The sequence below is a fragment of the Arthrobacter sp. PvP103 genome, assembly GCF_017833075.1.
Lineage (GTDB): Bacteria > Actinomycetota > Actinomycetes > Actinomycetales > Micrococcaceae > Arthrobacter.
The window spans coordinates 286,480-343,539 of record NZ_JAFIBQ010000001.1 but is presented as its reverse complement, the minus strand read 5'-3'; the positions used below and the strand labels follow the sequence as shown (position 1 = coordinate 343,539).

The window sequence follows — 57,060 nt, the reverse complement described above, 5'->3', positions numbered from 1 at the left end:
CAGCCGGTCACCGGCCTTCCCCGTCGCCACGTATCCGCCCGGGGTTTCAGGGCGGGGATATCTCGATCTGAACCGTGCCCTCGCCCTCTGCGAATTTGATGCGAAGGACCGCATCGCGCGTGTCCGCCGGGATAGTGAAGCGGACATCGCCCGATTTGCTTGCATCGCCAGCCACCAGCTCGTTCAGGCCGGAATCGGGGGAGTGGCTCACCCCGCTCGCGTTCAGCCTGAATGTTGAGTCCCAGAAGTTGATGTCGTACCTGCCGTGGTTGGTGCATCTGAGCATAAACGTCACCGCGATCTTGCCGGACACATCAGGGCGGGCACGGGCACCGAGAATTTCGTATTCGACGTCGGCAGCCCGGTAGCGGCGTTCGGCGGGCAGGGCCACGGCCCATTCCGGGCTGTTAGCGGCGCCGGACCCGGCACCCGACGGCGGCACGGTGCCGTCCGGTTGTGAGGACGCGCCGGCGGCGGAGGAGCCTGCCGTTGAAGCTGCGGGCTTGCCGGCGTCGAACATCCCAAGCTGCCCCAGGCCGAGCAGCAGCCCCGTCACAGCGGTGATCACCGCTGCGGCGGCGGTCAGCAGACCGGGCAGCGTAGCCCACCAGCTGGTCGGTTTCTCCTCCGCCATAGCAGCTCCCCCCTCGGTCCCGTGCCAGGGTCAAGATCCGTTGTATCCCAATACTCCTGCCAGGCGGCCACCAGCGCCAGATGCCGGCCGGCGCCGCATAGGCGCCCGGCCTGAAACCCCCGTCCTGCCAGTGCGGAACGGCCCTGTTATCCCTGCCCCGACACTCGTACTCTGGTTCTTGGAGGTGATTGCCATGAAGGCAACCCAGGGAGACCGGATCACTATCCGGGGCAAGACGGTCGGATCGGCGGAGCGGCACGGCCAGATCATTGAGGTCCATGGCGCTGACGGAGCGCCGCCCTACGTGGTGCGTTTCGACGACGGCCATGAAACCACGGTCATTCCCGGCGGGGATTTCATTGTGGACAGGATCCACCCGCAGTAGGGAAGCTGCTGTGCACCTGGGCTGCCAGACGCCGCCTGGCTGCTATTCGGCGGCCTTGGCGAACACTGCGGCGCTGACGAACTCGATGCCCGTAAAGGGCTCGTCTCCCTCAACCCATGCATCATGCCCTGGCGGGATGCTGTAGGAGTCATCAGCGGCGATGGTGATCTGGCTGCCGTCAGAAGTCTGGACCGTGAGCTTGCCGGAAACGCAGAAACCAACGTGGCTGAGCTGGCACGAATCGGTCTGGACGACGGGCTTGATGCACTCGGACCAACGCCAGCCGGGTTCAAACTTGAATCTTCCGATGGTGTAGGCGTCGACGGATACAAGATCCACTTCCGTCTTGTCCGGGCGGCGCTTTTCGTCCGGAGAATTGTGCGACTTTACTGCGAGTTGAGCGACAACGTTCGTGGTCATGGCTCTCTCCATCAATCGGAGTTGCGGATGGGGCTGTCCGGACCCGCGTGCGCGACCGGACAGCGGAGTCGGTTTGCCTGGTCTGAATCGATGCGGCGAACCGATGTAGTGATCGCTTTACGATGCTCAGCTTCCTCCGATCCGGGATCCTTGTCGAGACCCGGTGGCGGGCCGCAGCGGCCGCACCGCCGGCAGTTCGGGGCCTTGAACCGTGCCTAGAAACTGGACGAACTCCCGGACCCGGAGAAACTGCCTCCGCTGCCGCCGTAGCCGGTGGTGCCGCCACCGCCGCGGGCCGTGCTGACGCTCCCCACCCCGGTGCTGAACCCGGTGTTGAAGGCGGGGACTGAGAAGAAGTAGTACGACGGATAGACCGTGCCAAGGATGCTGGGTTCGTAAGTACGGCCGTACTTGACCTTTGTACCGGCCTGCGCGCTGTCCATTTCCTCTCGCATCAGTCTGGCCTCCCGGTCGGTCTTCGCGAAGCCTGCGATGACTGTGTCTGCGTGGTTTTTCAGCAGTTCGGTCAGGTGCGTCCGGGCATCCCGTAGCCGGTCCAAGGCCGTTTCAGGGCTCATGGTGCCCTCGGCGAGTTCAGCCGACCACCTCTCAATGTCCCGGTGGCTCTCGTCGCGGAAGGACCGCAGTGCCGCGGCAGTCGCCGAGTCGCCCGCGGCGTGCCGCTTGCTGAGCATTTGTTCCAGGGCTGCCAGGTCACTGCGGAACGGTGCCAGTTGCCGGTCCCAGGCAGATGCCCACGCAGATCCGCGGTTGAGCAATGCGTTGGTGTCCGCAATGACGTCATCCAGGGCATCCAGTTCAGCGGAGGCGTCGGCAAAATCCCGCACCAGCCTGAGGTTCGGCCGCCGGCTCATGGCACGTGGAGTGAGCGCGTGCGCCCGGTTGGCCAGCTCCGTGGCGGTTTTGTACTTTGCCAGGAAGGTGCGGTGCTTCTCGAGGACGGTGCTGCCGTACCGGGAGGACTCCGGGATGGTGCCGGCGTTGAGCTCGGTGACCTGGAGATCCATGCTGACGCTGGAGTAGCTGGCGTCCCCGCGGGCGAGCTCCTTGCGGCTGGCGGCCCTGGTGCGCCACCGCACGACCGACCATGCCGCGGCACCGAGGACGGCCGCGGCGGCGGAGCTCCATGCCGTCACCAGAAATGCCGTGGACCGGTACCAGGGCTGGTTGATCAGCTCCGCCCCGCGCCGGATGCCGGCGATGGTTCCGTCGGTCCACTGGGCATCGCGCAGCAAATCCTTGGAGGCGTTCTGGATGTCCTCGCGCTGTTCCAGGGAAACCTTGCGGTCCTCGCCCATGTAGGTGCCCACATGGCGTCCCACCGGGTCCACCGCGAAGATGAACAAACCGTCCGCCCATTTCTGGCCGTCCCCGCTGATCCATTCCGGATGTTGCGCCCGGGCGAAGCGAAGGACTTCTTCGTTTAGGTTGTCCTCCGCCGAGCCCCGGTACGTGAACACGGCAACCCGGGTGGGTTCGTAGAAGTCCATGGCTTCCACGGCCGGGATCAGGCGGTTGCGGTCCAGGACGCCGGCACCGTCTTCCACCACGATCTCCACCGGCGGCTCGGCGCGGGCGGCGGCTGAACCGCTTACCAGGCCGAGCAGTACGAGCAACATGGCAGCCAGTGCTCTGCGCATGATTCCTTTCCCATGAGGCAACGATTGTCTTCAGCCTCGTTCATGCCAATCACTGCTGATAGGGCCGAAAGTACCGTAGCTAGGGTGTGGGCAGTGCGACATACTGACCACATGGAAGCAGCGGCGGGAAAACCGAACAGGATCCTCGTGATTATCCTGGCAGTTATCGCCGTCCTTGCGGTGGCTGCCCTGGCGGTGGTCTTCTCGCGGGGCGAACCGGCCTTGCTAGACGAGTCCACGCCCCAGGGCGTGGTGCAGCGCTACTCCGCAGCCGTCATCGACGGCGATGAGTCGGCGGCTAGCGCCTACCTCACGGAAACGGCCCGCACTCAGTGCGTCGACTTTGAGCGTGCCTCCACGGACAACCTGCGGGTCACTTTGGTGTCCACCACTGAGCGGGCCTCGTCTGCTGACGTCCGGGTCCTGATCGTGGTGTCGAACGGGGGCGGACCCTTCGGGAACTCGGACTACGAGATGGAGGACGTGTTTGACCTCGTCAAGACGGACGGAAAATGGCTGATCGATTCCGCGCCGTGGCAGCTCAGGGTCTGCACGAACCGGACGGTGAAGCAATGACCGCCGTCCGGCCGGTGCCTGCCCCGGCGGCGGGGTCCGCCCAGCCGACGGTCCGCCGCCTCATCGTATACACGCTGCTTTTCGCCTTGGTGGTGGTGACGGCCATCGGACTGAGCGGCCTGTTGGGCCGGCTCCTCGGCGCCGGCACGGTGCTTGTCGCAGGTGATGTGGCAGGCCTGGCCCGGTCGCTGGCGTTCACACTGATCGGCGGGCCCATGGCAGCCGCCCTCTGGTGGTTCGTGTGGCGGCGGCTCGACGACGCCGTTGAGCGGTCGTCCGCGGGCTGGGGACTTTACCTGACCGGCATGTATGCGGTCTCGCTCATCACATCTGCCACCGGGCTGCTCAGCGCCGCGGCGTCCGTCATCGGAGGCGAACGTCTGGGGTGGCAGCTGTCACTGTCCAACGGACTGGTCTGGGCAGGAGTTCTGGCCTGGCATCGCTGGATGTGGCGGCATCCGCGAAAGAGCCCCTCGCTGCTCGCGGATGTTCCCACGGTGGTGGGGGCGGTTTTCGGGCTCATCATCGGTGTGGGCGGAACTGTGACAGCGCTCGCAAATCTCCTGGACACTGCGATCCAGGGCTTCACGTCATCGGCGTCCATCGGGGATCCGTGGTGGAGGTTCGTGCTGCAGTCGCTCGCCTGGGGCGCCGGCGGCGCCGCTATCTGGTGGTGGCATTGGATTCACGACGGCGGACGCCGGCTGAAAACGGATTTCGCCGATGTGGCACTGGTGGTGGTCGGAATCCTCGGGGCCGTCCTCCTGACTGTGGGCGGCACGGGCACAGTCCTGTTTGTCCTGCTCCGGCTGGCCTTTGACCGTTCGGACCCGGTCGGCGAAATCCTGGAGCCGCTTGGGGCGGCGATAGCTGCGGGCGCAGTGGGTTCCCTCGTCTGGGCGTACCACCGGACCGTTTCCCTGGGGCGATCAGACACCACCCTGCAGGCAGCAAAGCTAGTGACCTCCGGCGTCGGTCTGGTTGCTGCGGCCACCGGCATCGGCATCGTGGTCAACTCGGCCCTTAGCATCGCAGCGACGCCACTGGCCGGCGACGGCATTCGTACCCTCCTGCTGGGCGGCATCAGTGCCCTGGCAGTCGGCGGTCCGCTGTGGTGGCTGACCTGGAAGCCGGGAGTGCCGCCGGAACCGACTGAACTTGGCCGCCGCGGCCGGCGGGTGTACCTCATCGCAGTCTTCGGCCTGAGCGCCATCGTCGCCGTCATCACGCTCCTGGTGATCGGGTACCGGGTCTTCGAATTCCTGCTCGACGACATCAGCGGCGGAAGCCTGGTGGACCGGATCAGGGCGCCGCTGGGCCTGCTCGTGGCCACGGGACTCGCCGCCGGATACCACTTCGCGGTATGGCGGCACGACCGTTCCCTCACCGCGGCCGCTGCGCCCCGCAAACGCACGGTGCGGAAAGTGATCCTGGTGGCGGCCGGTGACCCGGAGCCGCTAGTTCGGGTGGCGGCTGAGGTTACCGGGGCGAGTGTCACCGTCTGGCGGAAGGCCGACGCCGGCACCTCCGGCGCTGCGAACGCCGGCGCTGCGACTCCGGGTGCCGGGACATCCGTCACCGCGACCGCTGCGGAGGGTGCCGCGGGCGACTTGCCCGAACGGCTCGCCGAGGCACTGGACGGTGTCGCGGCGGACCGTGTCCTCATAGTCATAGGCCCGGGATCGCGCCTCGACGTGATTCCGTTGGGTTCGGACTGAGCCGGCTAACAACAGCGGCTAGATCCCGAACGTCCGCTTGTAGGTGCGCACCGCGTTGTTGACCGTGGGGAAGAAGTGGTCCGGACCAAACCTGCTGCTGACGCCAAACTTGAGCAGGCGGTCCTTGACCGGTCCCTTCAACTCGGCAAAAACCAGGCTGATGCCCTGGCCGGCAAGTTCGTCGTCGAGCTCCACGAGGTCGTCCAAGGCGGTGGTGTCCAGGTCCGTGATGGCCTCGGCAGCCACAATGACCCACTTCACGGGCGCGGGCGCGTTCGCCACAAGATTGCGGATGTGCTCCGCAAAAACCGCTCCGTTGGCAAAGAAGAGCGGCGCATCGAAACGGGCGATCACCAGGCCGGGGACGCGCTTGCCCTCCGGGTGCCGGCTCAGGTCGTGGTAGCCCGGGATGTCTTCCAGGCTCGCCAGTTCGGTGCGGTACGGATCCCACGCCCGCCGGATGAACGCGATCAGCGAGAGGGAAATGGCGATGACGATGCCCTGCAGCACCCCCACGAACGCGACCCCAAGGAATGTGGCGACGAGCAGGACCGTTTCCATCCTGCTCATCCGGACCAGCCGGAGCAGGGTTTTGATATCCACCAGCGAGGCCGCTGCAACCATGACGACCGCGGCCAGCGTGGTGGTGGGGAGATAGGCTGTCACCCCGGGGGCTGCCACCATGAATACCACCACCAGGGCTGCCGCCACGATGCCGCTGAAGGGGGTGCGCGCCCCGGCGTCGAGCGCTATCGGCGTCCGGGATGAGCTGCCGCAGACCGGAAAGCCGCCCAGCATGCCGCTTGCCACGTTGGCGATCCCCAGCGCCCCCATTTCCTGGTTGCCGCTGGTGTGGATGCCGCGGCGTCCTGCGAGGCTTTTGGACAACGCCGACGTATCGGCAAAGGCGATGAGCGCGATACCGGCAGCAGGTCCAATGAGGCCGGCGACGTCCTCCATAGTGACGCCCTCGAGGGCCGGTTTCGGCAAGCCCGATGGAAGCGCTCCGACCATGGGCATGGCATCCCTGAGGTCCAGGGCGGCGGCCGCTGCGATGGAGGCCCCCACAGCCAGGAGCACGCCGGGCACCTTACCGGGGAGGGAGCGGCCGGCCACGATGATTGCCACCGTGGCAGCTCCGAACAGCAGCGCCACAGGGTTGGTGGCTCCCCCCACAACGGCTTCGGCCGTCTCCGTGGCCCGGGCCGGTAGTGAGTCTCCCGATACCGTGATCCCAAGCAGCCTGGGCAATTGGCTGACCATGATGGCGAGCGCGATGCCATTGAGGTAGCCCACCCGGATCGGCTTGGACAACAGTCCGGTGACGAAGCCCAGCCTGAAGATCCGGCCGGCGACAAGGAAGATTCCGATCAGGATGGCCAGGACGCCTGCGAGCGCCACGGCATGGTCAGGATCCCGTCCTGCCAGCGGGAGCACAGCGGCGGCGATCATGGGCGCCAGCGAAGAATCGGGCCCCACAATGATTACCCGGGCAGGCCCGAAAACGGCGTAGAACAGCATGGGAACCACAGACGCGTACAGTCCGGTGATCGCGGGAAGGCCGGCGGCTTCAGCGTAGGCCATTCCGGCCGGTATCAGGGCTGCGCTAAGGGCTGCTCCGGCGGCCAGATCTGGTTGAAGCCAGGACCGCTGGTATGTCCGTGCCAGCTGGATGCCCGGAACGGCTTTCAGGATCCAATCGCGGCGCACTGGGGCCTCCCGGGCTGGTGGTCGGCGTCAGGGCTGGGGCGTTCCCTGGATGGGTCCGTAATCCTGGCCGTACTCCGCTGACACCAGGATGGGAAGGTGGTCCGAGGCGCCGCGCGGCAGGGTTTCCACACTCTCGATGTCCAGGCCGAGGGAGGTGGCGAAGTCGAAATGGCCTTTGAAGACCTTGTACCTCGTATAGGTTCGCCGGTCGCTGAGCGAGAGTTCGTAGCCGGAATTCTTCATGTGTTCGGTGAGGTTCTTGGTGAAGAACGGGTAGTTGAAGTCGCCCACCATAAGCGTCATCAGCCCGCTGCCCATGCCCAGGAGCTCCGCGTGTGCCGCCTTGATCTGTTTGCGGCGCAACGAATTGGAGGCCGTCAGGGGAGCGGCATGGAATGAGGCGATCACCAGCTCATGGTCTGTTTCATTGTCCACCACCCGTGTGCCGATCAAACGCTCATGGGCCGGGGCCAGCACCCGGTCGTGCAACGACTTCTTCAACGCGAACGTGTTGGTATCAAAGGCCGTGAATCGGTCCATCCGGTAGTAGATGGCGAGCCCCAGCCTGTTGCCCTTCGTTGAATCGGCCAGGTGGAGCGGGCCCAGCGTGTCCGGCAAATCGGTGGTGTCGCATTCCTGCAGGCACAAGGCATCTATCCCGAAGTCGCGGGCCAGATCCAGCAGTTCGCCGCGTGCCGCGTGCTTGCGAAGGTTGTAGCTGATGACTCGTATCAGGGGATTACCTCTTCCGAGCGTAGTTAGGAGAACCGACTCCTGAGTCTAGTCCGTACGGGGTGCCGAGCACAGGAAGGCAGCGCAGAAAGACTCCACAGAAACAGTGCAGCATCACGGCGGGGGACGCGGCCGTGCCGTCGTCCCCCGCCTGCCCTTGCGCTGTTTGTTTTTGAGAGGAGTCAAGCCCTAATTTCCAGGCTCCGGACTTATGCCGGCCGTGAGGCCCTGATATGAGGAAGCTGTGAGGACGAGGGGATGCTGCGGGCCGGCAGGCGATAGTGTGTTCTGGGATCATCACCAGCCATGCGAAAGGGTCGACGTTGACTGCTGCACTTCCGGAACTTGCCGAGGGCGGGTTCTACTACCAGTCATTGGGCGGCGGACGATTCCGTTCCACGATTCATGCCCAGGGCGCCTGGAACGAGCATGAACAGCACATGGCGCCCGCGTCCGGGATCATGGCGGACTGCCTGGAGCGGCACTCGCCGCGGGACGACGTCAGGATGGCCCGGCTGAGCTACGAGATCCTGGGACTGATTCCGGGCGGCGACTTCGAAGTCCTGACCACCACGCTTCGCCCCGGACGCACCATCGAACTGCTCCAGGCCGAACTGGTGGCCGGGGGGCGGGTGGCCATCCGGGCCACTGCCTGGCGGATGATCACGTCCGACACATCGGCGGTGGCCGCGGTGGAAGACACCCGCATTCCCGGGCCGGAGGAGTGCTCGCCATACGACGGTGCGAGCGTCTGGCCGGGAGGTTACATCCGCTCCCTTGAGATGCGCGTTGCGGACGGACACCGTCCGGGCTCCGGCACCGTCTGGTTGCGCACCGCGCATCCGCTCACCGACAGGGAGGACAGCGGCGACGTCGCACGGCTGATGGGGCTGGTTGATACGGCGAACGGAATAGCCGCCCGCGTACCCCCGGGCAAGGACAGCTATGCCTTCCCCAACCTGGACCTGCAGATCCACATGTACCGGAAACCCTCCGGCGATTGGCTGGGCCTGGACAACGCCGTCTCCTTCGGCACCGACGGTATCGGGCTGACGTCAACTGTGCTCCACGACCTCGCCGGGCCTTTCGGCCGGGCGGAACAGATCCTGACCCTCCGCAGGACGTAGCTGCTGCGGAGGTCCGTTGTTGCGGGGCTGGTCCTGCTGCCCCTAGTTCTGGTGGAATACCAGCCAACCGGCCAGCGTGGCCAGGCCGGTCAGCGCCGCGCCCCAGAGAATGTCCACAACGATCAGCTGCAAGGGCCACGTTTTCAGCGTCGCGGCGTTGGTGAGGTCGTACGTGGCGTAGGCGAAGGCGCCCAGGGCGGCACCGTAGCCGACGGCGCTGAGCCAGCTGCCGCCGTCGAGCGCGGGGCGCAGGGCGAAGAAGACAATGCCGGCAATGTAGATCACGTAGAAGACCACCGCGTACCCTAGATTGGGCTTGTCGGCCAGCAGCTCACCAATCTGTCGGCGGTAATAGGGGTTCATCGTCTTGAGCCAGATGGCGTCAATGACGGCGAACGCAGCGGCGACGACCAGGAATTGCAGAATGACCATAAGGGAGCTTAGCAACATGCAGCATGCGGCCGGCGTACCAGCCTCGCTGACCATTGTCCGGCAGGAGGAGTCGCTGGGTGCGGCGCGTGACCTCGAATTCGGCATTGAATTGCTGGGCATGGCTAAGACCGGGCGGATCGGCCCGACGCTTAGGCTTTACCGCCCTGCTCCCACGGTCGCCTTCGGCCAGCGCGACGCGCACCTTCCCGGCTTTGAGGCTGCCGCCCGTGCCTGCCGGGAGCTGGGTTTTGAACCGCTGGTGCGGAAGGCCGGCGGCCGGGCCGCGGCCTACCACCAGGGAACGCTGATCGTCGACCATGTGGAACCTCACGCCGATGCCATTGCCGGCGCGAAGGGGCGCTTCGCCTTCTTCGGCGGGATGCTGGCGGACGCGCTTCGGAGCGCCGGGGTCCACGCCGCCGTCGGCGAAATCCCGGGTGAGTACTGCCCGGGTGAGTTCAGCGTCCACGGCCTCGACCCGGCAGATCCGCAGCACCGGGTCAAACTGATCGGCACGGCCCAGCGGGTGGTCTCAGGAGGCTGGCTGTTCAGTTCGGTCATCGTGGTGCAGAACTCGGCACCGATCCGCATAGTCCTGGAAGCCAGCTACGCGGCCCTGGGGCTGGACTGGAACCCGGCAACTGCCGGCGCGGTGGACGACCTGGTTCCCGGACTCGACGTCGCGGCCATCGAAGCGGCGGTCATCAACACCTACGCCGGCTATGCGCAGCTGGACTACGCGGACTTTGCCAGCCTGCGGGGCTAGCCGGCGGTGCAGGGGCTGCCGGAACCTGCGGATATGCAGAAGGCCGGGCACCCGCGGTGCCCGGCCTTCTGCGCTGAATGAGATGACCCCTAGGCCGCGAGCCGGCTCTTTACTTCGGCTGCCGACGGGTTGGTGGCGGCGGTACCGTCCGGGAATAGCACGGTTGGGACGGTGCGGTTGCCTCCGTTGAGCTGTTCCACGAGGTCGGCGGTGCCTTCGACTTCTTCGATGTTGATCTCGGTGTAACCGATGCCCTGGGCGTCCAGCTGCTTCTTCAGCCGGTTGCAGTATCCGCACCAGGTGGTCGAAAACATGGTGATGGTGCCGGATTCGGGAGTGAAATCCACGGAGTTCTCCTCAAGCTCGTTATTGCTCGTCGTTATCAAATCAGATGTCTTTGTCCTCAACCGTAACCCGGCCGCCGGTATTCCCCTGGCGCAGGGGTGCCGTAGGAACGCCATGGTTACGCCGGGTGACACCGGATGCGGGCGGTGGCATGCTGGTGCCATGTGTGGACGCTACGTGATGGCCAGGGCCGTCGGGGACCTGTTGGCAGAATTTGACGCAGAACTGGAAGAGGAGCTGGTGGTTCCGCCGTCGTGGAATGTTGCCCCGACCGCTGACGTGCCTATCCTGTTGGAGCGGCTGGTGGACGGCAGCCCGGTCCGGCAACTGCACGTGGCCCGCTGGGGGCTGGTGCCGTCCTGGGCCAAGGACCCTTCCATTGGTTCGAAAATGATCAATGCGCGAAGCGAGAGCGTCCTGGAGAAGCCGGCTTTCCGCAAGGCGACCCGCTCCAGGCGCTGCGCGGTTCCGGCGGACGGCTACTACGAGTGGAAGGGTGAAGGCCGCAGCAAGCAGCCCTACTATGTGCACCCGAAGGACGGCCGGCCGCTGGTGTTCGCCGGTTTGTATGAGTGGTGGAAGGATCCCTCCAAGCCCGAGGGGGACCCGCAGCGCTGGATGCTTTCCACCTCCATCATGACGACCGATTCACCGCCGGACGGCTACGCCGGGGGAGTGCTGGCTGAACTCACCGCCCTGCACGACAGGGTGCCCTTGCCCATGGACCGCGAGACCATGCAGGCATGGCTGGATCCGCAGGCGGACGATGCCGCGGGGCTGGTGGATCTGGTCCGGGCCGGTGCGCACGACGTCGCCGAAGGCTGGACCATCGATGCTGTTGGCACCGCCGTCGGGAATGTGAAAAATGACTCGCCGGAACTTATCCAGCCGGTGGGAAGCCTGTTCTAGCCGGCTTTCAGACCGTGACGTTGCCGGCGGCGTCCACGGACCAGGTGGGATTGAAGGCGATTTCCCAGCGGAAGCCGTCCGGGTCCGCGAAGTATCCGGTGTACCCGCCCCAGGGCTGGGTTTTCGGCGAGGCCACCACGGTGGCCCCGGCAGCCTCGGCATCGGCCATGACCCGGTCAACGTCCGCCGTGCTGCCCACGTTATGGCTCAACGTGATGCAGGGGACCCCGGCAGGGATGTCCACGGAGGCTTCGGCCTGCATCTGGCCCGCGTCCCAGAGGGAAAGAATGAGGCCGTGATTTGCCTGGATAAACACCACCTCGCCGGGGACTTCCCGGTGGACCGGCCAGCCGAGGCCGTTGACGTAGAAGGCGCGGGAGGCATCAACACTGCGGACGCCCAATGAAATGAAGTCGACTCGAGGCTGCATTCTTAGATACTGTCATGCACATGCCCACAAATCACGGACACGACAAAGACGCCCAGGCCGACAGGGAGCAGCTCGCAGCTGTCCGTGTGGCCGTCGATGAAGTTGATGAGCAGATTGTCACCCTGATTGCCCGCCGTGAACGCCTGATCCGGATTTCAGGCACCTTGAAGGGTGATGACGCGGAGGTCCGGGCTCCCGGCCGGGTGGAGAAGGTCATCGAACATGTCCGCGCCGCCGCCGAGAAGAAGGACATCGACCCGGACATCGTGGAGAAGACCTACCGGGCGATGATCACGGCTTTCACCGAGCTTGAGATGAAAGTGCACAACGCCAGCAACTAGCGGCTCAGAGGGATTCTTCCACGGGCACGTTTGCCTGGTAGCCCCTGCCGTCAGCGTCGCTGAAGGCCGTCATCAGGTGACCCTTTTCCAGGCCCAGGACGGTACTCATGGGAAAGTTGCCGGTAATGGTGCTGCCTGAGTGCGTCACGCCGCTGAGGTCGAAATTCTCCTCTGTGCCGTCGTGGCTGAAGCAATAGAAGGACACAGCTTCGCCGTTCATGAACTCAATTCCCATTCTTCGCTGATGGGAATGATCCGGCGTGGCCGCGACAAGGCCCACAACGTAGGCGCCCGCCCCGGGGATGTTGCCGTCTATATCAAAAGTCGCCACCAAGGTGGAGTCCTTGGCGGCGATGGCTACGTGCTTCAGGAGTGCGTCGTGGGAGCTCATGGCTCCATCCTGCTCCCTGCGCTCCCGTCCGTCCACCCCTGATCAAGGTTTTGTCAGCCTCCGGCCTGGATCCAAAGTGTTCGAAGATATGTTCGAATATCAATGACCAGCAGGAGTGGGGCCGGCCGGCGGTCCTCTGGCTCCAGGCCGGCGGCGGTAGCGCGGGGGCCAGTGACTTCCGCAAGGGACTTACTCGCTGTGTACGACCGGCACTCCGGACGGATGCGGAGGCCGATCCTTGAGCGCTACGGATTCCTCCGGGCGTTAACAACAACATCAGTCGCCGGCAGCCCTGAACCCGAGGGCTTGTAGTTTTTGTCCCGGCTCCGGCGTAGACTTGAATTATTCGAAGATATATTCGAACCAAGTATCTCAAATCGAATCAATTCAGTTTCTCCCCGCCGGCGGTGCGATCGCCTGTTCGGGAAGGGGAGTGCAGTTCCGGGAGGCGCCGATGGGCTTGTTCAGCGAAGGTGTGGACGTCGTCTGCTCGCCAGCCGGCCAGCCGTCCGCACTCACCTGGGCAGGTCGGCATTACACGGTCTGCGCAGAGCCGGTGCACTGGTTTGAACGCCGTCAGTGGTGGGTGGAGGAAACCCGGGCGCCGCTGGGAACCGGCCCGGGACTGGTGGATCACGAAATCTGGCGCGTCCAGGTCCGGCCAACCGGTGCCAAGGAAACCCCGCAACCCCATGAAACACTCACCCTTGACCTGACAAGGAACATCGGAAACGGTCGGTGGAGGTTGCTGAAGATCCACGATGCCCTAAGGCCACAATCAGCATGAGTTTCACCCATCTTCACGTTTCCACAGCCTTCAGTGCCCACTATGGCGTGTCCTGGCCGGATGAGCTCGCCCAGGCGGCTGCCGCCGACGGCGCCACGGCGCTTGCCTGCACCGACAGGGACGGCCTGTACGGCACCGTCAAACACCTCAAGGCCTGCATGTCGGCGGGCCTGGATCCCGTCGTCGGGGTTGACCTGGCGGTCTTCGACGACGACGGCGACCTCCGCACCCAGCTCGCCGGCCGCGTCGTCGTGCTTGCCCACGGACACAACGACGGTGCGGGCTACCGCGCCCTCTGCCGGCTGATTTCAGATGCCCATGCCCGTACCTCCGGCAAAGCCGGGGGAGTGGTGCCAGTCGCTGTGACCCGCGCCGAAATCGCTTCTCGGGCTCTGCACCCGGAAACACTGGAGCCGGTGCTGACGGTGCTGGTGGGACCGGATTCCGATGTCGGGAGGGCAATGGGCGGACGCCGGTACCTTCGCCCCCGCACGCTTTTCAAACAATGGCTTGACGGCATGCCGAAGGGAACCGTGGCAGCCGAAGTGGTGTCGCACCTCAGTGCTCCCGGTGAGGCGCTGAGCACTGCCCATGCAGTGCGCATGCTCAAGCTTGCTGCCGAGCACGGCGTTCCGGCCGTACTGACCAACGCGGTGCGGTACTGCGCGGAGGATGGCGCAGCCACGGCGGACGTGCTGGATTCGGCCCGCACCTTGAAATCGCTTCCCGAGCTGACAGCGGAGCCGTTGCTGCAGCCCAATGGAAGGGGGTGGCTGAAAACATCCGCCCAAATGCTCGAACTCGGGCAGGAAATCATCCATGCCGCCGGCTACGGCGCCACTGACCTCACGAGGCTGTTGGGCCAGACCGAGGCGCTCGCGGACCGCTGCCGGATGGATCCCGTCACTGATATGGGATGGAAGCGGCCGGTTGTTCCTGAGGCGTCCGTCATCGGCATTGCGGGCGACCCCCTGGTTGAGCTGACCCTGCGCTGCGAGGCGGGCATCGGACGCCGGTTCCCGGGGATATCAGGGAAGCCCGAGGCGGAAATGCGGGCACGGCTGGAACACGAACTGCGGATCATCGCCAATCTGGGATTTGCCTCCTACTTCCTGACCGTGGCCGAAGTTTCCCGGATGATCCTGGAAATGGGAGTCAGGGCAGCGGCCAGGGGATCCGGCGCCTCCAGCCTGGTGAACTACCTCATTGATGTCAGCCAGGTGAATCCCCTGCAGCACGACCTCATCTTCGAGCGATTCCTTTCCCGTGACAGGGCCACGCTTCCGGACATCGACATCGACGTCGAAAGTGCCGAAAGGCACAATGTCTACCGGCGGATCTTTGACCGCTTCGGAGCGGAACGCGTCACGCTCATGAGCATGCAGAACGGCTACCGCGCTCGCGGTGCGGTCCGTGACGCCGGTATGGCGCTTGGCATGGACGACGGCGACATCGGCGAGATCGCCAAGCAGCTTTGGCGCTTCTCTGCAAGGAACTTCCGTGAAGCCCTGGTGGAAAAGCCAGAGCTCAAAGAGTTCGCGGGCAGGGTGGAGCAGCGGGATTTCGCGGAAAACCAGCAACTGGACCTGCTAGTTGACTTAACCGAGAGGCTGGACCGCCTGCCGAGGCACATCTCGATGCACCCTTGCGGGGTGATCCTCGGCGATGCCACCCTGCTGGACAGGACACCCGTCCAGCCCAGCGGACTTGGCCTGCCCATGAGCCAGTTCGACAAGCACGACATGGACCCGATGGGCATGCTCAAGCTGGACGTCCTCGGCGTCCGGATGCAGAGCGCCATGGCCTTTGCTGTCCGGGAAGTTATCAGGCTGCATCCCACCAAGGCCGAGGTAGTGGCAGCCGGCGCCCATCGACCCGGCCCGGACGGAACGGGCCCGGACTACATCGCGGCTGACGGCCGCATTGACCTTAACGCGGTGCCACTGGATGACGAACCAACCTACGAGCTGATCCGGAGCACGCACACCCTGGGTTGCTTCCAGATAGAATCCCCCGGGCAGCGGGAACTGATCGGCAAGATGGCCCCGCGTGAATTCAACGACCTCATCATCGACATTTCGCTGTTCCGCCCGGGGCCCATGAAGTCGGACATGGTGCGTCCCTTCCTGGAACACCGCCACGGTTTTGCGCCGGAGGTCTATCCGCATCCGGACCTCAAGCCCGTGCTCCAGGAAACCCATGGCGTGACGGTGTTCCATGAACAAATCCTGAAGACCTTCGATGTCATGACAAAATGCGGGCTGGCCCGGGCTGACGAATTCCGCCGCGCCCTGGGGAACGAACTCCTGGAACCCAAGGTGGAGGAATTCTTCCGCAAGGAAGCCCGGGCACGGGGTTACACCCCCGAGGTCGTGGATAAGGTCTGGGGAACGCTGAAGGCCTTTGGCAGCTTTGGCTTCTGCAAGGCACACGGGGCAGCCTTCGCCGTGCCCACCTATCAGTCCGCCTGGCTGAAGGCCCACCACCCGGAGGCTTTCCTGGCCGGGCTATGGGAACACGATCCCGGCATGTACCCCAAACGGCTCCTGGTGGCCGAAGCGCGGCGGCTGGGGATCCCCATCCTGCCCCTGGACATCAACCGGAGCCACGCTGAGTACCGTGTGGAACGGGTCGGATCTGGTCCGGACCGCGGCAAGCTGGGCATCCGGTTAAGCCTGAACGGCATCTACGGGCTCTCGGGGGCTGAACTCAAAAGGATCGTGGCAGGGCAGCCCTACGACTCGCTGGCAGACCTGCGTGCCCGCTCCAGGCTGAGTAAACCCAGCATCAAGCGGCTTGCCCAGCTGGGAGCCTTCGATACCCTGCACCGCGAATCCGGCGGAGCCGCCAACCGGGCTGACCTCGTCCAGCACCTGCAGGCCCTCCAGAACCGTCCTTCCAAAAAGGGTGTTGAGGTCATCGAGGGCCAGCTGTCCCTGCCCCTGGGCGATGTTGAACTCAGGAACCTGAAGGCCGAACTGCCTGCTCCGAGCATGATCGATAACGTCAGGGCCGAGCTTGACCTTATGGCCGTGGATGTCAGTGAACACCTGATGACCAGCCACCGGCCCCTGCTCGACAAGCTGGGAGTCACCACGGCGGACAAGCTCCTGGGGCTCAGAAACGGCACGGAAGTACTGGTGGCCGGAGTCCGGATCGCCACGCAGACACCCCCGATGCGCGGAGGGCGCCGGGTGGTTTTCATCAGCATCGACGACGGCACCGGTTGCGTGGACTCGGTGTTCTTCCATGAGGCACAGGAGCTGGCCGGCCCGTTGCTGTTCGGCACCCGGCTGCTCCTGATCCGGGGCAACACCCGCAGGACCGGGCCGCGGGGGATCAGCATCAGCGCCACCATGGCGTGGGACCTGAGCCGCACCGAGACCCTCCCGTACCCGGAAAAACAATCCGCTGACCCCTGGGATCCGGCCCTCCAGTTGCAGGGGCCGCTGGACGGAATCAGCCGCAACCTGGCTATCACGGGACTCGGCAGCTGAGCTCCACCCGGAAAGAGGTCAGGCGCTTGGGCCGGACGCGCCGCTTTGGTCGGCCTATCTCTCAACCGATAGCATGGACGAGGCTGGCTGTGGTCCCCGTACGCCACAAGCTACGAAGCCTTAACTTTGAATAGGAGACACCCGTGTCAGATGCCCAGCAGATCACCCTCATCGTCGACGGCGAAGAGACCAAGGTGACTACCGGGACCACCGGCGCGGAACTCTTCTTTGAGCGCCGCGACGTTGTGGTTGCCCGAGTAAACGGCGAACTGAAAGACCTCGACCAGCCGCTCCCTGAGGGTGCGGACATCGAAGGCGTCACCATCGATTCGCCGGACGGGCTCAATGTCCTCCGGCACTCGACCGCGCACGTGATGGCCCAGGCCGTGCAGCAGTTGCGTCCCGACGCCAAGCTCGGCATCGGCCCGTACATCACGGACGGGTTCTACTTCGACTTCGACGTCGCCGAGCCGTTCACCCCGGAAGACCTGAAGGCCCTGGAAAAGATGATGCTCAAAATCATCAACCAGAACCAAAAGTTCGTCCGCCGCGTGGTGTCCGAGGACGAGGCACGCGAAGCCATGAAGAACGAGCCCTACAAGCTCGAACTCCTGGGCAAGAAGAACAACGCCGCCGACGCCGGGGAAGGCGTCAACGTCGAGGTGGGCGCGGGTGACATCACCATCTACGACAATGTGGACCGCAAGAGCGGGGACAGCGTCTGGTGCGACCTCTGCCGCGGACCCCACCTGCCCAACACCAAGCTCATCTCCAACGCGTTCGCCCTGACCCGGTCTTCAGCCGCTTACTGGCTGGGCAACCAGAACAACCAGCAGCTGCAGCGCATCTACGGGACCGCCTGGCCCACCAAGGACGCCCTCAAGGCCTACCAGGAACGCATCGCCGAAGCCGAACGCCGCGACCACCGCAAACTCGGCGCCGAACTGGACCTGTTCTCCTTCCCGGACGAGCTTGGCTCCGGCCTTCCGGTGTTCCACCCCAAGGGCGGCATCATCCGCAAGGCCATGGAGGACTACTCCCGCCAGCGCCACGTTGATGCCGGCTACGACTTCGTCTACACCCCGCACATCACCAAGGGGCACCTCTACGAAGTCTCGGGCCACCTGGACTGGTACAAGGAAGGCATGTTCCCGGCGATGCACATCGACGCGGAACTGAACGAGGACGGCACCGTGCGCAAGCCCGGCCAGGACTATTACCTGAAGCCGATGAACTGCCCCATGCACAACCTGATCTTCCGCTCACGCGGACGGTCGTACCGGGAACTGCCCCTGCGGCTCTTCGAATTCGGTTCGGTGTACCGCTACGAAAAGTCGGGTGTGGTGCACGGCCTGACCCGCGTGCGCGGCATGACACAGGACGACGCCCACATCTACTGCACCCGCGAGCAGATGAAGGACGAGCTCACCACCACGCTGAACTTCGTACTGGGCCTGCTCAAGGACTACGGCCTTGACGACTTCTACCTGGAACTCTCCACCAAGAACGAAGGCAAGTTCGTGGGAGACGACGCCACCTGGGATGAAGCCACCCGCACCCTGGCCGAGGTGGCTGAAGCGTCCGGCCTGGAGCTCATCCCGGATCCGGGCGGAGCTGCGTTCTACGGCCCCAAGATCTCCGTCCAGGCAAAAGATGCGCTCGGCCGGACCTGGCAAATGTCAACCATCCAGCTGGACTTCAACCTGCCTGAGCGCTTCGAGCTCGAATTCCAGGCCGCCGACGGCACGCGCCAGCGTCCGGTGATGATCCACCGCGCCCTGTTCGGTTCCGTGGAACGGTTCATGGGCGTGCTGACGGAACACTATGCCGGCGCCTTCCCGGCGTGGCTGGCACCCGTACAGGTTGTTGGCATCCCCGTGGCGGAAGCTTTCAACGACTACATGTTCGACGTCGTGGATCAGCTCAAGGCCGTAGGCATCCGGGCCGAGGTGGACATCTCCTCCGACCGCTTCCCGAAGAAGATCCGCACCGCCAGCAAGGACAAGATTCCGTTTGTCCTGATTGCCGGCGGCGAGGATGCCGAAGCCGGAGCAGTGTCCTTCCGGTTCCGCGACGGCAGCCAGGACAACGGCGTGCCGGTCGCCGAGGCCGTCCAGAGGATTGTCGAAGCCGTCCGCAACCGGACCAGCTAGCGAAAGCGGAATGGCAGGCGACGTGCAGGAGAACACAGGCGCTGGCGGGGGATATCCGGGCGACGGCGAGGTGACCGATGAGTTCGGCCTGGCCGGAGTCCCGGACGCTTTCCAGCGCCTGTGGACTCCGCACCGCATGGCCTACATCAAGGGCGGGCAGCACCAGTTCAAGAACAAGGATGACTGTCCGTTCTGTGTGGCCCCTGCCCGCAGCGACGAGGATTCGCTGATTGTTTACCGCGGACGGACCGCCTACGTGGTGCTGAACCTCTTCCCGTACAACCCGGGCCACCTGCTGATCTGCCCTTACCGCCACATTCCGGATTACACGGACCTGACCGTGGAGGAAACAGCGGAATTCGCGGCACTGACGCAGACGTCCATGCGGGTCCTGCGGAAGGTGTCCAACCCTGGTGGCTTCAATCTTGGGATGAACCAGGGCGTGGTGGGCGGGGCCGGAATAGCCGGCCACCTGCACCAGCACGTGGTCCCGCGGTGGGGAGGGGACGGCAACTTCTTCCCCATCATCGCCCAGACAAAAGCGATCACGCAGACGCTGGGCGAGGTCCGCCAGCAGGTTGCCGAGGCGTGGCCGCAGGACGAACATGCTTAACCGGCATGCCCGCGGGTTCTTCACCGCCCTGTTTTCACCGCTTGCCCGCTGGCTTCTGAAGATTGGTGTTTCACCGGACGCCATCACCATCGTGGGCACGGCGGGAGTCGTGGTGGGCGCGCTGGTCTTCTACCCGCTGGGCGAGCTTTGGTGGGGAACGCTGTTCATAACAGCCTTCATCTTCTCGGACGTTCTCGACGGCATCATGGCCCGGATGCAGGAGCGCGGCGGCCGTTGGGGCAACTTCCTGGATTCCACCCTGGACAGGGTCGCCGACGGCGCCCTGTTCGCCGGCCTTGCCATCTGGTATTTCACGGGAGGCGCGGACCGCGCGATCGCAGTCGCCGCCGTCGTATGCCTGGTGCTTGGCATGGTGGTCTCCTATGCGCGGGCGAAGGCCGAAGCCCTGGGCTTCCACGCCAACGTGGGCATTGCCGAGCGCGCGGAACGGCTGGTGTCGGTGCTCGTGGTCACCGGATTCACCGGGATCGGCCTTCCCAGCGTGGTCCTCCTGGTGACGCTTATCCTCCTGGCCGCCGCCAGCCTGGTCACCGTGATCCAGCGGATTGCCACCGTGCACCGGCAGTCGCTGGAAGAGACGGGACTGCCGGGGTAACCCGAATTCAGCTGGGTCGCAGCGTGGGACTAGTATTAGCTGTACCTGGTCATTGGATCCGGTAATCCGGTGTGCGCGCGGCGTGGCTTGTCCCGCCTATGCTGCCGCCTGCGCCGGAACCGAGAGACCGGATCTACGTAACATCTAGCTACCCATAGGGGTTTTTGTGTCTACACCTGATGTAAGCAGCGAAGCCGGCTCGTCCGCCAACAGCGTCACGGGCAGCAACCGCGTCAAGCGCGGCATGGCCGAGATGCTCAAGGGCGGCGTCATTATGGACGTCGTCAACGTCGAACAGGCCCGCATCGCCGAAGACGCCGGTGCCGTGGCCGTGATGGCGCTGGAACGCGTTCCGGCCGACATCCGGGCCCAGGGCGGCGTGTCCCGCATGTCCGATCCGGACATGATCGACAAGATCATCGAAGCCGTGTCCGTGCCGGTCATGGCCAAGGCCCGGATCGGCCACTTCGTCGAAGCCCAGGTCCTGCAGTCCCTCGGCGTGGACTACATCGACGAGTCCGAGGTTTTGACCCCGGCCGACTACGTCAACCACATCGACAAGTGGAACTTCAAGGTTCCCTTCGTCTGTGGCGCCACCAACCTCGGCGAGGCGCTGCGCCGCATCAACGAGGGTGCAGCCATGATCCGGTCCAAGGGCGAAGCCGGTACGGGCGATGTCTCCAACGCCACCGGCCACATGCGCCAGATCCGTTCCGAGATCGCCAAGCTTGCCGCCCTGCCCGAGGACGAGCTCTACGTCGCGGCCAAGGAACTGCAGGCCCCGTACGAACTGGTCAAGGAAGTTGCTGCCGCCGGCAAGCTCCCGGTGGTCCTGTTCACCGCCGGCGGTATCGCCACCCCGGCCGACGCCGCGATGATGATGCAGCTCGGAGCTGACGGCGTGTTCGTCGGCTCGGGTATCTTCAAGTCCGGCAACCCGGCCCAGCGTGCCGCCGCCGTCGTGAAGGCCACCACCTTCTTCGATGACCCCGACGTCATCGCCAAGGCATCCCGCGGCCTGGGCGAAGCCATGGTCGGCATCAACGTCGACGAAATCCCCCAGCCGCACCGCCTCGCCGAGCGCGGCTGGTAACAGCTTCACAGCAGTACGACGGCGGCGGGTCACCTGGCAAGGTGACCCGCCGCCGTCGTCCGTGAGGGGAGGGGAGATTACTCCAGGCCGCGGCGTTTCAGCAGCGGCTCCAGCCTGGCGTCGCGGCCCCGGAAGGCACGGAATGAATCCAGCGGTTCGCGGCTGTTGCCCCGGGACAGTAGTTCGTTCCGGAAGAAGTCGCCGTTGGCCCGGCTGAGCCCGCCGTTTTCCTTGAACCACTCCACGGTGTCCGCATCAAGCACCTCACTCCAGATGTACGAGTAGTAGCCGGCAGCATAGCCGTCGCCCGCGAAGATGTGCTGGAAATAGCCCGTCCGGTACCGCGGCGGAATCAGGCTGTGTGCCACCCCGGCCGCTGCGAGGGCCTTGGCTTCGAACGCCAGGACATCCGCCGGAACCCCGGATTCGTCCAGTACATGCCAGGCGAGGTCCAGGAGCGCCGCGCCCAGGTACTCAGTGGTGCCGAAGCCTTCGCCCCACAGCTGCGACTCGTTGAGCTTGTCCACGATGTCCTGGGCAAGGGGCTCGCCGGTCACATGGTGGCGGGCATAATTGGCCAGCACCTCGGGCCACATGATCCACATTTCGTTGACCTGGGAGGGGTACTCCACAAAATCGCGCGGAACTGCGGTCCCGGAGAACCGCGGGAAGGTCACGTTGGAAAACAGTCCGTGCAGGGCATGGCCGAACTCGTGGAACGCGGTCCGGAGTTCATCCAGCGTCAGCAGCGTGGGCTCTCCGGCCGGAGGCTTGGAAATGTTCAGGTTGTTGATCACCACCGGTTTGGTACCCATCAGCGCGGACTGATCCACCAGCGAGTTCATCCAGGCGCCGCCGCGTTTGGACTCACGGGAGTAGTAGTCACCCAGGAACAGCCCCAGTTCTGATCCGTCCTCGTTGCGGACTTCCCAGACCCGGACGTCGGGGTGGTAGCCCTGGAGGTCGGGCCGCTCGTGGAAGGTGACACCGTACAGGGCCGTGGCGGCGAAGAAGACACCGTCGCGAAGGACCCGGTCCAGTTCGAAGTAGGGCCGCAGCGCCTGCTCGTCGACGCTGTAACGCTCCCGCCGCACCTTCGCGGAATAGTACGCCCAGTCCCAGGCCTCGAGCGGATGGCCCGCCACCTCTGCCAGGGCGGCCGCTTCGGCGTCGGCGTTCCGGACGGCGGCAGGCGCCAGCCGGTTCATCATGGTCTGCACAGCTTCGAAATCGGGTGCGGTCTGCCGGTCCACTGTGAACTCGGCGTAGTTGGCGAACCCCAGCAGCCGGGCCTTCTCGGCGCGAAGCGCAACCATGGACTGCACCAGCTCCAGGACATCGAGGCTACCCCCGCTGCTTCCCCGGCTGATGGACGCCTGGTAGAGGCGGCGCCGGACGTCGCGGTTTTCCAAGGACGCCATGGCGGGCTGGTTGCTGGGCTGGATGAGCGTGAGCAGAAATTTTCCGTCGTGCCCGGCCGCGCGGGCTGCTTCGGCGGCACTGGCGACGTCGTCCGCCGGCAGCCCTGACAGTTCCGCGGCGTCGTCAAGAAGCAGCGCAGAGGACTTCATGGCCTCCTTGGTGCGCTGACCGAATTCAGTGCCGAGCCGGGACAACTCTGCGTTCACTGTCCTGAGCCGTTCCTGCCCGGCGTCGTCCAGCTGGATGCCCGACTGGCGGAACTCCTTGAGGTACTCCTCCACGAGCCGGGCGGATTCTTCGTCGAGTCCGGTGGTGTCCACGGCGGCGAAGCGGTCAAACAGCCCCCGGTTCATGTAGATGGCGTCCTGATGTGCGGAAAATTCCGGGGACAGTTCAGTCTCGAGGACGCGGATGCCGTCCGAGGCATCGGCAGAAACCAGAGTGTAGAACGCCGCGGCGGCGCGCTGGAGGAGCTGCCCGGAACGTTCCATGGCCAGCACGGTGTTTTCGAAAGTTGCCGGTTCCGGATTGCCTACGATTGTCCGGATCTCAGCCAAGTGCCCGGCAAGGCCTGCACGGACTGCCTCGGAATAGTGGGACTCTTCGATTTCGGCAAACGGGGGCAGCCCGAATGGCAAAGGGCTGGGGCTCAGGAGGGGGTTGGTCATGAAGCAACCCTTTCATGTAACCGGGCGGTTCTCAATGGTGATTATTCGGGATTCCGGGACGGCCCGCCATAGGATGGCGCCCATGGGGGAGTCGCCAGGATGCTACCGAAAATCAACCGCGGGCCGGGGAGTCGCGGCGTTGGCCGCTGCCGCCCTGCTGCTGAGCCTGTCGTCGTGCGGTGTCTTGGCTGAACAAGGCGCCGGGCAGCGTTCAGCCGAAGCGGCGAGCACGACGGCGGCCTCCGCACCGCCGTCTTCAGCTGCACCGGAGGTGCCGGCCCCTTCCCCGGAGCCGACCCCGGGCAAGGGCCCGGTGTGCGCTGCGGTACGCTGCGTGTCCGTTCTGGTGACCGGAGACATGCTGGTGCATGCCCAGTTGTGGGACCAGGCACGTGCCGACGCTGCGGCGCTCGGAAAACCCGGGTTGGACTTCACCCCGTTGCTCGAAGGCCAGCGGGAGTACATCGGGGCAAGCGACCTCGCCATCTGCCACCAGGAAACTCCGGTCGCCGAACCGGGGGGTCCCTTCTCCGCCTATCCCTCGTTCAACGTGCCGCCGCAGATCGTCACGGCGTCGAAGGACGTTGGCTACCAGGCCTGCACCACAGCCAGCAACCACACCATCGACCAAGGGACCGGCGGCCTCGTCCGGACCCTCGACGCGCTGGATGCCGCCGGCCTGCAACACACGGGCTCCTACCGGACCGAGGCCGATTCGCAGGGCATCCTGATCCTGCAGACCGATGCCGCCAGGATAGCGGTGATCGAAGCTGCCTACGGCCTGAACGGCCAGTACCCCGAGCAGGCCTGGCAGGTGGACATGCTTGATGCGCCGGCCATGATTGCCAAAGCGAAGAAGGCCAGGGCGCTCGGTGCGGACATCGTCCTTGGAGTCATGCACGCCGGTGACGAATATGCCAGCGTCCCGAACGCCCAGCAGCAGGACACGGCCCATGCCCTGGTTGACAGCGGCGAGTTCACGATGATTTATGGCCACCACACACACTCCGTGCTGCCCATTGAAAACTACAAAGGCACGTGGATCGTTTACGGGCTGGGCAACGGCATCACCGAACTGTCCCCCTGGTATGTGGTGAACAACGAGGGGCTGCTGGTACGGGCGCAGTTCAGCCAGGATGCAGCCGGAAAATGGCAGGCATCGGACCTGGCGTGGGTGCCGTCGGTGATCGTCCGCGACCCTTACCGCTGGTGTTCCGTGGCTGCCGATGCGCCGCAGGGACCGTGCGCCGGCGCCGAAGCGGACGCTGCCACGCGGTTGAGGACCCGGACGGTGGTGGAATCCATGGGAGCCGCCGCGGCGGGTGCCCGGGAACTGCTCATTTCCGGGGAGCGGTGACGACGGCGGCGTCGGATCTGTGAAACGGGCAGCGGGTCACTTGATCCGGCCGGCAACATGCCTGACGTACCAGTCCTGCCAGGGTGTTTCCACGGCCGGACCGTAGTGATCCCGGACGAAAGATACTGCCTTTTCCGGGGGAACGCCGTCCATAACGGCGATGCAGGCAAGGGCCGTGCCCGTCCTGCCGTGGCCGCCCAGGCAGGCGATTTCAACTCGCTCCGATTCTGCCCGGTCCCAGGCCTCCCGCAGGGCATCCATGGCGTCATTTGTGTTTGCCGGCAGCCAGAAGTCCGGCCAGCGCACCCACCGCTGTTCCCATGCCGTTGGAGCCGGCCGCTTGCCGAGCAAGTAGACGGCGAAATCGGGTACCGGACCCGGCGGGAGCGGACGCCGCAGTGCACGGCCGCGGATGCGCCGGCCGGAGGGAAAACTGATGACGCCGGCGGCCTCTCGTTCCCAGGTGTCCATGTACTGACTCTGGCATTGGATCGGTTGCGCGGGAAGGCGTTGCCGCGGCGAACGGAGCGATGAATGGCGGAGGAGGGGCACCGCCGGAAGCGATGCCCCTCCTTGTCGCCCAGGACCGGTCGGTCAGGCGACGGTTGGCAACCTAGTGGCGGCCGCGCCGATGGTCGTCGTCACAGTAGCTGTGGAAGTGCCAGCCACCCCTATGGTCCCTGTCACCCCTGTGGTGGTGCCAGTAGCCGTTCCGCTCACACCACCTGCGGTCATGACGCCAGTCCCGCTTGTCATCGTCCCTCTTGTGGTCCGTGTAGCTCTGGTAGTTCTCAGCCGAAATCGTGACGGACTGCAGTCCCGTATCCGCTGCGGCAGGTCCGGCAGCCATTGCCGTCCCCCCGATACCAAGTCCTGCGGCCAGCAGGGTGGATGCGAGCAATCCCATTGACCTCTTCATGAGATCTTCCTATCTTGTGGTTCATTCCCAGGTATAGGCCGCAGGCTGTCCCGGGCAGCTGGAATCACCCGTCGTGGATCAGTGTGGGTTCCAGCGTGCCATGCTGCCGGCCGCGCCGGATATACGATTCCAGTCGGACGTTTGCCTGCGGTTAGTGGCCCCAAATTTTCGCGGATATGCGCTCCGTGAATCGGCGCAATGCCCCATTTTTGCAGTGGCCGGATTCAAAGCGGTGGCGCAGAGCCCCTGCCGCTTTTGGGAACCTCCGTGCCCCACGGTGCGTGAAGTGAATCGCACGGATAACGATATGAGGGCACCCCCCGTGCCTACCCCAATATCCACAATCCCGGCTCCGGTAACGGTGTCCGGTGGCCGGCCTGTAGTGCCGGAACAACACCGGTCCGCCACGTCCATGTGGGTGGAGGGTGTGTTCACGAACAACGATAGCGCGACGGCCGGGACCCGAATAGGAGCAGGGGTTTATTACTTTCGAAACTGCGATATCGTCGACTTGGGACACGTTTTCAACGCGCCCCTGGTGTGTTTGCGCGCCGCACGGCCCATTCGGCTCGGGCGGGGTCGTCAATCACCCGTAATGTTACGGGGCGCTCATTTCCTCCGGTACGGCCACAACGTGGAATTCTTTTCCATCGCGGAGCGCCGAAATGTCCAATGGTGCCCCGATGGCCTCCGAGAACAGCAGCTTCTGGAGGCTTTCCGCGTTCGAAACGGATTTCCGCCCCACGCTCAACAGCACGTCCCCGGCGCGGAGGCCCGCCCGTTCGGCAGGTGATCCGGGAAGCACTTCGACAACCAGCAGCCCATCCCGGTGGCCGGTGCGGACCACCGAGCTGACCGGAAGTTGAAGGGGAGTGTTCACGAGTCCCAGGTAAGCGCGCCGGACCCGCCCGTCGGAGAGGAGGGAGGCGATAATCCGGCGTGACGTCGCGTTGATAGGAACCGCCAAACCCAGTCCCGCTCCTGCGACCGCCGTGTTAATGCCCACGATCCTGCCCCGTGCGTCGGCCAGGGCCCCTCCGGAGTTGCCGGGATTAAGCGCGGCGTCGGTCTGGATGACGTCCTCGATCACGCGCCGGTTGCGTCCCGACCACACCGGGATGGAACGGCCGAGGCCGCTGACCACCCCTGCGGTCACGGAGCCCGAGAGTCCCAGCGGATTACCGACAGCGATCACCAGCTGCCCGACCTTGAGGAGTTCGGCGTCGCCGAATTCGGCCGGCCGGACCATGGGTGCTTTGCCGTGGACAACAGCGAGGTCGGACAGGGGATCGGCACCCACCACTTCAACAGCCGTCCGGGTGCCGTCGGCAAACACCGCGTGCCCCTTTCCCGCGGAGCCCACCACATGCGCGTTGGTCACCAGGTAGCCGTCGGAGGTGAACAGGACGGCCGACCCCGCGCCAACCCGGTATCCGCCGTTGCGGCCCGTGCCGGCCATTTCGACGGCGGCTACGTGCGGGGTGACGGTTTCCGCGACGCGGATGACTGTTGCGGAATAGGAATCCAGCGGGTCTTCAATAGTGTCGGCTCCGTTGATCCCGCTGCCGGCTGCCGCCATGGTGTGCCTCCTGACATGGTGCCTACCTATGTCAACGGCTATGCCCGCGCCACTACTCCGGCCAGTGCTACGCCGTCAGAGAAACCATTCAGGGTACCAGGCAGAGAATCAGTCAGCGGATCACTAAGGGTGCGCCAGCCGGCGCCACAGCTCAGGCCAGGCCGAGGCGAACGCCGGGTGGAGTTCCCTGTCTTCAACGGAACCGGCCGGGACCCACTTCAGCTCGATGCTCTCCGGATCGTTGATGGCCGGTTCGAAGGATTCCACGACGCGCACCGCCACGGTGGTGTATGACCAGTATCCGACGTCGAACACGGACGTGAAGAGGACGCGGACGTTGTCCGGTGGCACGGCCGCTTCTTCGTGGGCTTCGCGCAGGGCGCCCGTAATGGCGTCTTCGCCCTGGTGCAGTGCCCCGCCGGGCAGGCCCCAGGTGCCGCCGTGGTGGCTCCAGGTGGCCCGGTGCTGCAGCAGGATGCCTTTGGCGGGATCCTGCACCAGGAGGCCTGCCGATCCGAAGCGGCCCCAGAACTTGCCCATTGCGCCTTCGACCCACGCGTCCCCTGGATCGCGGGGATGGGACGGATTGCGGAGGTGTTCCGGGAAGCTGGCAGCTGCGGTGTCCATGGGACCAGTTTCCCACGGACCGGTTTGCTGCCGGTCACAAAGCGTCACCGGCGTTCGGGGCGGAAAGGCAGGCGGACGCGAACCGGCCGGCACCCCTAGCGTGGCCGCCGTGCGGCGTGTTCACGCGCCATCACGGCGTAGCGGTCATCCGGCGCACCCGGCGTGAAGCTGCCGTATTTGCGTTCGACGGCGGTGCGGATCAGGAAGTCGGCAATGGCAGGGTTTTTCGGCAGGAGCGAGCCGTGGAGGTAGCTGGCCACGATGTTCCGGTAACGTGCCCCTTCCTGACCGTCCTTGCTGTTATTGCCGATGCCCTTGGGGGTACTGCCAAGGGGCCGCACTCCGGGGCCGAGCGTCGTCTGTCCGCTGTGGTTTTCGTAGCCGAGGACGTCGCCGAACTCGGGAGAAGACACCGTAACGTTCCCGATCAGGCGTTCGTCGGTTCCGTGGGTTTCCACATCCAGCACGCCGATGCCGGGAATGACCGATCCCGTGCGGGTTTTGAAGAACTTCCCGAAGAGCTGGTACATCCCGCAAATGAGCAGCATGGGCGTCCCGGCTTCCGCCAGTTCCTTCAGCGTGGATTCGCGGGAGAGCAGGTCGTCCTGGATGACCAGCTGGCCGCTGTCCTGGCCGCCTCCGCCCACGATCAGGTCGACGCCGGCAGGGAACTCGTCGCCGACGTTGTATTCGAGGAGTTCCGGGGTGTAGCCGTGCCAGCGCAGGCGCTGCTGGAGTACCAGCGCGTTGCCCCAGTCGCCGTAGATGTTCATGTCGCGCGGGTACAGCTGCAGGACACGGATGGTTCCCTTGCTCATGAGACCACCTCCACGGTAGTGATTTTGGAGAGCTCGCGGCGGATGGCCAGCATTGCGGTGTACGTGCAGAAGATGCGTTTGGGTTTGCCTTTGGCACCTTGGATAAAGGCGGCGAGGGCAGGCGCGATCTCCGGATTGACGGCACCGACCGCAACGTCGTCGTATTGCAGCCGCAGGGCCATGTCGTAGGCCCGGGAGCCGGTCAACTGGTCCACGCCGCCTTCACGCAGCGAGTCGAACTCCACGTCCCAAAGCCAGGACATGTCGCGGCCATCGGCATAGTTGTCGTTGATGGCCACCATGGTGGCGTAGCCTCCGGCCGGGAAGGACTTCAGGCCCAGGCGGAAACCGCTGGGGTTCTTGACCAGCACCAGGTCCAGGGGCAGGCCGTCGACCACCAGGCTTTCCCCCCGGCCGAAGGCGGGCGCAACCTGTGACAGGGCCTTGAGCAGGCCGTCATGATCCGTCGGGGTGGCGCCGTTTCCGGCGATGCATCGGGCCAGCGCAAGCGCGGCCGCCGCGTTGAAGATGTTGTAGACCCCCCGGAGCTTCATCCCGGTGGTGACCGTGGCGCCGTCGTACTCAAAATCGGCGTCGTCCGTCCCTACCCGGCGAAGCACGACGTCGGCGTGCGGCTTTTCGGGCATTGCCGGCAGCGGGCTGCCGGGGCCGGCGCGCAGGTCGTCGTCGTTCGGGAACGTGCTGAGCAAGGAATCGTCGAGCCCGAAGTAGCGGACCTCCGGTCCGTCCAGGGTGTCGGCGATCCGGGCGACGCGGGGGTCCTCGCGGTTCAGGACCACAGTTCCGGTGGTTTTTGAAGCGATGTGCTGCAGGAGCTGGGCGGTCTTGTCGATCTCGCCGAAGCGGTCCAGCTGGTCGCGAAGGACGTTGAGCAGCAGGCTGTAGCGCGGCGGAACCCTGTTGACGAAGTGGACGGCGTGCGCCTCATCCAGCTCCAGCACAGCGATGTCCGCTTTCAGCCGGCCCCGCCAGTCGACGTCGCCCAGCAAAGCCGCAGCCACGCCGCGGGTGAAGTTGCTTCCGGTGCGGTTCGTAAAGACCTTCAGCCCCTGGCTCTCCAGCAGTTCCACCACCATTTTGGTAGTGGTCGTCTTGCCGTTCGTTCCGCTGACGACGGCGACGCCCAACGGGAGCGTGGACAGTGTCCGCTGCATGAATCCCGGGTCGATTTTCTCCACCACAAGGCCGGGGAGGGCAGAGCCTCCGCCCCTGAGCCGGGAGACCCGGCGGACGAGCTTGCCGAGCGGAACGCTGATGTAAAGCATGCTCTGTAATATATCCCAGTCGAGGCATGGAAGCGGGCCGGCCAGCCTGTTCCGGCAAGCCTCCGGCCGCGGGGGCCACTATGCTGATGGGATGACCAACCCCCCTTCCACGGACAATTCCCGCGCGGGTGCGGGCCTGCGAATCGGTGTCCTGGCCCTCCAGGGCGACTTCCGGGAGCACCTGCGCGCCGCAGAAGCAACCGGCGCCACCGGCATCGGGATCAGGCGCCCGTCCGAACTCGACGGCATCGACGGCCTGATCATTCCCGGCGGCGAATCAACCGCGATCGACAAGCTGGCCAGGGCCTTCGAGCTCGCGGACCCCTTGCGGAAGCTCATCGCCGAAGGACTGCCCGTGTACGGCTCGTGCGCCGGCATGATCCTGCTCGCCGACGAGATCGCGGACCCCGCCACGGACTTGGCCGGCAATCCCCAGCAGACGTTCGGCGGACTGGACATCACCGTCCGCCGCAACGCCTTCGGCCGGCAGCGGGAGTCCTTCGAAACCGACCTGGAGTTCAAGGGACTCGGCTTCAGTGACACCGGTTCCGGTGTCGCCCCGGTGCACGCGGTGTTCATCCGCGGCCCCTGGGTGGAGCGCGTGGGCCCCGGCGTGGAGGTCCTGGCGCAGGTGGAGCCGGCGGATCCGGCGCATGCTTCGCATGCGGCCGCGCTGCAGGGGACGGCTAGAATTGTTGCAGTGCGTTCAGGCCACCTGCTGGCCACCTCCTTCCACCCGGAAGTGACGGGGGAGAAGCGCGTGCATGAACTGTTTATTCGAATGATCAGAGGAGAAGCGTAAAGCATGTCAGGCCACTCCAAATGGGCGACGACCAAGCACAAGAAGGCCATCCTTGATAGCCGCCGGGCAAAGTCGTTCGCCAAACTGATCAAGAACATCGAAGTCGCAGCCCGGATGGGCGGCCCGGACCTCGCGGGCAACCCGAGCCTGGAACTCGCCGTCACGAAGGCCAAGAAGACCTCGGTCCCCGCTGACAACATCGACCGCGCCATCAAGCGCGGCGCCGGCCTCACCGGCGAGGTCGTGGACTACACGGAGATCATGTACGAGTGCCGCGGCCCGCAGGGCTCGGCCTTGCTCATCGAGTGCCTCACGGACAACAAGAACCGTGCCGCGTCCGAGGTCCGCCTCGCCATCTCCCGCAATGGCGGCACCATCGCCGATCCCGGCTCCGTCAGCTACCTCTTCTCCCGCAAGGGCGTAGTCACCCTGCCCAAGAACGGCCTCAGCGAGGACGACGTCCTGATGGCCGTCCTGGACGCCGGTGCCGAGGAAGTCAAGGACAACGGCGAAACCTTCGAGATCCACTCGGACCCGAAGGATCTCCAGGCCGTCCGCGACGCCCTGAAGGACGCCGGGATCGACTACGACACCGACGAGGCTGAGTTCGTTCCTTCGATGGAGGTTCCGCTTGACCTCGACGCCGCCAAGAAGTTCATGAAGCTGGTGGACGCACTGGAGGAGCTCGACGACGTGCAAAACGTCTACAGTAATGCCGACCTCAGCGACGAAGTGCAGGCCGCACTGGAAGCCGAGTGATCCCGCAGCCCAGCTGTGAAACTGAGGCCCGGCCTTGACCCTCCGAGTATTGGGAGTCGACCCGGGCCTCACCCGTTGCGGCATCGGCGTCGTGGACGTCGAGAAGAACCGGCGCGCCACCATGGTGGCAGTCGGCGTGGTGGGAACGTCCCCGGATGAGAGCCTGGACCAGAGGCTGCTGTTGATCGCCACGTCCATCGACGACTGGCTGGACCGCTACGAACCCCACGTCCTTGCCGTGGAGCGGGTGTTCTCCCAGCTGAACGTCAGCACTGTGATGGGGGTTGCCCAGGCGTCCGGCGTGGTGATTGCAGCCGCCGCCCGGCGCGGCATCCCCGTCGCCCTGCACACCCCGTCGGAGGTCAAGGCGGCCGTCACCGGCAGCGGAACCTCCAATAAGGACGCCGTCACGAAACTCGTCACCAAGATCCTCCGCCTGGATGCCCCGCCCCGCCCGGCGGACGCTGCCGATGCGTTGGCGCTGGCCATCACGCATGCGTGGCGGGCCGGTAGCGGAGCTGCCATAGCCACCACCGGACCGGGCAGCCAGTCGCTGACCCCGGCCCAGCGCGCGTGGGCCGAGGCGGAAGCCAAGGCGCGCCGTGCACGGTGAATGTCCGGACCCCTTGCTAGGGTATTCGTAGATATGTTCGGATAGCCGGTTTTCGCGCCGGCTGCATTTTTTGCTGTAGACCCAGGAGCCCGGCCTTGATCAGTTTTCTCCGCGGAACCGTAGCGCACGTCGGGTTGTCCTCCGCCGTGATCGACCTCAACGGCGCCGGCATGAGCGTTAACGCCACGCCCCAGACCCTCAGCGGGCTGCGCACCGGCGAAGAGGGCAAGCTCTTCACGTCCCTGATCGTGCGTGAGGATTCACTGACGCTGTTCGGGTTCTCCAGCGACGATGAGCGCGAGGTCTTCGATGTCCTGCTCAGCGTCAGCGGCGTCGGACCGCGGCTGGCCCTGGCCGTGCTTGCTGTCCATGATCCCGAGGCAATCCGCGTGGCTGCGCACACCGGTGATGGAAAGGCCTTCACGAAGGTCCCGGGGATCGGCCCCAAGGTCGCCGGCAGGATTGTCCTGGAACTCGCCGGGAAACTGGTGCCCCACGGGACCGGTGCAGCGGCAGCGCCCGCAGCCGCCGCTTCCGCGCCGTGGAAGCCGCAGGTGGTGGCGGCAATGACGAGCCTTGGCTGGTCCGAAAAGGACGCCACGTCCAGCATCGACAAGGCGCTCTCCGACTCCCCGGAGCTCGAAGCCGGCGGCCAGGTGGCCGAAATCCTGCGCGCCACGCTGCGCTGGCTGGGCCAGGACGGCGCGCGTGCGGGCAACCGGGTAGGCAGCCGTGGCTGATTCCTCCCTGGTGGGCGGGGGAGAGGAGCCCGAGGAGAGGGTCATCGAGGCGGCCCTCCGTCCCAAGAACCTGCACGACTTCGTCGGCCAGCACCGTGTCCGCAAGCAATTGTCGCTTGTGCTGGAAGCGTCGCGGATGCGCGGACGCAGTGCCGACCACGTCCTGCTCTCCGGCCCGCCCGGCCTCGGCAAGACCACGTTGTCCATGATCATCGCCGCGGAGATGAATGCTCCGCTGCGGATCAGCAGTGGTCCGGCCATCCAGCACGCCGGCGACCTCGCCGCCATCCTTTCCTCGCTGTCGGAGGGGGAAGTCCTGTTCCTGGATGAGATCCACCGGATGTCCCGTCCTGCGGAGGAAATGCTGTACATGGCCATGGAGGATTTCCGTGTGGACATCGTGGTGGGCAAAGGCGCCGGCGCCACCGCAATTCCCCTCGAGCTGCCTCCGTTTACGCTCGTGGGCGCCACAACCCGTGCCGGGCTCCTTCCGGGACCGCTGCGGGACAGGTTCGGGTTCACGGGCCATCTGGAGTTCTACTCCGTAGAGGAGCTGGAGCTCGTCCTGAGGCGTTCGGCCGGACTGCTGGACCTCAAGGTCAATTCGGCGGGCTTCAGCGAAATAGCGGGCCGGTCCCGGGGCACGCCCCGCATTGCGAACCGCCTGCTCCGCCGTGTCCGCGACTGGGCGCTTGTCCACGGGATCGAGCAAATCGATGCCCGGACAGCGTCGGCCGCGCTGGACATGTACGAAGTGGACAAAAGGGGCCTGGACCGGCTGGACCGCTCCGTCCTCGAAGCCCTGATCACCAAGTTCGGCGGCGGCCCGGTGGGGCTGTCCACGCTGGCCATTGCGGTGGGGGAGGAACCGGAAACGGTGGAAACCGTGGCTGAGCCCTACCTTGTCCGTGAGGGCCTGCTGGGACGGACGCCACGCGGGCGGATCGCCATGGCTCCGGCCTGGACGCACCTTGGCTATGCGGTTCCGGAAGGGGTGTTCGGCCAGGAGGCGCTGGCGCTTTTCGAAGTGGAAGACCTCGGCGTCGAGCCGGTGGCGGAGTGGCTGCCCAACGGGCAATAGCAGCGTCCGGCTGACTTTCCCTTTAGACTGGTATGACGCTCGGCACGTTCGGGTCTTTGTTTCTGTGGGCGGCTCCGGCCGCCGTTGGCTGGGCATGGTTTTCTGCCGGGTGGGCCGAAACGAAGCCGACGTTGCTGTAAATCAGCTACGCAAGTACAGAACGGAAACTTCCTGTGTTCGGACACATTACTGCCCAGACCCAGCCGCAGGCCGGCGGCGGCATCGACATCATGACCATCCTGCTCTTCGTGATGCTCGGACTCTTCATCTTCATGATGTTCCGCCGCAACAAGAAGACCCAGCAGCAGCAGGCATCGCTTCAGTCCCAGTTCGCTCCGGGCGTCGAGGTCATGACCAGCTTCGGCCTTTATGGACGCATCGTTTCCATCGACGAGGACGAAAACAAAGTCGTCATCGAACTGTCCCCGGGCAACCTGGCCACAGTGCACCGTCAGGCCGTCACCAAGATCGTTGAGCCGGTTGCAGCGCACGACGAGCCTGCCGTCGTTCCGGACGACGCCTCCTCCCTGACCGGGCACGACGCCGACCGCGCCGAGACTGTTAACGAGACCCCGGAAGAATCACTGAAGCGTCTCAACGACGAAGGCAAGAAAGACAGCTAACCTGGCGCTTCCGCCAAGTCCCGCTACGTAGAACTAACGACGGCCGCGGGCTGCCGCCGGTGTGTGAGCCCAGCTCACCCCGGCGGCTCCTCCGTAAACAATAGAAAGATCGACAATGGCACGTACTGGCCCCAAAAACTCAGCACTCAGAGTGCTGGTCTGGCTCGGCGTTATCCTCGCCGTCATGACTGCCGTGCTCGCCGGCGGCTCCATTTCCGGCCAGGCCAGCTGGGCACCCAAGCTAGCACTTGACCTTGAAGGCGGAACCCAGATGATCCTGGCGCCCAAGGTCGAAGGCGGTTCGGACATCAATGAGGATCAGCTCAACCAGGCCGTTGCGATCATTCGCCAGCGCGTTGACGGCTCAGGCGTGGCGGAAGCTGAAATCAGCACGCAGTCAGGCCGCAATGTGGTGGTAAGCCTCCCGGGTACGCCTTCCAAAGAGACCCGCGCCCTCATTCAGGCCTCGGCCGACATGAACTTCCGGCCGGTTCTCCAGGCCGGTCCCGGCGCCGCAGTACCCGTGGAATCACAGACGCCGGAAGACAAGCTGCCCAAGCCGACGGCCGCGCCGGCCAACAGCAGCGACGTCAACTGGGTTACGCCAGAGGTCTACAAGAAGTTTGAGACCCTGGACTGCGACAACCCGTCACAGGACAAGCAGGAGCGCTCGGATCCTGCCAAGCCGCTGGTGACCTGTGAGCCTGCGACGGCCACGTCCCCGGCCATCAAGTACATTCTGGGTCCGGTGGAAGTAAAGGGCTCGAACATCAAGTCCTCCTCCTTCCAGCTGCAGCAGGGTGCACAGGGTGCTGTTACCAACGAATGGGCAGTAAACATCCAGTTCGATGAGGCCGGCACCGCCAAGTTCAAGGAAGTCACGGAACGGCTGTACCAGTTCTTCGTGGCGGCCGGCGGCGAATCAGGCAACGATCCCAAGGCCCAGTTCGCAATCGTCCTCGATGACCAGGTCATCTCCGCACCGCGTTCACTTGCGGTGATCACGGACGGCCGTCCCCAGATCACAGGCGGATTCACGGAGGATACCGCGAAGGCATTGTCCGATCAGCTCCGGTTCGGCGCGCTCCCCATCAGCTTCGAGATCCAGAGCGAACAGCAGATTTCCGCGACACTGGGCGGTGAGCAGCTCCGGATGGGCCTGCTCGCAGGCGTGATCGGCCTGCTCCTGGTAGTGGTCTACTCGCTCTTCCAGTACCGGGCCTTGGGTTTTGTCACCATTTTCTCCCTCGTGGTTGCAGGTGCGCTGACCTACCTGGCCATTGCCATCCTGGGGTGGACTGAAAACTACAGGCTGTCACTTGCCGGCGTCGCCGGCCTCATCGTGGCCATCGGCCAGACAGCCGACTCCTTTATCGTCTATTTCGAACGAATCCGCGATGAATTGCGCGAAGGCCGCGGGCTGGTCTCCGCCGTGGAGAACGGCTGGAAGCGTGCCAAGCGCACCGTCCTGGCGTCGAAGGCTGTGAACCTGCTGGCAGCCCTGGTCCTCTACTTCGTGGCCGTAGGCAACGTGCGCGGTTTTGCCTTCACCCTGGGCCTGACGGCCATCGCCGACCTCATCGTCGTGTTCATGTTCACCCACCCGACCCTGCAGCTGCTGGCCCGCACCAAGTTCTTCGGCGAGGGCCATAAGTTCTCCGGCCTTGACCCGAAGCGGCTCGGCGCCGTGCCTCTCTACCGTGGTGCCGGCAGGCTCCGCACGCCGGAGGACAAGCCGGCCGTGGTGCGCGCCAAGAACACCGGAGCAGCCGCCGAAGCTGAGCGCAGGATGACCATCGCAGAACGCCGCCTCGCGGAAAAGCAGGAGCAGCTTGCCGGTTCCTCCAAGAGCACGACCAAGGAGGGCAAGTAAATGACCACGAATTTTGCCACGTTCGGCAATGAGCTCTACACGGGCAAGCGCTCGTACAACTTTGTCAGCGCCAAAAAGATCTGGTTCCTGATTGCGGCCGTCGCCGTGGCGCTGTCCATCCTCCTCCCGGTGGCCAAGGGCGGATTCAACCTCGGCATCGAGTTCCGGGGCGGGTCGGAATTCACCGTTTCCAATGTGAAGACCACGGAGGCGTCCCTCGGCGAGAAGGCCGTCCAGGACGTCGTGGAGGGCAGTATTCCACGCGTAGCCAACGTTGCCGGCAACACCATGCGGATCCAGACGGACAAGCTCACCGATGACGAAACCCTCCGGATCAAGGAAGGGCTGACCACCGCCTACGGTGTCACGGACAACGAGGTGACTTCCACGTTCGTGGGACCGACCTGGGGTGCTGACGTCACCAAGCAGGCACTTCTGGGCCTGGTGATCTTCGTTGTCATAGCGGCGGTCCTGATGGCGCTCTACTTCCGCACCTGGAAGATGTCGCTTTCCGCGCTGGTGGGCATGCTCGTGACCATGTTCATCACTGCAGGCGTTTACGCACTCAGCGACTTCGAAGTCACACCGTCGGCTATCATCGGCTTCCTGACGGTGCTCAGCTACTCGCTGTACGACACGGTGGTGGTCTTCGACAAGATCCGCGAGAACACGGCCGACATTGACGCCTCCACCCGCCGTACGTTTGCGGAGGAGGTCAACCTGGCCGTCAACCAGACGCTCGTCCGGTCCATCAACACGATGATGGTTGCCATCCTTCCCGTGGGTGCCATTCTCTTCATCGGCGCCGGCCTCCTGGGCGCAGGTACCCTGCGTGATCTCTCGCTTGCCCTCTTCGTCGGCATCCTGATCGGCACCGCGGCGACCATCTTCATCGCGGCCCCGCTATATGCCTGGTTGCGCCAGGGCGAACCGCAGCTGGTGAAGCAGGCTGAGCGTGTGGAACGCCGCCGGGCAGAGTCTGCTGCCAAGGAAGCGGCCGCGACGGAGACCGCAACAGCCTGAACCGTCCGCGCCTGAAGGGCCGGGCTCCGTCATTCATGACGGGGTCCGGCCCTTCGCATCTGAGTTCCGGTTACGGAAGTGCCCTGCCGCGGGAATAGACTGGGATAATTAACGGGTCGTGAGGGGTGCTTCATTGGAAGAACGTTCGACGTCGGCGCCAACGGCCGACGGTGGTGAAGGTCCGGGCCAGGGTCCGCAGACCGGTCTGGTAGCGTCCGGGCGCCCGGACGCAGGTGTGCCGGTTGACAGTTCCGGGTTCCGGCCGACCTTCCCCGGACGCCGCGAACGCACCAGGTCCAGGCTCGCCCGCCTGACCGGCCGCGGCACGGCGACGTATTCACCCATCCTCGAACCGTTGCTCCGCACCGTCAGGGCGAACAATCCCAAAGAGGACTTCGACCTCATCCAGCGTGCCTTCGTCGTGGCGGAACAGAGCCACCGGGGGCAGAAACGCAAGAGCGGCGATCCGTACATCACGCACCCCGTCGCGGTGGCCACCATCCTGGCGGAACTGGGCCTGAGCGGCACGACGCTGGCAGCCGCCCTCCTGCACGACACGGTTGAAGATACGCCGTACACGCTGGCGGACCTCAAGAGGGACTTCGGTCCCGAGGTGGCCATGCTCGTTGACGGCGTAACAAAACTGGACAAGGTGAGCTTCGGCGAAGCCGCGCAGTCCGAAACGGTCCGGAAGATGGTCGTGGCGATGGCCAAGGACATCCGGGTGCTGATGATCAAACTCGCCGACCGGCTGCACAATGCCCGCACCTGGCGCTTCGTTTCGGCGGAGTCCTCGGCACGGAAAGCGCGCGAGACGCTTGAAATTTTCGCGCCGCTGGCCCATCGGCTCGGTATGAACACCATCAAGTGGGAACTCGAAGACCTGTCCTTCGCAGCGCTGTACCCGAAGGTATACGAGGAAATAGTCCGCATGGTGGGGGACCGGACCCCGGAGCGTGAGAAGAGCCTCAGCGTTATCCGGAACCAGATCACCGAAGATCTCCGGACCGCGAAGATCAAGGCCACCATCACGGGCCGGCCCAAGCACTATTACTCGATCTACCAGAAGATGATTGTCCGCGACAAGGACTTCGACGATATCAACGACCTCATGGGCGTCCGGGTCCTGGTGGACTCCGTCCGTGACTGTTACGCAGCCCTTGGCACGCTGCATTCGCGCTGGAACCCGCTCCCGGGGCGGTTCAAGGACTACATCGCGATGCCCAAGTTCAACATGTACCAGTCCCTGCACACCACGGTCATCGGGCCCGGCGGCAAGCCGGTGGAGATCCAGATCCGCACCCACGAAATGCATCGCCGAGCCGAGTACGGTGTCGCGGCGCACTGGAAGTACAAGGACCAGCCGAACAGGACGGCCGCCGGCCCCGGAAGCCCCCGTGACGGCGACATGGGCTGGCTGCGGTCCCTCGTGGACTGGCAGCAGGAAACGTCCGATCCGGGCGAATTCCTGGACTCCCTGCGGTTTGAAATCAACGCCCGCGAAGTTTTTGTGTTTACGCCCAAGGGCGAGGTCATGGCACTGCCGGCCGGATCGACCCCCGTGGACTTCGCCTACGCCGTCCACACTGAAGTGGGCCACCGGACCATCGGTGCCAGGGTCAACGGCAAGCTGGTTCCGCTGAACAGTGAACTCAACCATGGCGACTGGGTGGAAATCTTCACCTCCAAGGCTGAAGGCGCCGGCCCCAGCCAGGACTGGCAGCATTTTGTTAAGAGCGCCCGCGCCCGCAACAAGATCAGGCAGTGGTTCAGCAAGGAGCGCCGCGAAGAAGCCATCGACCGCGGCAAGGAACTCCTGACGAAGGCGATGCGCAAGCAGAACCTTCCACTTCAGCGACTGATGACCCATGACGCCCTCGCCGAAGTGGCCGAGCACTTCAAATACGTGGACATCTCCGGACTTTATGCCGGTGTGGGCGACGGGCACACCTCGGCGCAGTCCGTGATGGAACGGCTTGTGGAGACCCTTGGCGGCAATGAGGGCCCGGAGGATGACCTGACAGAGGTCAGCATCCCCACTCAGGTCAGCAAGACGAAGTACTCCGACTCCGGCGTGATTGTCCGGGGCGTGGGCGACGTGTGGGTCAAGCTTGCCCGGTGCTGCACGCCGGTCCCTCCGGATCCCATCCTGGGATTCGTGACCAGGGGCTCCGGAGTGTCGGTTCACCGCACGGACTGCACGAATGTGTCGGACTTGAAAGACCAGCCGGACCGGATCGTTGAGGTGGAATGGGCGCCTACCCAGTCCAGCGTCTTCCTCGTCGAGATCCAGGTGGAGGCGCTGGACCGAAAGTCCTTGCTCTCCGATGTCACCCGCATCCTCTCCGAAAACCACGTGAATATCCTGGCCGCCAGTGTGCACACCTCGACTGACCGGGTGGCCATCTCGAAGTTCGCCTTTGAAATGGGCGATCCCAAGTACCTGAGCCACGTGCTCAGTGCCGTGCGGCGCATCGACGGCGTGTTCGATGTGTACCGCACAACCGGAAACCGCCGGCGCAGCTGACTGCCGGCCGCGCCGACCGCTACGCTTCCCGCGAGGCGTGCGGCTAGCCGGGCTGGGCCTGCAGGGCAGCGAGTTTTTCCAGTGCCGCCTTCTTGTGCGGAACCCGGGGAGTGGCGTCGACCGCGAGGGTCAGGAGCCGCAGCCTGACGTCCAATTCAGGGGTTGCCAGCATTCTCCTGAGGGCCGGCAGCGCCCGCTCTGCGTCGACGTGGAGTGCGATATCCAGTGCGGTCCGCAGCGGGCTGGAAACCATCAGGCCGCCCAGGCTGACAACGTCAAACGGACCGAGCCGCACTTCGTGCAGGGTGCAGCCGCGGGTCGACCTCAGGCTGGAGACACGCCGGGTGGCATCCACCAGGAGCGCAAGCCGATCCGGCTCCCCGGCACAGCCGTAGATCCACGCCGCCGTCATTCGCCCCGCAACTACCCGCTGCCGGATCGCCGGCGGAACGGCGAAGGACGCCGCGCGGGCGCGCAGCTGGGGCGTGGCGGCAGTTCCGGGGAGCATGTAGCCGCGCTGATACAGCTGGTTCAGAATGCCGTCTGCAGCCATGGCCTGCAGTTCCGGCCAGGAGAACACTCGGCCGGGTGAATACAGTTCTACGGAACCGATATCTGTGCGCCCCGCTGCTGCAGACCGGGAATTGGCGGGGACGGGGGACGAGGTAGCCATTCAGCTATCTTTTCCTGTGGCCTTAAACCGGTACAGGCCCCGTTCCGGTTATGTGGATAACCGGAACGGGGCCTGTACGTTAAGCTTGCGCGACTATGCCAGTTCGCTGGCCGAGCGCGAGATCTGGTCAAGCCATGCCTGGCGGGCCTCGAGGGCCTCCTGGGCGGCCTTGATCTTACGCTGGTCGCCAGCCTGCTCCGCCTTCGCGAGGTCTTCCTTCAGCCCTGCGATGGCGGCTTCCAGCTGGGAGAGTGCGCTGTTGGTCCGCGCCTTGGTCTCCGGGTTGGACCGCTTCCAGTTTTCGTCTTCGGCCTGTCGGACGGCGTCCTCCACCTTCCGAAGCCCGGCTTCGATCCGGCCCATGTCCGCGCGGGGAACCTTGCCGGCTTCCTCCCAGCGGTCACGGATGGACTGGAGGGCCTTCTTGGCGGCACCCAGGTCCTTGATGGGCAGCAGGGCGTTCGCCTCGACCAGGAGCGCTTCCTTCACGGTCAGGTTTGCACCGTACTCCTGGTCGATCTCGTCATTGGCTGCCTGGCGTGAGGTGAAGAACACGTCCTGGGCGGCGCGGAAGCGGGCCCAGAGTGCGTCGTCGTCCTTGCGGCTGGCCCGCGGTGAGGCCTTCCATTCGTCCATCAGGCGCCGGTATTCACCTGCGGCGAAACCCCAGTCCGTTGAGGTGGACAGTGCTTCGGCTTCAGCGATCAGCTTTTCCTTCGCGGCCTTGGCTGCGGAGTTATTGCTGTCCAGCTGGGAGAAGTAGGCCCGGCGGTGGCGGTCGAAGACCGTCCGTGCTGCCCTGAACCGCTTCCAGAGGGCGTCCTCGTTGCTGCGGCCCAGCCGCACGCCGTTCTTCTGTGCCGCCTTCCAGCTTTCGAAGAGCTCGTTCATGCGGGCGCTGGAGGTCTTCCACTGGATCTGCGCGGGGTCGTGGCCGGAAATTTCTTCCGCTTCTGCAACGATCGCTTCCCGTGCGGCCAGCTCGGTGGCGCGCACGGCGTCGTGTTCGGCTTTTTCGGCCTTCTCGAGTTCGGCGATCTGCGTGGACAGCGTATCGAGACGGGCTTCGGCCGCGCGGAGGTCGCCCACCATGTTGCGTTCCGCCAGCTGCTCGCGCAGGTGCGTCACGGTCTTCTGCATGTCGGTGGTGGGGGCCTTGGAGCCCACCCGCTGTTCGAGCAGGACAATCTGGGCCACCACGTCATCGTACTTGCGGGCGAAGTAGCCGAGGGCTTCCTCGTCGCTGACGTCCGGGTACTGACCCACGGGGTGTTCTTCGCCGTCGATGGTCAGGAAGACGTGGCCGTCGCCTTCTACGCGGCCCCAGCGTGCGGCTTCGGCCAGGGAGGCAGCCGAGGAAACAGGAGCGGGGACGGGAACTGCAGGCGAGGACGCTGCCTTCGGCCGCGCGGCGAACGCTGCCGGTGAGGGCGCCGGGCGGGCCGCCGGACGCGGTGCCGGGGCCGCGGGCGCCTCAGCCTGCGCGGCGTCGTCGGCGGCCTGAGCCTGCGCGGCGTCGTCGGCGGCCTGAGCCTGCGCGGCGTCGTCGTCGGCCTGAGCCGGAGCGGGTGCCTCGGCCGCGGGGGCGTCTTCGGCGGGTGCCTCGGCCTCCGTTGCGGAAACTTCCTGGGTACCGGACTGCGCCTCTGCCGTAGCCTCGGGAGCTGCGTCGTTGCCAGCTGCCTGTGCGTCGTCAACCACCTGAGCCACGGTCTCGGCTTCTTCGGAGGCTGTTACTGTTTCGTCGGATTTCTGACTGTCTGTCACCGCTAAAAGTCTTTCGCTTGGAGGGAAATACCAGCACCCGCAGCGTGGAGGCCGAGGCTGGTTACTTCAGAGAGAACGAGTCTATCGTGACTGGTTCCGCAGGAGCGCCGTCTGTTGCGCTTCCGCCCGTCTTAATACCGCCGGCGGCGATCTTGGTTACCACATCAAGGCCGGAGGTCACCTTGCCCACCACTGTGTATCCGCCGGCTTCATCGGCCGGGATGACGGTGTCCTTATAGACGATGAAGAACTGCGTACCGTTCCCGTAGGCATTGCCGCCGGTCCGCGCCACTGCAATCGTTCCAGCCGGATAGTTGTTGTCCGCCGGCGTGTTTTCAAGCGGGCCCCAGGTGTACGCGGGATCGCCCTGCCCGTCACCGGTCTTCGATCCGCACTGCAGGACGCCGAACGTTTCGCCCGTGGTCAGCCGGTGGCAGCTGATGCCGTTGTAATAGCTTTCGTCAGCAAGGGACTTGAAGACCGCTGCTGCCTGCGGTGCCTTCGTTCCGTCCAGCTCAACGCCCAGGGTGCCGCTGTTCAGCTTGAGCTCGCCGGTGAACACCTTGCCAGCCGCGGTCTCCGGTTTGGGGATGTTGGGACCGTTCGTGGCCGACGGTGCGGGCGACGCCGAAGGGCTGGTCAGGCCTGCCTGCGCGGCCGCGTACTCCTCCTCGGAGGGGTTACCGGCGAACACAGTGAGCTGAAGGACGATCGCGAGTGCCACGGCAGCGGCGCCGGCACTGACAGCAATGATATTGTCGCGCCTGCGGCGCTTCTCCTGGTGCCGCCGCAGCTCGCGCTTCGCTTCCATTTGCAGGATGCGCCGCTTTGCCTCGCGGGCGCTCCGTGAACTGGCCGCCAAAAGTCCTCCTGGTTGTCGGGCCGGCCAGCCGAACGGGCCATGGGCGACGTCCGGTGTCCGGCAGCAAGCGGCAGGCGTGCTCCGGGCCGCTCCATTAGAGTTGCCGGCGCCGAAAGCATAAACTGACTGCCGCACATAGTTTATGCATGACTGGCTGGTCTCCCGCCCTAACCGCCGCTTTTGATCGCATGGCGGAACCGGAATACCGGGTAAGGGACGTCAGCCTTCTGTTACCTGAGGAGAAAATCCACCATGGCACGCACCGCCTCCCTGTCCGGATTCCCCGAGTGGCTTCCCGAGGAGCGGCTGGTGGAGCTGCATGTGCTGGACACCCTGCGGCGGGTCTTTGAGCTGCACGGCTTCTCCTCGATCGAAACCCGTGCCGTGGAAACGGTGGGCCAGCTGCTCCGCAAGGGTGAAATCGACAAAGAGGTGTACGGCCTCAGCCGCCTGCAGGAGGACGAAGAGGACTCTAGGGCCGCCAAGGGCGACCACCACTCCCTGGCCCTGCACTTCGACCTGACGGTGCCGTTCGCCCGGTACGTCGTCGAAAACGCCGGATACCTCGCCTTCCCGTTCCGCCGGTACCAGATCCAGAAGGTGTGGCGTGGCGAGCGGCCGCAGGAAGGCCGCGCCCGCGAATTCACGCAGGCGGACATCGACATCGTGGGCGACGGCGAGCTGCCGTTCCGCTACGACGTCGAAATCGCCCTCGTGATCGCTGAAGCCCTCAGCGCCCTCCCGATTCCGGACTTCCGCCTGCGCATCAACAACCGCAAGCTGGCCGAAGGCTTCTACCGCGGGATCGGACTGACGGATACCGCCGGAGTCCTGCGGAGCATCGACAAGCTCGAGAAGATCGGTCCTGCCAAGGTGGCCGACCTCCTCAAGACTGAGCTGGGAGCCTCCGAGGAACAGGCGCAGGCCGCCCTGAGCCTGGCCGGCATCCGCACCGAGGATACTTCCTTCGTTGAGAAGGTCCGTGCCCTGGGCGTGAAGGACGAGCTGCTGGAGGAGGGCCTGAATGAGCTGGAGCAGGTCATTGCCGCCGCGGTCCAGCGTGCGCCGGGCAAGGTGGTGGCGGACCTCAGCATCGCCCGCGGCCTTGACTACTACACCGGAACCGTGGTGGAAACCGTGCTGGTGGGCCACGAGCAGCTTGGCTCCATCTGCTCCGGCGGACGCTACGACGCATTGGCAAGCAAGGGAAACCGGAAGTTCCCGGGCGTCGGCCTGTCCATCGGCGTCACCCGTCTCGTCTCAAGGATCCTGAGCCAGGAACTGGCCCAGGCCACGCGATCAGTGCCGACCGCAGTGCTAGTCGCCCTGAACAACGACGACAGCTGGGGCGCGGCCCAGGACGTCGCCGCGCAGCTGCGCTCCCGCGGAATCTCCACCGAGGTGGCCGCCAAAGCGGAAAAATTCGGCAAGCAGATCAAGTTCGCCGACCGCCGGGGCATCCCGTTCGTCTGGTTCACAGACGATGACGGAAAGCACCAGGTGAAGGACATCCGTTCCGGCGAACAGACAGACGCGGACCCCGCTTCCTGGACGCCGGCCGAAGAGGACCTGCACGTCCGGATCCTCAAGGCCTGAGCGGCCTTAAGGCCTGGGCTGCCGCTTCCGGAACCTCAGTACCAGGAACCGGCCGGCAATCCCGGCGGCAAGCACTGCTGCCATGCCCGCAACGGAGGCAAACGGCAGCGTAGCGGCCAGGAGCAGGCACCCCGCGAATCCCGCAGCGTTCATCCATCGGGGTGCGGATGCCGGTCGTTCGGTCAGGGTGAAGGCGGCGGCGTTGGTCACGGAGTAGTAGATCAGCACGCCGAAACTGGAGAACCCCACCACGGTGAGGACGTCCGTGGTGATGAGCAGGGCAACCACCGCGGCGGCCACGGAGAGCTCAGCGACGATCGGAACAGTGTGCCGTCCGCCCACCCGGGCCAGGGGAGCGGGGAGGTCCCGCTCCCGGGCCATGGCCAGCGCCGTGCGGCCCACTCCGGTAATGAGCGCGAGCAGGGCCCCCAAACATGCGGCGGCTGCGCCGGCTTGAACCAGCGGGCTGCCGGCGCTGAGGCTGGAAAAGGCTACGGCGTCCAGCAGGGGCGACACGGATCCAGCCAGCCGCCGCGGGGACAGGTGCCACAGCAGCAGGACGGCGAGTCCCAGATAGATCACGAAGGCAGCGGCCAGTGCGGCCAGTATCGCCCGCGGAATGGTGCGGGTGGGATTTTTGACCTCCTCGCCCAGCGTAGCGATCCGGGCGTACCCGGCGAAGGCAAAGAACATCAGACCGGCGGCCGGGAGGATTCCCCAACCGCTGCCGGGGCTTTCCGCCGACACGCCGGGCCCCGGGTGGGGGCCCATCACGCCCGCAACCGCGACAAACACCAGGGTGGCGAGAACAATGCCGAGCAGGACCCTGGTCAGCAGCGCTGTGCGGGTGATACCCATGAGGTTGACTGCCGTGAGCACTGCTACGGCTGCAACGGCCACGGGCGTGGCGTAATCCGGGGCCACGTAGTAGCCAAAAGTCAGGGCCATGGCCGCGCACGATGCTGTCTTCCCGGTGACAAAACCCCAGCCGGCAATAAATCCCGGCCATTCGCCCAGCTGTTTCCGGCCGTAAACGTAGGTGCCTCCGCTGGCCGGGTATTTGGCGGCCAGCTGGGCGGAGGCAACGGCATTGCAGTAGGCAATCGCGCCGGCGATGAGCACGGAAACGATCATGAGCCGGCCGGCCAGTGCGGTGGCAGGGGAGAAGACGACGAACACGCCGGCGCCGAGCATTGAGCCGAGCCCGATTGCGGTGGCGTCAAACACTCCGAGCCGGCGCTGGAGCCGCTGATGGGTCTGCATGGCGGATGTAAAGCCTCTCCAACGGGTAAACTCGAACGGGACTGTTCCCTAACGGTCCCATTCAACATCATCTCTGTATTCCTGCTGTCTCCCTAAGAAAGGCGTGCTGTGCTGCGCACACATGACCTCGGATCCCTTCGCTCCGAGCACATTGGACAAACCGTAACCCTTGCCGGCTGGGTGGGCCGGCGTCGTGATCACGGTGGTGTGGCATTCGTTGACCTTCGCGATGCCTCGGGCGTTTCCCAGGTGGTCGTCCGCGAAGAAGAGGTCTTCCACGGACTCCGCAATGAGTACGTCCTGCAGGTCATCGGTACGGTGTCGCAGCGTCCGGAGGGTAACGAAAACCCGGCGCTGGCCACCGGCCAGATCGAGGTTATCGCCGAGAAGGTGACCATCCTCAACACCTCTGATCCGCTGCCCTTCCAGATCGACGAGCACGTCGAGGTGGGCGAGGAAGCCCGCCTCAAGCACCGTTACCTCGACCTGCGCCGCCCGGGCCCCGCCCGTAACATGCGCCTGCGCTCCGAGGCCAACCGCGTGGCGCGCGAACTGCTCCACCGCGACGGTTACGTGGAGATCGAAACACCCACGCTCACGCGTTCGACGCCGGAAGGCGCCCGCGACTTCGTGGTCCCCGCACGCCTCGCGCCGGGTTCCTGGTACGCGCTGCCGCAGTCCCCGCAGCTTTTCAAGCAGCTCCTGCAGGTGGGCGGGTTCGAGAAGTACTACCAGATCGCGCGCTGCTACCGCGATGAGGACTTCCGCGCGGACCGCCAGCCGGAATTCACCCAGCTGGACATCGAAGCGAGCTTCGTCGAGCAGGATGACATCATTTCGCTCGGCGAAAGCATCGTCAAAGCCCTGTGGCAGCTGATCGACGTCGAGATCCCGACGCCCATCCAGCGCATCACCTACGCGGATGCCATGGCACGCTACGGCTCAGACAAGCCGGACCTCCGCTTCGGCCTGGAGCTGACCGAGCTCACCGAGTTCTTCAAGGACACCAACTTCGGCGTGTTCAAGGCGCCCTACGTCGGTGCAGTGGTCATGCCCGGCGGGGCCTCGCAGGCACGCCGCGCGCTGGACGCCTGGCAGGAATGGGCCAAGCAGCGCGGGGCCAAGGGCCTCGCCTACGTCCTCTTCAAGGAAGACGGCGAACTGGCCGGTCCCGTAGCCAAGAACCTCACGGATACCGAGCGTGCCGGCCTCGCCGACGCCGTCGGCGCCAAGCCCGGAGACTGCATCTTCTTTGCCGCCGGCGAGAAGACGCCTTCCCGTGCCCTCCTCGGTGCCGCCCGCGTCGAAATCGGACACCGCACCGGCCTGATCAACCCCGCCGACTGGGCGTTCTGCTGGGTCGTGGATGCGCCGATGTTCGAACCCGCCGCAGCCGCAGTGGCCTCGGGCGACGTCGCCGTAGGTGCGGGCCAGTGGACCGCAGTCCACCACGCCTTCACCTCGCCCAAGCCGGAATTCATGGATTCGTTCGACAAGGACCCGGAGTCCGCGCTTTCCTACGCCTACGACATTGTCTGCAACGGCAACGAGATCGGCGGCGGCTCCATCCGTATCCACGAGCGTGATGTCCAGGAGCGTGTCTTCGAGCTCATGGGTCTGGACAAGGCAGATGCCGAGACGAAGTTCGGATTCCTCCTGGAAGGCTTCAAGTTCGGCGCTCCGCCGCATGGCGGCATTGCCTTCGGCTGGGACCGCGTAGTGGCACTCCTGGCCGGCGTGGAGTCGATCCGCGACGTCATCGCCTTCCCGAAGTCCGGCGGCGGCTACGACCCGCTGACCCAGGCTCCTGCGCCGATCACCGCGCAGCAGCGTAAGGAGGCCGGCGTCGACTTCAAGCCCGAGGCAAAGAAGGCAGATCCCGGCGCCACGAAGGCCTGATCTGCCGAGGCACAAACACGAGCAAGGGGCTCCCCGGGACAACCGGGGAGCCCCTTGCCGTTGATAAAGGAGGTAGACGCATGGCTCGCATCGGACTGTCTGACATTGAATCCGCCATGGATGCTGCCTGGCCCGCCACCGACCGGGAAGAGTCCGGCGGCTGGGTTCTGCGTGCTGCGGGCGGCGTGACCCAGCGGGCCAACTCGATCTGGCCGCGTTCGGAGCCTGCCGGCACGCACCACGACCGGATGGCGCGGCTCCGGGATGCCCGGGCCTGGTACCGCAGCCGCCGGCTTCCGGTGATCTTCCAGGTCTTCGACGACTCCCGCAGTAGCGCCCTGAACGCTGTCCTCGACGAGGAAGGCTTCACCCGGCAGTCGGAGACCCTGGTCCTGGTGCGCGACGCCGGCGCGGAGCCCGTATCTGCTGGCGAGGCGCCTGACGCCGGCGTCGAACTGACTGCAGAGCCGTCGGCCGAATGGCTCCAGCTGTGGTGGAGAGTGGACGGCCGCGGTGGCGAGGAGTCCCTCGCCACCGCCCGCGCTATCCTCGAAGGCTGCCGGTCGCTGTACGCCCTGGTGCGGGACGACGACGGCGCGCCCGCCGCCGTCGGACGCCTCGCCGTTCCGTCCGGCACGGAGGGTGGCCTGTACGCCATGGCTACCCGCCCTGATGCCCGTCGCCACGGCTACGCGACCCGGGTTCTCCGGTCCTTGCTGCGTGAAGGTGACGCCCTGGGCCTCAGCGGATACTGGCTTCTGGTGACGGCGGCCAATGCCGGCGCCCGGGAGCTGTACGCCCGCTCGGGATTCACGGAAGCCGGACGCTACTACTATCGGCAGGAGCGGCCCAAGAGGCACCTGACCGGCTGCTAGGTTCCTTCGGTCGCATAGCTTTCGGTGGCGTGCGCCGGCCAGTGTCCGGGGTACTGATCGGGGCCGCTGGTGGGGCGCGGCGTGGTAGTTCCTTTCGGGCTGGTGCTCGGACTCAAGGGTTTTGCAGATCCCGCCGGGCGGCGGTACCGGCCAGGTACGGAGCACCCAGCTCCCCGATCGGCGTTTTGAACGTCTCACGGGAGTAGTACACCGAGGCTGCAGCTATGAGCATGCACACCGTGCCGAACACAGCCACGGGAACCCAGCCGGTGACGCCCGGGGTCAGGAGCAGGCCGGCAATCATCGGGGCGAAGCCGGCCAGGACGAGTCCCAGCTGGTTTCCCATCGCCATGCCTGTGTAGCGGACCGGTGCGGCGAACTGTTCCGCGAAGAATGCGGGCCAGATGCCGTTGAAGCCCGAGTACAGCAGCGTCATGTTCAGGAAAGCCGCCAGGAAGACCAGCACGATGTTGCCGGAGGACAGTGCAAGGAAGTACAGGAAGATCGTGGCTGAGCACCCGAACGCGGCCGTAAGCAGCACGGGCCGGCGGCCGATCCGGTCCGAAAGTCTGGCCGCCACCGGCATGGCAAACATGGACAGCCCGATGGCGACGGCGTTGACGGTCAGGATGGAGGCCCGGTCAAAGCCTGCCGTGGAGGTGGCATACGCGAGGCCGAAAACGGTGAAGATGGTCTGCATGACGGACATGATCGACATTCCCACAACGCGCATCACATCAGGGCCTTGGAACTTAAGCACTTCCTTGAGCGGCATCGGGGCGACCTTCCGGTGTTCCTGGGCCTCTTCGAAGACCGGAGTTTCGTCCAGGTGCGTCCGCACCCAGTAGGCGATGGCCAGGACCACGATGGAGAGCCAGAACGGGATGCGCCAGCCCCAGCTCATCATTGCTTCCTGCGGCAGGGCCGTGACCGGAATGAACACGAGGGTGGCCAGCACCATGCCGGAGGCGTAGCCGGTCATCACGAAGCTGGTGAAGAAGCCGCGTTTACCTTCGGGCGAGTGTTCCAGGGTGAGGGTGGAAGCGCCGGCCGACTCCGCACCGGCGGAGAAGCCCTGTGCCAGCCGCCCCGCCACCAGGAGGACCGGTGCCCAGACGCCGACCTGTTCGTAGGTGGGCAGGAATCCGATGCCCAGCGATGCCAGGCCCATGATGCCCAAGGTCAGCAGCAGGATCTTCTTCCGGCCCAGCTTGTCGCCGAAGTGGCCCATCACCAGCCCGCCCACCGGCCGGGCTACGTAGGCGACGCCGAAGGTGGCGAAGGCGCCGATCAGGCCGATGGCGGGGTCGGCGGAAGGGAAGAAAAGGTGCGGAAACACGAGGGCGGCGGCGGTTCCGTAGATGAAGAAGTCGTAGTACTCCAGAGTGCTGCCGAGGAATGACGCCAAGGCTGCCTTGCCCGGGGTTTTGCGCGGGGTCGTACCCTGGGCGTCATGTGGCGGGATTCGGGTTGCGGGTGCAGATTGCATGGGGTTCTCCTTAAGACGTCGGTGTCTTAGTGGAAGCCGGCTGGGAATCCGGGAGGTGGAAGTCCACCGAGAGGATTTGCCGGCTGTTGGGGAATGAGTAGGCCTTGAGCGGCTGGTGCAGCGGATGCGTGTTGTACACCGCGATGTCCTCGACCGTTTTGAAGTCGGCGACGATGGCGTAATCGAAGGAGCGCTCGGTACCGAGCAGGTCCGGGCCATGGCTCAGGCTGAGCATGCCGGGAATGTTCCCGGCCATCCTGTTGAGTCCGGCGATCCAGGCCTGTTTATCGGCGGGCGGGAAGTCCGGTTTGAACTTGAAGAGTACGGTGTGGCGGATCATCTCAGGCTCCTACCAGTTCCGCTGCTGCCTCGTTTTCTTCAGCCGGGCGGTACTCCGGCGACCGGCCGGCGATGGTGCGGCCGGCGAGGTAGCCCATGGTCATGATCGGTCCAAGGGTGGCGCCGGCGCCGGGGTAGCCCGCGGCGTAGGCGTTTTCGGCCGTGTTGCCGGCGGCGAACAGGCCCTCGATGGGGCGGTTGTCGACGTCGAGCACGCGGGCCAGCCCGTCGGTTGCCACGCCGCCGTTGGTCCCGAATGCGCCGTTGACCACCTCCATGGCGTAGAACGGGCCGGCCCGCAGCGGACCCAGGGACGGGTTCGGGTACAGGTTCTCCTCGTCGCCCCAGTACTTGTCGTACGCGCTTTCTCCGCGGCCGAAGTCGGGGTCTTCGCCCTTGACCGCAAACCCGTTGAACCGTGCCACGGTTGCGCTGAGGTTTTCCGCGGGAACGTTGATCTTTGCCGCGAGTTCTTCCAGTGTGGCCGCCTCGATCAGGTAGCCGGGGGCGGGCTGGCCGGCGCGGTGGGCCAGGATGCCGTACCGCTCCATGTAGGCGTGGTCGACTATCACGTGTGCCGGCGTGTTGAGGGTCTGGTTCGCGGCGGAATCCCAGGACTGCAGGCTCCGGGCGAGGTCGTTGTAGTTCTGCGACTCGTTGGCGAAGCGGCGGCCATGGCGGTTGACCATGATCGATCCCGGGCCCTGGCGCTCGAAGCGGAGCAAGGTGCCGATCGGCTGCCCGTCGCGCGTGTCGCCGGTGACCGACATCGGGGCCCACCAGGCTTCCCTGGTGCCGCGGGTCTGGCCGCCGATCCGCTGGGCCATCCGCAGGCCGTCGCCGGTGTTCGAGGGCGGTGAGCACATAGTGTAAAGCCGCGAGGCCAGCATCGAGTCGGCCAGTGCCTTGTCCCATTCGAAGCCGCCGGTGGCCAGTACTACGGCATCGTTCGCCTGGAAGACTTCGCCCGATTCGAGCTCGACGCCGGTCACCCGGGCGCCGTCCGTGAGCAGCCGGTGGCCCCGTGCTTCGGTGACGAAAGCGGCACCGTCGCGGACCAGGCTGGCAAGGAGCATGGACACCAGGGCCTGGCCCTTGGCCACGAGCCCGTCAGCCTGGCGCTGGTTGAGGTCGTCCCAGGGGAACTTGGTGAAGGCACCCCAGTTTTCGTATTCCTGCATGGTGAACGGGGCCCTGCCGTCGGTGCGGACGTGCGCGGTGAGTGCGCCGAGGGCTTCCTTGCTGTTGAACAGTTCGGGTTCCACCGTGCGGCCACCCTCCACGGCGCCGGGGAGGTCCTGGCGGTAGTCCGGGAAGTTGTTGAGGAAGATGAAGCGGACGCCGCACTCCTCCTCAACAAACCGGAGCATCTGGTCCCCGTAGTCCAGGGCGGCGTCCAGGAGCTCCGCCCGTCCGCGTCCCCGGGCCACGGCGCGCACGTACTTTGCGGCCGCTTCCTTCGAATCGGTCATGCCGGCTTCCCGGGCGTGGTGGTTGTCCGCCACCCACAGCATGCCGCCGGAGACGGCGGACGTGCCGCCCAGCACGGCGCTCTTTTCCAGGACGACGACGGATTTGCCGGCGCGCGCTGCGGTGGCCGCCGCGGTGAGTGCACCGGCGCCGGATCCGACGACGACGACTTCGTAGCTTTCCGCTGCGGTTCCATTGACGAATTTCATGGGTGTTGCCTTTCAGGAGGGAAAATTGGTTGCGCAGATGCCTGCGCGAACGGTTCTGCCAAGCGGCTGCCCGGGGCCGGGAACCCCGCGCCGGGTCAGACGGCGGTGTAGCCGCCGTCGATCACGAGCTCGGAACCGGTGGTGAAGCGGGATTCGTCGGAGGCCAGGTACAGCACCCCATAGGCAATCTCGTCCGGCTTGCCCTGCCGGGGAAGGGGATTGGAGCCCACCAGCTGCCTGTAGTAGGCCTCGGCGCCGATGTCTGACTGCTCGGCCGAGCGGCGGCTCATCCGGGTGTCCATGGAGCCCGGGTGGATGGAGTTCACCCGGATGCCATGGGCTCCGTACGCCGCCGCATCGGACTTGCTCAGGAGCCGGACGGCACCCTTGGTCGCGTGGTACAGCGGCACGTTCCGTCCGCCCGTGATTCCGTGGATGGAGGAGAAGTTGACGATGCTGCCGGCGCCCCTATCGATCATGCCGGGGACCACGTGCTTGGTCATCAGCCAGACACCCTTGACGTTGACGTTGAAGATTGTGTCGAAGTCCGCCACGGAGGCGGTGTGGGAGGCTCCGGCGGGCCCGATGATTCCGGCCGCGTTGACCAGGATGTCCGGCGTGCCCAGGTCGTCGATGACCCGGCGGATCGCATCGGCGACGCTGTCCTCGCTCGTGACGTCGACGTCGTACTGGCTGATGTTTGCGTGGGACGCGCCTGCCGGGATGCCGGCAACGTCCAGGCTGGCGACTACTGCGCCGTGTTGAGCCAGCAGGGCGGCAGTGGCGCTGCCCAGGTCGCCGCGGCCGCCGGTGACGATTGCGGTCTTACCAGCCACCCGGTTCGCTGTGGTGTTCATGGGTTTGCTCCTCGTAGCTCCTGCAGCTTCTTTGCCGCGTCTAGCCAGAGTGGCAGGGGAGGTGTGACTGGAACCACATGATTGCCGATGAACGGCAATGCAGCGTCCAAGAGCTCCGGTCAGTGGCTCTGGCGGACGGTCCCCTTCAGCTCGCCGCGCCAGCCCAGGGCCCGCGAGATTCCCCGGGCGGCGGCCATCAGGACGGGGACCCGGGCAGCCGCGTTCTCCTCGTTGCGCGGCACCACTACGCTGAGCGCGGCGCGGACTCTGTTGTCGGGTCCAAAGACGGGGACAGCGATGCCGCTGGATTCGGGCACGATCACGCCCGGCATGGCAGCAAAGCCGCGCTGCCTGATCTCGGCCAGGTGGCGGCGGAGCACCGCAGGGTCCGTGAGGGTGGTTTCGGTGAACTTTGTCAGCGGACGGGCCAGGAAGCTGCCCTGATAGGCCGCCGGGGAGTGCGCCAGCAGAACCAAACCCGAGGACGTTGCGTGCAGCGGCAGCCTGCCGGCGATTTTCGTGATGTCCACGATGGTCTTGTCGGAGCCAAGCCGTTCGATGTACAGCACTTCATCCGAATCCAGGATGCCCAGCGTGGTGGAATGCTGCACAACTGCCTGGACGTCCTCCATGAAGGGCAGGGCGGCCTCCCGCAGTCCGAGCATCTTGGACCCGCGGGAGACGAGTTCCCACATCCTGGTGCCGATGTGGACGTCGCCGCCTGGCTCGCGTTCGAGGAGCCGTTCCTGCAGCAGGTCGTTGACCAGCCTGTAGGTGGTGGTTACGGGCAGCCCGGTCCTGCGCCCGAGTTCGGCGACGCTCATGGAAGTATGGCGGTCGTCGAAGGCGCTCACGATTTTCACGAAGCGCCCGATGATTGACTCGCCCGATGCGGAATTGGCCACTCTTCTCCTCAGGATTCCCGCTCAATGGTAATCCTCCTCCCGGGCGCCGGGACCACCGGGGTGAATCGGTCATCAGCCGCGCCGTGCGGCCCATGAGCGCGTTCGGCCGGGACCTGCCCTCCGGGACAACGACAGTCCCGTCCTGGCCTCCTGCGGCTGCACCGCCTCCTGAGCAACCTGCCACGTGTTCCTCGGGAGGGAGGCCTTCGACACGCTGGGCGGGCGCAGCGAGGATTAGGTGGAGCAGCGGCGGGGCTAAGCCGGCGGGTCGGTCACCAGGATCCGGACCGAACACGCGTCGGCTGCAGCCTGCTTCAGCACGGAAGCGCGCGGGTCCGGGACGTCCAGGAACGCAAGCCGGGACCGCGCCGCGTAGCGTTTCAGTACGGGTGCGCCGAGGACTTGCTCGGCAAGGGTGCGGTCGCCGCCCGGCACCAGGTATTCGATCCGGTGCTCCCCGAAGATCCGGTCGGCGTGCCCGGCGACCGCCTCCACCAGCGCATCCGCCTGGTTGGTGCGGCGCCGGGCGAACCGCTGCTGGGACCCGCCCCCGGCGGCAGTCCTGGACTGGATGTGGCGGGTACCGGTTTTGGAGGCAAGGGCGGCGCCGTCACGGACCACCGCCACTGAGTAACCGCCGCGGCGGACCAGCACCAGCCCGACCGTCCGGGACTGCGCCGCCAACGAAGCCAGCCGTGCCACGGCATCGGCGCCGCGGCCGGGCCGTCCGTCCGCCGGCCACGGCGACTGCAGCAGCGCCACGGCACCGTCCGCCGCGGACAGTTGCAGGCCGCCGTCGAGCTCTTCTTCGACAAGGGTGCCGTGGCTTGCGGCAAAACGCTCCACCCATCCCGGCAGCCGTTCACCGGAGACGAAAGCCACACGGGACTCTGGGTTTGGCATCGCGTGGTTCTCCGTTGTTAGGGGCGTCCTGAACTAGAAGTAGCCTATCTATGTGGATGATCTCTTTGGCCAAGGGCCGGACAACGACGACGACGGCGGGACTGTGACGCCGTCCGGGTCGGCAGTTTCCGGGCTGGCCGCCGGCCGGACGCAGCCCCGGAGCCCGCTGGCGGTCCGGATGCGGCCGCGCACCCTCGACGACGTCGTGGGCCAGCAGCACCTGCTGGGGCAGGGTTCCCCGCTGCGCCAGCTAGCCGCGGGAGCGGGGGCGGATTCCGCCGGCCCGGCCGGCCCCACCTCGCTCATCCTGTGGGGTCCTCCAGGAACCGGCAAGACCACGCTTGCCCATGTGATCGCGAAAGGCCCGGGCCGGAAGTTCGTCGAACTGTCCGCCATCACCGCGGGCGTCAAGGACGTACGGCGCGTGATGGACGAGGCGCTCACGGCGCGGGACCTCTACAAGACCACAACGGTGCTTTTCCTCGACGAAATCCACCGTTTCAATAAAGCCCAGCAGGACGCGCTGCTGCCGGGGGTCGAAAACCGCTGGGTGGTCCTCGTTGCCGCCACCACCGAGAATCCCTCGTTCTCGGTCGTGTCCCCGCTGCTGTCCCGCTCGCTGCTGTTGACGCTCCGTCCGCTGACCGATGCCGACATCGAGGGCCTGGTCCAGCGGGCCGTTTCTGATCCCCGCGGACTCAACGGGAAAGTGAAACTAAGCGAGGAAGCACTGGCGCACCTGGTCAGGCTGTCCGGCGGAGACGCGCGCCGAGCGCTGACGGCGCTGGAGGCGGCCGCCGGCGTGGCTTTCGGTGATGCCGACGACGCCGACGACGGTCCCGTCACCGTGGAACTGCGGCATACCGAACGTGCCCTGGATGTTGCCGCCGTCAGGTACGACCGTGCGGGGGACCAGCACTACGACGTTGCCAGTGCCTTCATCAAATCGATTCGCGGATCCGACGTGGACGCCGCACTCCATTACCTGGCACGCATGCTGGAGGCCGGGGAGGACCCCAGGTTCATCGCCAGGCGCATCGTGATCTCGGCTGCGGAGGACGTCGGGATGGCGGACCCCACGGCGTTGCAGACTGCCGTGGCGGCGGCGCAGGCCGTGCAACTGATCGGCATGCCCGAGGGGCGGATCGTGCTGGCCGAGGCCGTGGTCCACCTGGCGACGGCCCCGAAGTCCAACGCCGCCTATATGGGCATCAACAAAGCCACAGCCGATGTACGGGCCGGCTTGGGGAACGGCATCCCCGCCCACCTGCGGGATGCCCACTATCCGGGTTCCAAACAGCTCGGGCACGGGCAGGGTTACAAATACGCGCACGACGCACCGCACGGCGTTGCCACCCAGCAATATCCACCGGACGACCTCGTGGGCCGGGACTACTACCAGCCCACCGCCAACGGCGCCGAACGGGAGATTTCCACCAGGCTGGAGCGGCTCCGGAAGATCATCCGCGGCGGCTGACGGGCCGGCCCCTGCGGACGGTGCACTTGCCCGTTGACTTCCGGCGGCGGAGGGCTAACGTTGAATTACGTCAGCACAGATCTGCTGTACGTGCGTGCCTTGAGGGGGACATCAGCACACTTGCCGGTTGCCCGTTCGCTCAGGCCCGGGCCGGCCGCCGGCACGGAAACAGCCCGGCACAACCCTATGCGCCTCCTTCCCAGTTCCCAGGCAGTGTCACATGTCCGCAAATTTCGTCACAGCAATGTCCGTGAAGTCGTTCGACGTTCCGGACAAGAAGCGTTGCCCCGACAAGGCCGAGTTCGATCTGGTCACCGTGAACGATTACTCAGTGGCCCGGCTGATACTCAACCCCGGCTGGCGGTGGTCGGAGAGCATCAAGCCCCTCGAGAAGACCGACTTCTGCCAGCACAACCACCTCGG

At 65.4% G+C, this 57,060-nt stretch carries 54 protein-coding genes (1 of these 54 only partly in view); 28 read left to right on the top strand and 26 right to left on the bottom strand.

The features are described 5' to 3' along the window. Positions 1-46: 46 nt before the first annotated feature. On the bottom strand, positions 47-634 hold the full coding sequence (locus JOE41_RS01585) for a hypothetical protein (protein ID WP_209750502.1): 588 nt from the start codon (positions 632-634) through the stop codon (positions 47-49). A 193-nt stretch (positions 635-827) separates the two neighbouring features. Here JOE41_RS01585 and JOE41_RS01580 point away from each other — a divergent pair, with 193 nt between their 5' ends. Then, positions 828-1,019, top strand: coding sequence for a DUF1918 domain-containing protein (locus JOE41_RS01580; protein WP_209750499.1), 192 nt, complete (start codon positions 828-830; stop codon positions 1,017-1,019). 42 nt (positions 1,020-1,061) lie between these two features. On the opposite strand, the gene JOE41_RS01575 is transcribed toward JOE41_RS01580, so the two are convergent. Then, positions 1,062-1,439: a cupin domain-containing protein gene (locus JOE41_RS01575; RefSeq protein ID WP_011692177.1), complete on the bottom strand. Its 378-nt coding sequence runs from the start codon at positions 1,437-1,439 to the stop codon at positions 1,062-1,064. A 215-nt stretch (positions 1,440-1,654) separates the two neighbouring features. Next, complete coding sequence (locus tag JOE41_RS01570; RefSeq protein ID WP_209750496.1) at positions 1,655-3,100, bottom strand: DUF5129 domain-containing protein; 1,446 nt, start codon at positions 3,098-3,100, stop codon at positions 1,655-1,657. Between the two features lie 111 nt (positions 3,101-3,211). Here JOE41_RS01570 and JOE41_RS01565 point away from each other — a divergent pair, with 111 nt between their 5' ends. Together JOE41_RS01565 and JOE41_RS01560 are read left to right on the top strand one after the other, a co-directional pair. Beyond that, the gene (locus JOE41_RS01565) at positions 3,212-3,676 is read left to right on the top strand and encodes a hypothetical protein (RefSeq protein WP_043429818.1); all 465 of its coding nucleotides are present in this window, start codon (positions 3,212-3,214) and stop codon (positions 3,674-3,676) included. Then, positions 3,613-5,394 carry a DUF5671 domain-containing protein gene (locus JOE41_RS01560; protein WP_307800652.1) on the top strand — a complete coding sequence of 594 codons (1,782 nt, stop codon included), beginning with the start codon at positions 3,613-3,615 and terminating at the stop codon, positions 5,392-5,394. The genes JOE41_RS01565 and JOE41_RS01560 overlap by 64 nt, the downstream gene beginning before the upstream one ends. Before the next feature lie 18 nt (positions 5,395-5,412). Here the strand turns inward: JOE41_RS01560 and JOE41_RS01555 are convergent, their stop codons facing one another. Both JOE41_RS01555 and JOE41_RS01550 read right to left on the bottom strand, forming a co-directional pair. Continuing rightward, positions 5,413-7,104 carry a SulP family inorganic anion transporter gene (locus JOE41_RS01555; protein ID WP_209750493.1) on the bottom strand — a complete coding sequence of 564 codons (1,692 nt, stop codon included), beginning with the start codon at positions 7,102-7,104 and terminating at the stop codon, positions 5,413-5,415. A gap of 27 nt (positions 7,105-7,131) precedes the next feature. After that, positions 7,132-7,836: an endonuclease/exonuclease/phosphatase family protein gene (locus JOE41_RS01550; RefSeq protein WP_043429816.1), complete on the bottom strand. Its 705-nt coding sequence runs from the start codon at positions 7,834-7,836 to the stop codon at positions 7,132-7,134. Between the two features lie 323 nt (positions 7,837-8,159). Here JOE41_RS01550 and JOE41_RS01545 point away from each other — a divergent pair, with 323 nt between their 5' ends. Then, positions 8,160-8,963, top strand: coding sequence for a thioesterase family protein (locus JOE41_RS01545; protein WP_011692171.1), 804 nt, complete (start codon positions 8,160-8,162; stop codon positions 8,961-8,963). A gap of 42 nt (positions 8,964-9,005) precedes the next feature. Here the strand turns inward: JOE41_RS01545 and JOE41_RS01540 are convergent, their stop codons facing one another. Next, complete coding sequence (locus tag JOE41_RS01540) at positions 9,006-9,395, bottom strand: DUF2177 family protein (protein WP_011692170.1); 390 nt, start codon at positions 9,393-9,395, stop codon at positions 9,006-9,008. A 16-nt stretch (positions 9,396-9,411) separates the two neighbouring features. On the opposite strand from JOE41_RS01540, the gene JOE41_RS01535 reads away from it, so the two are divergent. Continuing rightward, complete coding sequence (locus JOE41_RS01535) at positions 9,412-10,161, top strand: lipoate--protein ligase family protein (protein WP_209753497.1); 750 nt, start codon at positions 9,412-9,414, stop codon at positions 10,159-10,161. Between the two features lie 89 nt (positions 10,162-10,250). On the opposite strand, the gene JOE41_RS01530 is transcribed toward JOE41_RS01535, so the two are convergent. Then, on the bottom strand, positions 10,251-10,508 hold the full coding sequence (locus tag JOE41_RS01530; protein ID WP_011692168.1) for a mycoredoxin: 258 nt from the start codon (positions 10,506-10,508) through the stop codon (positions 10,251-10,253). A gap of 178 nt (positions 10,509-10,686) precedes the next feature. Here JOE41_RS01530 and JOE41_RS01525 point away from each other — a divergent pair, with 178 nt between their 5' ends. Next, complete coding sequence (locus JOE41_RS01525) at positions 10,687-11,415, top strand: SOS response-associated peptidase (protein WP_043429813.1); 729 nt, start codon at positions 10,687-10,689, stop codon at positions 11,413-11,415. 7 nt (positions 11,416-11,422) lie between these two features. Here the strand turns inward: JOE41_RS01525 and JOE41_RS01520 are convergent, their stop codons facing one another. After that, a complete protein-coding gene (locus JOE41_RS01520) occupies positions 11,423-11,845 on the bottom strand; it encodes a VOC family protein (RefSeq protein WP_011692166.1) in 423 nt (140 codons plus the stop codon). 14 nt (positions 11,846-11,859) lie between these two features. Here JOE41_RS01520 and JOE41_RS01515 point away from each other — a divergent pair, with 14 nt between their 5' ends. Then, positions 11,860-12,186 (top strand): chorismate mutase, encoded by a 327-nt coding sequence (locus JOE41_RS01515; RefSeq protein WP_011692165.1) that lies wholly within the window; start codon positions 11,860-11,862, stop codon positions 12,184-12,186. Positions 12,187-12,190: 4 nt separating this feature from the next. On the opposite strand, the gene JOE41_RS01510 is transcribed toward JOE41_RS01515, so the two are convergent. Next, entirely contained in the window at positions 12,191-12,577 is a 387-nt protein-coding gene (locus JOE41_RS01510; RefSeq protein WP_011692164.1) for a hypothetical protein, read from the bottom strand. Between the two features lie 454 nt (positions 12,578-13,031). Between JOE41_RS01510 and JOE41_RS01505 the strand changes: the two genes are divergently transcribed. The 6 genes from JOE41_RS01505 to pdxS all read left to right on the top strand — a co-directional run bounded on the left by JOE41_RS01505 (position 13,032) and on the right by pdxS (position 21,336). Further along, complete coding sequence (locus JOE41_RS01505) at positions 13,032-13,364, top strand: DUF6504 family protein (protein WP_011692163.1); 333 nt, start codon at positions 13,032-13,034, stop codon at positions 13,362-13,364. Beyond that, the gene (locus tag JOE41_RS01500; protein ID WP_209750490.1) at positions 13,361-16,861 is read left to right on the top strand and encodes a DNA polymerase III subunit alpha; all 3,501 of its coding nucleotides are present in this window, start codon (positions 13,361-13,363) and stop codon (positions 16,859-16,861) included. The genes JOE41_RS01505 and JOE41_RS01500 overlap by 4 nt, the downstream gene beginning before the upstream one ends. A gap of 143 nt (positions 16,862-17,004) precedes the next feature. Beyond that, the gene (thrS, locus tag JOE41_RS01495; RefSeq protein ID WP_209750488.1) at positions 17,005-19,014 is read left to right on the top strand and encodes a threonine--tRNA ligase; all 2,010 of its coding nucleotides are present in this window, start codon (positions 17,005-17,007) and stop codon (positions 19,012-19,014) included. 22 nt (positions 19,015-19,036) lie between these two features. Continuing rightward, positions 19,037-19,627 (top strand): HIT domain-containing protein, encoded by a 591-nt coding sequence (locus JOE41_RS01490; RefSeq protein ID WP_043430743.1) that lies wholly within the window; start codon positions 19,037-19,039, stop codon positions 19,625-19,627. Beyond that, on the top strand, positions 19,620-20,243 hold the full coding sequence (pgsA, locus tag JOE41_RS01485; protein ID WP_209750485.1) for a phosphatidylinositol phosphate synthase: 624 nt from the start codon (positions 19,620-19,622) through the stop codon (positions 20,241-20,243). Before JOE41_RS01490 ends, pgsA begins: the two co-directional genes overlap by 8 nt. A 166-nt stretch (positions 20,244-20,409) precedes the next feature. Further along, positions 20,410-21,336, top strand: coding sequence for a pyridoxal 5'-phosphate synthase lyase subunit PdxS (pdxS, locus tag JOE41_RS01480; RefSeq protein ID WP_011692158.1), 927 nt, complete (start codon positions 20,410-20,412; stop codon positions 21,334-21,336). 77 nt (positions 21,337-21,413) lie between these two features. Here pdxS and JOE41_RS01475 read toward each other — a convergent pair whose 3' ends face one another. After that, positions 21,414-23,426, bottom strand: a complete 2,013-nt coding sequence (locus tag JOE41_RS01475) for a M3 family metallopeptidase (protein ID WP_209750484.1) — start codon at positions 23,424-23,426, stop codon at positions 21,414-21,416. Between the two features lie 82 nt (positions 23,427-23,508). On the opposite strand from JOE41_RS01475, the gene JOE41_RS01470 reads away from it, so the two are divergent. After that, positions 23,509-24,783: a CapA family protein gene (locus tag JOE41_RS01470; protein WP_245200596.1), complete on the top strand. Its 1,275-nt coding sequence runs from the start codon at positions 23,509-23,511 to the stop codon at positions 24,781-24,783. A gap of 36 nt (positions 24,784-24,819) precedes the next feature. Here the strand turns inward: JOE41_RS01470 and JOE41_RS01465 are convergent, their stop codons facing one another. The 6 genes from JOE41_RS01465 to JOE41_RS01440 form a co-directional block, all read right to left on the bottom strand. Beyond that, positions 24,820-25,254: a protein-tyrosine phosphatase family protein gene (locus JOE41_RS01465; RefSeq protein ID WP_209750482.1), complete on the bottom strand. Its 435-nt coding sequence runs from the start codon at positions 25,252-25,254 to the stop codon at positions 24,820-24,822. Positions 25,255-25,396: 142 nt separating this feature from the next. Continuing rightward, positions 25,397-25,702, bottom strand: coding sequence for a hypothetical protein (locus JOE41_RS01460; RefSeq protein WP_011692154.1), 306 nt, complete (start codon positions 25,700-25,702; stop codon positions 25,397-25,399). A gap of 598 nt (positions 25,703-26,300) precedes the next feature. Next, complete coding sequence (locus tag JOE41_RS01455) at positions 26,301-27,281, bottom strand: S1C family serine protease (RefSeq protein ID WP_209750479.1); 981 nt, start codon at positions 27,279-27,281, stop codon at positions 26,301-26,303. 123 nt (positions 27,282-27,404) lie between these two features. Then, positions 27,405-27,908 carry an NUDIX domain-containing protein gene (locus JOE41_RS01450; protein ID WP_209750477.1) on the bottom strand — a complete coding sequence of 168 codons (504 nt, stop codon included), beginning with the start codon at positions 27,906-27,908 and terminating at the stop codon, positions 27,405-27,407. A gap of 95 nt (positions 27,909-28,003) precedes the next feature. Further along, complete coding sequence (locus tag JOE41_RS01445) at positions 28,004-28,726, bottom strand: type 1 glutamine amidotransferase (RefSeq protein WP_011692151.1); 723 nt, start codon at positions 28,724-28,726, stop codon at positions 28,004-28,006. Further along, positions 28,723-30,012, bottom strand: coding sequence for a Mur ligase family protein (locus tag JOE41_RS01440; protein ID WP_011692150.1), 1,290 nt, complete (start codon positions 30,010-30,012; stop codon positions 28,723-28,725). The genes JOE41_RS01445 and JOE41_RS01440 overlap by 4 nt, the downstream gene beginning before the upstream one ends. Positions 30,013-30,103: 91 nt before the next feature. Here JOE41_RS01440 and pdxT point away from each other — a divergent pair, with 91 nt between their 5' ends. The 9 genes from pdxT (at position 30,104) to JOE41_RS01395 (ending at position 40,053) form a co-directional block, all read left to right on the top strand. Further along, on the top strand, positions 30,104-30,814 hold the full coding sequence (gene pdxT / locus JOE41_RS01435) for a pyridoxal 5'-phosphate synthase glutaminase subunit PdxT (protein WP_209750474.1): 711 nt from the start codon (positions 30,104-30,106) through the stop codon (positions 30,812-30,814). A 3-nt stretch (positions 30,815-30,817) separates the two neighbouring features. Further along, positions 30,818-31,573, top strand: coding sequence for a YebC/PmpR family DNA-binding transcriptional regulator (locus JOE41_RS01430; RefSeq protein ID WP_011692148.1), 756 nt, complete (start codon positions 30,818-30,820; stop codon positions 31,571-31,573). A 34-nt stretch (positions 31,574-31,607) separates the two neighbouring features. Further along, entirely contained in the window at positions 31,608-32,186 is a 579-nt protein-coding gene (gene ruvC, locus JOE41_RS01425; protein WP_011692147.1) for a crossover junction endodeoxyribonuclease RuvC, read from the top strand. A gap of 95 nt (positions 32,187-32,281) precedes the next feature. Further along, the gene (gene ruvA / locus JOE41_RS01420) at positions 32,282-32,926 is read left to right on the top strand and encodes a Holliday junction branch migration protein RuvA (RefSeq protein WP_011692146.1); all 645 of its coding nucleotides are present in this window, start codon (positions 32,282-32,284) and stop codon (positions 32,924-32,926) included. Further along, on the top strand, positions 32,919-34,007 hold the full coding sequence (ruvB, locus tag JOE41_RS01415) for a Holliday junction branch migration DNA helicase RuvB (protein WP_011692145.1): 1,089 nt from the start codon (positions 32,919-32,921) through the stop codon (positions 34,005-34,007). The genes ruvA and ruvB overlap by 8 nt, the downstream gene beginning before the upstream one ends. Before the next feature lie 230 nt (positions 34,008-34,237). Continuing rightward, positions 34,238-34,630, top strand: coding sequence for a preprotein translocase subunit YajC (yajC, locus tag JOE41_RS01410; RefSeq protein ID WP_043430739.1), 393 nt, complete (start codon positions 34,238-34,240; stop codon positions 34,628-34,630). A 115-nt stretch (positions 34,631-34,745) separates the two neighbouring features. Continuing rightward, positions 34,746-36,503 (top strand): protein translocase subunit SecD, encoded by a 1,758-nt coding sequence (secD, locus tag JOE41_RS01405; RefSeq protein WP_011692143.1) that lies wholly within the window; start codon positions 34,746-34,748, stop codon positions 36,501-36,503. Further along, the gene (secF, locus tag JOE41_RS01400) at positions 36,504-37,526 is read left to right on the top strand and encodes a protein translocase subunit SecF (protein WP_011692142.1); all 1,023 of its coding nucleotides are present in this window, start codon (positions 36,504-36,506) and stop codon (positions 37,524-37,526) included. 133 nt (positions 37,527-37,659) lie between these two features. Further along, positions 37,660-40,053 (top strand): bifunctional (p)ppGpp synthetase/guanosine-3',5'-bis(diphosphate) 3'-pyrophosphohydrolase, encoded by a 2,394-nt coding sequence (locus tag JOE41_RS01395; RefSeq protein ID WP_011692141.1) that lies wholly within the window; start codon positions 37,660-37,662, stop codon positions 40,051-40,053. Positions 40,054-40,096: 43 nt separating this feature from the next. Here JOE41_RS01395 and JOE41_RS01390 read toward each other — a convergent pair whose 3' ends face one another. The 3 genes from JOE41_RS01390 to JOE41_RS01380 form a co-directional block, all read right to left on the bottom strand. Further along, positions 40,097-40,726: a type IV toxin-antitoxin system AbiEi family antitoxin gene (locus tag JOE41_RS01390; RefSeq protein ID WP_011692140.1), complete on the bottom strand. Its 630-nt coding sequence runs from the start codon at positions 40,724-40,726 to the stop codon at positions 40,097-40,099. Between the two features lie 93 nt (positions 40,727-40,819). Then, positions 40,820-42,493 carry a DUF349 domain-containing protein gene (locus JOE41_RS01385; protein ID WP_209750472.1) on the bottom strand — a complete coding sequence of 558 codons (1,674 nt, stop codon included), beginning with the start codon at positions 42,491-42,493 and terminating at the stop codon, positions 40,820-40,822. Between the two features lie 61 nt (positions 42,494-42,554). Beyond that, complete coding sequence (locus JOE41_RS01380) at positions 42,555-43,355, bottom strand: peptidylprolyl isomerase (protein ID WP_011692138.1); 801 nt, start codon at positions 43,353-43,355, stop codon at positions 42,555-42,557. Between the two features lie 252 nt (positions 43,356-43,607). Between JOE41_RS01380 and hisS the strand changes: the two genes are divergently transcribed. Next, positions 43,608-44,951: a histidine--tRNA ligase gene (gene hisS, locus JOE41_RS01375; protein ID WP_011692137.1), complete on the top strand. Its 1,344-nt coding sequence runs from the start codon at positions 43,608-43,610 to the stop codon at positions 44,949-44,951. 6 nt (positions 44,952-44,957) lie between these two features. On the opposite strand, the gene JOE41_RS01370 is transcribed toward hisS, so the two are convergent. Next, entirely contained in the window at positions 44,958-46,214 is a 1,257-nt protein-coding gene (locus JOE41_RS01370; RefSeq protein ID WP_209750471.1) for an APC family permease, read from the bottom strand. Positions 46,215-46,322: 108 nt separating this feature from the next. On the opposite strand from JOE41_RS01370, the gene aspS reads away from it, so the two are divergent. Together aspS and JOE41_RS01360 are read left to right on the top strand one after the other, a co-directional pair. Beyond that, complete coding sequence (aspS, locus tag JOE41_RS01365) at positions 46,323-48,113, top strand: aspartate--tRNA ligase (RefSeq protein ID WP_011692135.1); 1,791 nt, start codon at positions 46,323-46,325, stop codon at positions 48,111-48,113. An 80-nt stretch (positions 48,114-48,193) separates the two neighbouring features. Continuing rightward, on the top strand, positions 48,194-48,988 hold the full coding sequence (locus JOE41_RS01360; RefSeq protein ID WP_011692134.1) for a GNAT family N-acetyltransferase: 795 nt from the start codon (positions 48,194-48,196) through the stop codon (positions 48,986-48,988). 112 nt (positions 48,989-49,100) lie between these two features. On the opposite strand, the gene JOE41_RS01355 is transcribed toward JOE41_RS01360, so the two are convergent. The 6 genes from JOE41_RS01355 to JOE41_RS01330 form a co-directional block, all read right to left on the bottom strand. Then, on the bottom strand, positions 49,101-50,477 hold the full coding sequence (locus JOE41_RS01355; RefSeq protein WP_209750469.1) for an MFS transporter: 1,377 nt from the start codon (positions 50,475-50,477) through the stop codon (positions 49,101-49,103). A 10-nt stretch (positions 50,478-50,487) separates the two neighbouring features. Beyond that, positions 50,488-50,817, bottom strand: coding sequence for a Dabb family protein (locus JOE41_RS01350; protein ID WP_209750467.1), 330 nt, complete (start codon positions 50,815-50,817; stop codon positions 50,488-50,490). A gap of 1 nt (position 50,818) precedes the next feature. Next, positions 50,819-52,495: an FAD-dependent oxidoreductase gene (locus JOE41_RS01345; RefSeq protein ID WP_209750465.1), complete on the bottom strand. Its 1,677-nt coding sequence runs from the start codon at positions 52,493-52,495 to the stop codon at positions 50,819-50,821. A 95-nt stretch (positions 52,496-52,590) separates the two neighbouring features. Next, on the bottom strand, positions 52,591-53,352 hold the full coding sequence (locus JOE41_RS01340; RefSeq protein ID WP_011692130.1) for an SDR family NAD(P)-dependent oxidoreductase: 762 nt from the start codon (positions 53,350-53,352) through the stop codon (positions 52,591-52,593). Positions 53,353-53,471: 119 nt separating this feature from the next. Further along, on the bottom strand, positions 53,472-54,257 hold the full coding sequence (locus JOE41_RS01335; RefSeq protein WP_011692129.1) for an IclR family transcriptional regulator: 786 nt from the start codon (positions 54,255-54,257) through the stop codon (positions 53,472-53,474). A 255-nt stretch (positions 54,258-54,512) separates the two neighbouring features. Continuing rightward, the gene (locus tag JOE41_RS01330; RefSeq protein ID WP_209750463.1) at positions 54,513-55,160 is read right to left on the bottom strand and encodes an acVLRF1 family peptidyl-tRNA hydrolase; all 648 of its coding nucleotides are present in this window, start codon (positions 55,158-55,160) and stop codon (positions 54,513-54,515) included. Between the two features lie 52 nt (positions 55,161-55,212). Here JOE41_RS01330 and JOE41_RS01325 point away from each other — a divergent pair, with 52 nt between their 5' ends. Together JOE41_RS01325 and JOE41_RS01320 are read left to right on the top strand one after the other, a co-directional pair. After that, on the top strand, positions 55,213-56,637 hold the full coding sequence (locus JOE41_RS01325; RefSeq protein WP_209750461.1) for a replication-associated recombination protein A: 1,425 nt from the start codon (positions 55,213-55,215) through the stop codon (positions 56,635-56,637). A gap of 220 nt (positions 56,638-56,857) precedes the next feature. Next, positions 56,858-57,060 carry the 5' portion of a cupin domain-containing protein gene (locus JOE41_RS01320; protein WP_011692126.1) on the top strand. The gene runs 196 nt beyond the window's last position, so 203 of the gene's 399 nt are visible here — the first part of the coding sequence; its start codon is at positions 56,858-56,860; its stop codon lies beyond the right edge, outside the window.

Coding starts and splice junctions, on each gene's coding strand:
- JOE41_RS01585 (WP_209750502.1), bottom strand. CDS start 634: ATGGCGGAGGAGAAACCGACCAGCTGGTGGGCTACGCTGCCCGGTCTG.
- JOE41_RS01580 (WP_209750499.1), top strand. CDS start 828: ATGAAGGCAACCCAGGGAGACCGGATCACTATCCGGGGCAAGACGGTC.
- JOE41_RS01575 (WP_011692177.1), bottom strand. CDS start 1,439: ATGACCACGAACGTTGTCGCTCAACTCGCAGTAAAGTCGCACAATTCT.
- JOE41_RS01570 (WP_209750496.1), bottom strand. CDS start 3,100: ATGCGCAGAGCACTGGCTGCCATGTTGCTCGTACTGCTCGGCCTGGTA.
- JOE41_RS01565 (WP_043429818.1), top strand. CDS start 3,212: ATGGAAGCAGCGGCGGGAAAACCGAACAGGATCCTCGTGATTATCCTG.
- JOE41_RS01560 (WP_307800652.1), top strand. CDS start 3,613: ATGGCTGATCGATTCCGCGCCGTGGCAGCTCAGGGTCTGCACGAACCG.
- JOE41_RS01540 (WP_011692170.1), bottom strand. CDS start 9,395: ATGGTCATTCTGCAATTCCTGGTCGTCGCCGCTGCGTTCGCCGTCATT.
- JOE41_RS01535 (WP_209753497.1), top strand. CDS start 9,412: ATGCAGCATGCGGCCGGCGTACCAGCCTCGCTGACCATTGTCCGGCAG.
- JOE41_RS01525 (WP_043429813.1), top strand. CDS start 10,687: ATGGCCAGGGCCGTCGGGGACCTGTTGGCAGAATTTGACGCAGAACTG.
- JOE41_RS01520 (WP_011692166.1), bottom strand. CDS start 11,845: ATGCAGCCTCGAGTCGACTTCATTTCATTGGGCGTCCGCAGTGTTGAT.
- JOE41_RS01515 (WP_011692165.1), top strand. CDS start 11,860: ATGCACATGCCCACAAATCACGGACACGACAAAGACGCCCAGGCCGAC.
- JOE41_RS01510 (WP_011692164.1), bottom strand. CDS start 12,577: ATGAGCTCCCACGACGCACTCCTGAAGCACGTAGCCATCGCCGCCAAG.
- JOE41_RS01505 (WP_011692163.1), top strand. CDS start 13,032: ATGGGCTTGTTCAGCGAAGGTGTGGACGTCGTCTGCTCGCCAGCCGGC.
- JOE41_RS01500 (WP_209750490.1), top strand. CDS start 13,361: ATGAGTTTCACCCATCTTCACGTTTCCACAGCCTTCAGTGCCCACTAT.
- pgsA (WP_209750485.1), top strand. CDS start 19,620: ATGCTTAACCGGCATGCCCGCGGGTTCTTCACCGCCCTGTTTTCACCG.
- JOE41_RS01475 (WP_209750484.1), bottom strand. CDS start 23,426: ATGACCAACCCCCTCCTGAGCCCCAGCCCTTTGCCATTCGGGCTGCCC.
- JOE41_RS01470 (WP_245200596.1), top strand. CDS start 23,509: ATGGGGGAGTCGCCAGGATGCTACCGAAAATCAACCGCGGGCCGGGGA.
- JOE41_RS01465 (WP_209750482.1), bottom strand. CDS start 25,254: ATGGACACCTGGGAACGAGAGGCCGCCGGCGTCATCAGTTTTCCCTCC.
- JOE41_RS01460 (WP_011692154.1), bottom strand. CDS start 25,702: ATGAAGAGGTCAATGGGATTGCTCGCATCCACCCTGCTGGCCGCAGGA.
- JOE41_RS01455 (WP_209750479.1), bottom strand. CDS start 27,281: ATGGCGGCAGCCGGCAGCGGGATCAACGGAGCCGACACTATTGAAGAC.
- JOE41_RS01450 (WP_209750477.1), bottom strand. CDS start 27,908: ATGGACACCGCAGCTGCCAGCTTCCCGGAACACCTCCGCAATCCGTCC.
- JOE41_RS01445 (WP_011692151.1), bottom strand. CDS start 28,726: ATGAGCAAGGGAACCATCCGTGTCCTGCAGCTGTACCCGCGCGACATG.
- JOE41_RS01440 (WP_011692150.1), bottom strand. CDS start 30,012: ATGCTTTACATCAGCGTTCCGCTCGGCAAGCTCGTCCGCCGGGTCTCC.
- pdxT (WP_209750474.1), top strand. CDS start 30,104: ATGACCAACCCCCCTTCCACGGACAATTCCCGCGCGGGTGCGGGCCTG.
- JOE41_RS01430 (WP_011692148.1), top strand. CDS start 30,818: ATGTCAGGCCACTCCAAATGGGCGACGACCAAGCACAAGAAGGCCATC.
- yajC (WP_043430739.1), top strand. CDS start 34,238: ATGACCATCCTGCTCTTCGTGATGCTCGGACTCTTCATCTTCATGATG.
- secD (WP_011692143.1), top strand. CDS start 34,746: ATGGCACGTACTGGCCCCAAAAACTCAGCACTCAGAGTGCTGGTCTGG.
- secF (WP_011692142.1), top strand. CDS start 36,504: ATGACCACGAATTTTGCCACGTTCGGCAATGAGCTCTACACGGGCAAG.
- JOE41_RS01390 (WP_011692140.1), bottom strand. CDS start 40,726: ATGGCTACCTCGTCCCCCGTCCCCGCCAATTCCCGGTCTGCAGCAGCG.
- hisS (WP_011692137.1), top strand. CDS start 43,608: ATGGCACGCACCGCCTCCCTGTCCGGATTCCCCGAGTGGCTTCCCGAG.
- JOE41_RS01370 (WP_209750471.1), bottom strand. CDS start 46,214: ATGCAGACCCATCAGCGGCTCCAGCGCCGGCTCGGAGTGTTTGACGCC.
- JOE41_RS01360 (WP_011692134.1), top strand. CDS start 48,194: ATGGCTCGCATCGGACTGTCTGACATTGAATCCGCCATGGATGCTGCC.
- JOE41_RS01355 (WP_209750469.1), bottom strand. CDS start 50,477: ATGCAATCTGCACCCGCAACCCGAATCCCGCCACATGACGCCCAGGGT.
- JOE41_RS01350 (WP_209750467.1), bottom strand. CDS start 50,817: ATGATCCGCCACACCGTACTCTTCAAGTTCAAACCGGACTTCCCGCCC.
- JOE41_RS01345 (WP_209750465.1), bottom strand. CDS start 52,495: ATGAAATTCGTCAATGGAACCGCAGCGGAAAGCTACGAAGTCGTCGTC.
- JOE41_RS01340 (WP_011692130.1), bottom strand. CDS start 53,352: ATGAACACCACAGCGAACCGGGTGGCTGGTAAGACCGCAATCGTCACC.
- JOE41_RS01330 (WP_209750463.1), bottom strand. CDS start 55,160: ATGCCAAACCCAGAGTCCCGTGTGGCTTTCGTCTCCGGTGAACGGCTG.